Origin of the sequence: Ornithinimicrobium panacihumi (assembly GCF_052073805.1) — a bacterium.
Taxonomy (GTDB): Bacteria; Actinomycetota; Actinomycetes; order Actinomycetales; family Dermatophilaceae; genus Ornithinicoccus; species Ornithinicoccus panacihumi.
In genome coordinates this window covers 1-55,329 of the sequence record NZ_JBQGWG010000009.1, presented here as the reverse complement: position 1 = coordinate 55,329, position 55,329 = coordinate 1, and the positions used below count along the sequence as shown (strand labels likewise).

52 protein-coding genes, 3 tRNA genes, 1 riboswitch and 1 other annotated feature (1 of these 57 only partly in view) are annotated in these 55,329 nt (G+C 71.6%); of the genes, 30 read left to right on the top strand and 25 right to left on the bottom strand.

Annotated elements, in window-relative coordinates; genetic code table 11:
• Together ACTMMA_RS10115 and ACTMMA_RS10110 are read right to left on the bottom strand one after the other, a co-directional pair.
• Positions 1–484, bottom strand: the 5' portion of a protein-coding gene (locus ACTMMA_RS10115; protein WP_441190001.1) for a serine protein kinase RIO. It extends 455 nt beyond the left edge of the window; 484 of the gene's 939 nt are visible here — the first part of the coding sequence; the start codon lies at positions 482–484; its stop codon lies beyond the left edge, outside the window.
• Between the two features lie 192 nt (positions 485–676).
• Entirely contained in the window at positions 677–1,480 is an 804-nt protein-coding gene (locus ACTMMA_RS10110; RefSeq protein ID WP_441190000.1) for a class I SAM-dependent methyltransferase, read from the bottom strand.
• A 75-nt stretch (positions 1,481–1,555) separates the two neighbouring features.
• Between ACTMMA_RS10110 and ACTMMA_RS10105 the strand changes: the two genes are divergently transcribed.
• Positions 1,556–2,752, top strand: coding sequence for a hypothetical protein (locus ACTMMA_RS10105; protein ID WP_441189999.1), 1,197 nt, complete (start codon positions 1,556–1,558; stop codon positions 2,750–2,752).
• A gap of 43 nt (positions 2,753–2,795) precedes the next feature.
• Here ACTMMA_RS10105 and ACTMMA_RS10100 read toward each other — a convergent pair whose 3' ends face one another.
• The gene (locus tag ACTMMA_RS10100; protein WP_441189998.1) at positions 2,796–4,433 is read right to left on the bottom strand and encodes a Na+/H+ antiporter NhaC family protein; all 1,638 of its coding nucleotides are present in this window, start codon (positions 4,431–4,433) and stop codon (positions 2,796–2,798) included.
• A gap of 91 nt (positions 4,434–4,524) precedes the next feature.
• Between ACTMMA_RS10100 and ACTMMA_RS10095 the strand changes: the two genes are divergently transcribed.
• Positions 4,525–5,319 carry an inositol monophosphatase family protein gene (locus ACTMMA_RS10095; protein WP_441189997.1) on the top strand — a complete coding sequence of 265 codons (795 nt, stop codon included), beginning with the start codon at positions 4,525–4,527 and terminating at the stop codon, positions 5,317–5,319.
• A gap of 18 nt (positions 5,320–5,337) precedes the next feature.
• Here the strand turns inward: ACTMMA_RS10095 and ACTMMA_RS10090 are convergent, their stop codons facing one another.
• Both ACTMMA_RS10090 and ACTMMA_RS10085 read right to left on the bottom strand, forming a co-directional pair.
• Positions 5,338–5,712, bottom strand: a complete 375-nt coding sequence (locus ACTMMA_RS10090) for a DUF2304 domain-containing protein (protein ID WP_441190090.1) — start codon at positions 5,710–5,712, stop codon at positions 5,338–5,340.
• Positions 5,713–5,785: 73 nt separating this feature from the next.
• Entirely contained in the window at positions 5,786–6,469 is a 684-nt protein-coding gene (locus tag ACTMMA_RS10085; protein WP_441189996.1) for a glycosyltransferase family 2 protein, read from the bottom strand.
• Positions 6,470–6,504: 35 nt separating this feature from the next.
• On the opposite strand from ACTMMA_RS10085, the gene ACTMMA_RS10080 reads away from it, so the two are divergent.
• Genes ACTMMA_RS10080 through ACTMMA_RS10065 form a run of 4 tightly spaced genes read left to right on the top strand, consistent with a single transcriptional unit; the run spans position 6,505 to position 10,568 of the window.
• Entirely contained in the window at positions 6,505–7,137 is a 633-nt protein-coding gene (locus ACTMMA_RS10080; RefSeq protein ID WP_441189995.1) for an acyltransferase, read from the top strand.
• Positions 7,130–8,269: a DegT/DnrJ/EryC1/StrS family aminotransferase gene (locus tag ACTMMA_RS10075; RefSeq protein ID WP_441189994.1), complete on the top strand. Its 1,140-nt coding sequence runs from the start codon at positions 7,130–7,132 to the stop codon at positions 8,267–8,269. The genes ACTMMA_RS10080 and ACTMMA_RS10075 overlap by 8 nt, the downstream gene beginning before the upstream one ends.
• 14 nt (positions 8,270–8,283) lie before the next feature.
• Entirely contained in the window at positions 8,284–9,300 is a 1,017-nt protein-coding gene (locus ACTMMA_RS10070; protein WP_441189993.1) for a Gfo/Idh/MocA family protein, read from the top strand.
• Complete coding sequence (locus tag ACTMMA_RS10065; RefSeq protein ID WP_441189992.1) at positions 9,297–10,568, top strand: glycosyltransferase; 1,272 nt, start codon at positions 9,297–9,299, stop codon at positions 10,566–10,568. Before ACTMMA_RS10070 ends, ACTMMA_RS10065 begins: the two co-directional genes overlap by 4 nt.
• Here ACTMMA_RS10065 and ACTMMA_RS10060 read toward each other — a convergent pair.
• Together ACTMMA_RS10060 and thiD are read right to left on the bottom strand one after the other, a co-directional pair.
• Positions 10,514–11,176, bottom strand: a complete 663-nt coding sequence (locus tag ACTMMA_RS10060; RefSeq protein ID WP_441189991.1) for a TenA family protein — start codon at positions 11,174–11,176, stop codon at positions 10,514–10,516. The genes ACTMMA_RS10065 and ACTMMA_RS10060 overlap by 55 nt on opposite strands.
• Positions 11,173–12,063 (bottom strand): bifunctional hydroxymethylpyrimidine kinase/phosphomethylpyrimidine kinase, encoded by an 891-nt coding sequence (gene thiD / locus ACTMMA_RS10055; protein WP_441189990.1) that lies wholly within the window; start codon positions 12,061–12,063, stop codon positions 11,173–11,175. The genes ACTMMA_RS10060 and thiD overlap by 4 nt, the downstream gene beginning before the upstream one ends.
• Positions 12,055–12,192, bottom strand: a riboswitch (TPP riboswitch). It overlaps the preceding gene by 9 nt.
• Positions 12,193–12,270: 78 nt before the next feature.
• Here thiD and ACTMMA_RS10050 point away from each other — a divergent pair.
• Together ACTMMA_RS10050 and ACTMMA_RS10045 are read left to right on the top strand one after the other, a co-directional pair.
• The gene (locus tag ACTMMA_RS10050; protein WP_441189989.1) at positions 12,271–12,918 is read left to right on the top strand and encodes a DnaJ family domain-containing protein; all 648 of its coding nucleotides are present in this window, start codon (positions 12,271–12,273) and stop codon (positions 12,916–12,918) included.
• A gap of 123 nt (positions 12,919–13,041) precedes the next feature.
• Positions 13,042–13,524 (top strand): DUF6924 domain-containing protein, encoded by a 483-nt coding sequence (locus ACTMMA_RS10045; RefSeq protein ID WP_441189988.1) that lies wholly within the window; start codon positions 13,042–13,044, stop codon positions 13,522–13,524.
• A 121-nt stretch (positions 13,525–13,645) separates the two neighbouring features.
• On the opposite strand, the gene ACTMMA_RS10040 is transcribed toward ACTMMA_RS10045, so the two are convergent.
• Complete coding sequence (locus ACTMMA_RS10040; protein WP_441189987.1) at positions 13,646–14,845, bottom strand: glycosyltransferase; 1,200 nt, start codon at positions 14,843–14,845, stop codon at positions 13,646–13,648.
• Positions 14,842–16,056 carry a hypothetical protein gene (locus ACTMMA_RS10035; protein ID WP_441189986.1) on the bottom strand — a complete coding sequence of 405 codons (1,215 nt, stop codon included), beginning with the start codon at positions 16,054–16,056 and terminating at the stop codon, positions 14,842–14,844. The genes ACTMMA_RS10040 and ACTMMA_RS10035 overlap by 4 nt, the downstream gene beginning before the upstream one ends.
• 40 nt (positions 16,057–16,096) lie before the next feature.
• Between ACTMMA_RS10035 and ACTMMA_RS10030 the strand changes: the two genes are divergently transcribed.
• The 3 genes from ACTMMA_RS10030 to ACTMMA_RS10020 are packed head-to-tail and all read left to right on the top strand — an operon-like array spanning position 16,097 to position 21,461.
• Positions 16,097–17,872, top strand: coding sequence for an ABC transporter ATP-binding protein (locus ACTMMA_RS10030; RefSeq protein ID WP_441189985.1), 1,776 nt, complete (start codon positions 16,097–16,099; stop codon positions 17,870–17,872).
• 14 nt (positions 17,873–17,886) lie between these two features.
• Complete coding sequence (locus ACTMMA_RS10025; RefSeq protein ID WP_441189984.1) at positions 17,887–20,316, top strand: glycosyltransferase; 2,430 nt, start codon at positions 17,887–17,889, stop codon at positions 20,314–20,316.
• A gap of 29 nt (positions 20,317–20,345) precedes the next feature.
• Positions 20,346–21,461, top strand: coding sequence for a glycosyltransferase family protein (locus ACTMMA_RS10020; protein ID WP_441189983.1), 1,116 nt, complete (start codon positions 20,346–20,348; stop codon positions 21,459–21,461).
• On the opposite strand, the gene ACTMMA_RS10015 is transcribed toward ACTMMA_RS10020, so the two are convergent.
• Both ACTMMA_RS10015 and wecB read right to left on the bottom strand, forming a co-directional pair.
• On the bottom strand, positions 21,451–21,924 hold the full coding sequence (locus tag ACTMMA_RS10015) for a hypothetical protein (RefSeq protein ID WP_441189982.1): 474 nt from the start codon (positions 21,922–21,924) through the stop codon (positions 21,451–21,453). The two genes, ACTMMA_RS10020 and ACTMMA_RS10015, sit on opposite strands and share 11 nt — an antisense overlap.
• 9 nt (positions 21,925–21,933) lie before the next feature.
• Complete coding sequence (gene wecB, locus ACTMMA_RS10010; protein WP_441189981.1) at positions 21,934–23,022, bottom strand: non-hydrolyzing UDP-N-acetylglucosamine 2-epimerase; 1,089 nt, start codon at positions 23,020–23,022, stop codon at positions 21,934–21,936.
• A gap of 67 nt (positions 23,023–23,089) precedes the next feature.
• Here wecB and ACTMMA_RS10005 point away from each other — a divergent pair, with 67 nt between their 5' ends.
• From ACTMMA_RS10005 to ACTMMA_RS09990, 4 genes are all read left to right on the top strand, one after another.
• Positions 23,090–25,372, top strand: coding sequence for a glycosyltransferase (locus ACTMMA_RS10005; protein WP_441189980.1), 2,283 nt, complete (start codon positions 23,090–23,092; stop codon positions 25,370–25,372).
• Between the two features lie 26 nt (positions 25,373–25,398).
• Positions 25,399–26,727, top strand: coding sequence for a nucleotide sugar dehydrogenase (locus ACTMMA_RS10000; RefSeq protein WP_441189979.1), 1,329 nt, complete (start codon positions 25,399–25,401; stop codon positions 26,725–26,727).
• Complete coding sequence (locus ACTMMA_RS09995) at positions 26,724–28,706, top strand: DUF6541 family protein (protein ID WP_441189978.1); 1,983 nt, start codon at positions 26,724–26,726, stop codon at positions 28,704–28,706. The genes ACTMMA_RS10000 and ACTMMA_RS09995 overlap by 4 nt, the downstream gene beginning before the upstream one ends.
• A gap of 149 nt (positions 28,707–28,855) precedes the next feature.
• Positions 28,856–29,635, top strand: a complete 780-nt coding sequence (locus ACTMMA_RS09990) for a glycerophosphodiester phosphodiesterase family protein (RefSeq protein ID WP_441189977.1) — start codon at positions 28,856–28,858, stop codon at positions 29,633–29,635.
• A 64-nt stretch (positions 29,636–29,699) separates the two neighbouring features.
• Here ACTMMA_RS09990 and ACTMMA_RS09985 read toward each other — a convergent pair whose 3' ends face one another.
• From ACTMMA_RS09985 to ACTMMA_RS09975, 3 genes are all read right to left on the bottom strand, one after another.
• Positions 29,700–29,894, bottom strand: a complete 195-nt coding sequence (locus tag ACTMMA_RS09985; protein ID WP_441189976.1) for a sodium ion-translocating decarboxylase subunit beta — start codon at positions 29,892–29,894, stop codon at positions 29,700–29,702.
• Positions 29,895–29,959: 65 nt separating this feature from the next.
• Positions 29,960–30,754, bottom strand: coding sequence for a spermidine synthase (locus ACTMMA_RS09980; protein ID WP_441189975.1), 795 nt, complete (start codon positions 30,752–30,754; stop codon positions 29,960–29,962).
• A 38-nt stretch (positions 30,755–30,792) separates the two neighbouring features.
• Positions 30,793–32,322 carry a helix-turn-helix domain-containing protein gene (locus ACTMMA_RS09975; protein ID WP_441189974.1) on the bottom strand — a complete coding sequence of 510 codons (1,530 nt, stop codon included), beginning with the start codon at positions 32,320–32,322 and terminating at the stop codon, positions 30,793–30,795.
• Between the two features lie 180 nt (positions 32,323–32,502).
• On the opposite strand from ACTMMA_RS09975, the gene ACTMMA_RS09970 reads away from it, so the two are divergent.
• The 5 genes from ACTMMA_RS09970 to ACTMMA_RS09950 are packed head-to-tail and all read left to right on the top strand — an operon-like array spanning position 32,503 to position 36,131.
• Positions 32,503–33,150, top strand: coding sequence for a DUF3000 domain-containing protein (locus tag ACTMMA_RS09970; RefSeq protein ID WP_441189973.1), 648 nt, complete (start codon positions 32,503–32,505; stop codon positions 33,148–33,150).
• A 1-nt stretch (position 33,151) separates the two neighbouring features.
• A complete protein-coding gene (locus tag ACTMMA_RS09965; protein WP_441189972.1) occupies positions 33,152–34,483 on the top strand; it encodes a ribonuclease D in 1,332 nt (443 codons plus the stop codon).
• A 47-nt stretch (positions 34,484–34,530) separates the two neighbouring features.
• Complete coding sequence (gene hemE, locus ACTMMA_RS09960) at positions 34,531–35,583, top strand: uroporphyrinogen decarboxylase (RefSeq protein ID WP_441189971.1); 1,053 nt, start codon at positions 34,531–34,533, stop codon at positions 35,581–35,583.
• A 45-nt stretch (positions 35,584–35,628) separates the two neighbouring features.
• On the top strand, positions 35,629–35,781 hold the full coding sequence (locus ACTMMA_RS09955) for a hypothetical protein (RefSeq protein ID WP_441189970.1): 153 nt from the start codon (positions 35,629–35,631) through the stop codon (positions 35,779–35,781).
• A complete protein-coding gene (locus tag ACTMMA_RS09950) occupies positions 35,760–36,131 on the top strand; it encodes a GDSL-type esterase/lipase family protein (protein WP_441190089.1) in 372 nt (123 codons plus the stop codon). Before ACTMMA_RS09955 ends, ACTMMA_RS09950 begins: the two co-directional genes overlap by 22 nt.
• Positions 36,132–36,155: 24 nt before the next feature.
• Here ACTMMA_RS09950 and nadE read toward each other — a convergent pair whose 3' ends face one another.
• Both nadE and ACTMMA_RS09940 read right to left on the bottom strand, forming a co-directional pair.
• Positions 36,156–37,001 carry an NAD(+) synthase gene (gene nadE, locus ACTMMA_RS09945; protein WP_441189969.1) on the bottom strand — a complete coding sequence of 282 codons (846 nt, stop codon included), beginning with the start codon at positions 36,999–37,001 and terminating at the stop codon, positions 36,156–36,158.
• Positions 36,958–37,971 (bottom strand): DUF4349 domain-containing protein, encoded by a 1,014-nt coding sequence (locus ACTMMA_RS09940; RefSeq protein WP_441189967.1) that lies wholly within the window; start codon positions 37,969–37,971, stop codon positions 36,958–36,960. Before ACTMMA_RS09940 ends, nadE begins: the two co-directional genes overlap by 44 nt.
• A gap of 129 nt (positions 37,972–38,100) precedes the next feature.
• On the opposite strand from ACTMMA_RS09940, the gene hemG reads away from it, so the two are divergent.
• Positions 38,101–39,534, top strand: coding sequence for a protoporphyrinogen oxidase (hemG, locus tag ACTMMA_RS09935; RefSeq protein WP_441189966.1), 1,434 nt, complete (start codon positions 38,101–38,103; stop codon positions 39,532–39,534).
• Between the two features lie 11 nt (positions 39,535–39,545).
• Positions 39,546–40,253 carry a hydrogen peroxide-dependent heme synthase gene (hemQ, locus tag ACTMMA_RS09930; protein WP_441189965.1) on the top strand — a complete coding sequence of 236 codons (708 nt, stop codon included), beginning with the start codon at positions 39,546–39,548 and terminating at the stop codon, positions 40,251–40,253.
• A 127-nt stretch (positions 40,254–40,380) separates the two neighbouring features.
• On the opposite strand, the gene ACTMMA_RS09925 is transcribed toward hemQ, so the two are convergent.
• The 3 genes from ACTMMA_RS09925 to ACTMMA_RS09915 form a co-directional block, all read right to left on the bottom strand.
• Positions 40,381–40,731, bottom strand: a complete 351-nt coding sequence (locus ACTMMA_RS09925; RefSeq protein ID WP_441189964.1) for a hypothetical protein — start codon at positions 40,729–40,731, stop codon at positions 40,381–40,383.
• Between the two features lie 113 nt (positions 40,732–40,844).
• Positions 40,845–41,303 (bottom strand): peptide-methionine (R)-S-oxide reductase MsrB, encoded by a 459-nt coding sequence (msrB, locus tag ACTMMA_RS09920; RefSeq protein ID WP_441189963.1) that lies wholly within the window; start codon positions 41,301–41,303, stop codon positions 40,845–40,847.
• Positions 41,304–41,395: 92 nt separating this feature from the next.
• On the bottom strand, positions 41,396–42,121 hold the full coding sequence (locus tag ACTMMA_RS09915) for a hypothetical protein (RefSeq protein WP_441189962.1): 726 nt from the start codon (positions 42,119–42,121) through the stop codon (positions 41,396–41,398).
• 67 nt (positions 42,122–42,188) lie between these two features.
• On the opposite strand from ACTMMA_RS09915, the gene ligD reads away from it, so the two are divergent.
• Positions 42,189–43,277, top strand: a complete 1,089-nt coding sequence (gene ligD, locus ACTMMA_RS09910; RefSeq protein WP_441189961.1) for a non-homologous end-joining DNA ligase — start codon at positions 42,189–42,191, stop codon at positions 43,275–43,277.
• A gap of 12 nt (positions 43,278–43,289) precedes the next feature.
• Here ligD and ACTMMA_RS09905 read toward each other — a convergent pair whose 3' ends face one another.
• From ACTMMA_RS09905 to ACTMMA_RS09895, 3 genes are read right to left on the bottom strand one after another with little or no spacing between them, the layout of a single operon-like run.
• Positions 43,290–44,486: an alpha/beta hydrolase family protein gene (locus tag ACTMMA_RS09905; RefSeq protein WP_441189960.1), complete on the bottom strand. Its 1,197-nt coding sequence runs from the start codon at positions 44,484–44,486 to the stop codon at positions 43,290–43,292.
• Positions 44,483–45,568: an ATP-dependent DNA ligase gene (locus tag ACTMMA_RS09900; protein ID WP_441189959.1), complete on the bottom strand. Its 1,086-nt coding sequence runs from the start codon at positions 45,566–45,568 to the stop codon at positions 44,483–44,485. Before ACTMMA_RS09900 ends, ACTMMA_RS09905 begins: the two co-directional genes overlap by 4 nt.
• 46 nt (positions 45,569–45,614) lie before the next feature.
• On the bottom strand, positions 45,615–46,262 hold the full coding sequence (locus ACTMMA_RS09895; protein ID WP_441189958.1) for a dihydrofolate reductase family protein: 648 nt from the start codon (positions 46,260–46,262) through the stop codon (positions 45,615–45,617).
• A gap of 63 nt (positions 46,263–46,325) precedes the next feature.
• On the opposite strand from ACTMMA_RS09895, the gene ACTMMA_RS09890 reads away from it, so the two are divergent.
• On the top strand, positions 46,326–47,324 hold the full coding sequence (locus ACTMMA_RS09890) for a PPK2 family polyphosphate kinase (protein ID WP_441189957.1): 999 nt from the start codon (positions 46,326–46,328) through the stop codon (positions 47,322–47,324).
• Between the two features lie 51 nt (positions 47,325–47,375).
• Here ACTMMA_RS09890 and glgX read toward each other — a convergent pair whose 3' ends face one another.
• Positions 47,376–49,508 carry a glycogen debranching protein GlgX gene (gene glgX, locus ACTMMA_RS09885; protein ID WP_441190088.1) on the bottom strand — a complete coding sequence of 711 codons (2,133 nt, stop codon included), beginning with the start codon at positions 49,506–49,508 and terminating at the stop codon, positions 47,376–47,378.
• Between the two features lie 148 nt (positions 49,509–49,656).
• Here glgX and ACTMMA_RS09880 point away from each other — a divergent pair, with 148 nt between their 5' ends.
• The 4 genes from ACTMMA_RS09880 to ACTMMA_RS09865 all read left to right on the top strand — a co-directional run bounded on the left by ACTMMA_RS09880 (position 49,657) and on the right by ACTMMA_RS09865 (position 51,058).
• Positions 49,657–50,709, top strand: a complete 1,053-nt coding sequence (locus tag ACTMMA_RS09880; RefSeq protein WP_441189956.1) for a YihY/virulence factor BrkB family protein — start codon at positions 49,657–49,659, stop codon at positions 50,707–50,709.
• A gap of 81 nt (positions 50,710–50,790) precedes the next feature.
• Positions 50,791–50,863, top strand: a tRNA-Gly gene (locus ACTMMA_RS09875).
• A gap of 28 nt (positions 50,864–50,891) precedes the next feature.
• A tRNA-Cys gene (locus ACTMMA_RS09870) sits at positions 50,892–50,962 on the top strand.
• Between the two features lie 21 nt (positions 50,963–50,983).
• Positions 50,984–51,058: transfer RNA gene (locus ACTMMA_RS09865), tRNA-Val, on the top strand.
• A gap of 417 nt (positions 51,059–51,475) precedes the next feature.
• On the opposite strand, the gene ACTMMA_RS09860 is transcribed toward ACTMMA_RS09865, so the two are convergent.
• Together ACTMMA_RS09860 and ACTMMA_RS09855 are read right to left on the bottom strand one after the other, a co-directional pair.
• Positions 51,476–51,814 carry a histone-like nucleoid-structuring protein Lsr2 gene (locus ACTMMA_RS09860; RefSeq protein WP_441189955.1) on the bottom strand — a complete coding sequence of 113 codons (339 nt, stop codon included), beginning with the start codon at positions 51,812–51,814 and terminating at the stop codon, positions 51,476–51,478.
• A 181-nt stretch (positions 51,815–51,995) separates the two neighbouring features.
• The gene (locus tag ACTMMA_RS09855; protein WP_441189954.1) at positions 51,996–52,241 is read right to left on the bottom strand and encodes a helix-turn-helix transcriptional regulator; all 246 of its coding nucleotides are present in this window, start codon (positions 52,239–52,241) and stop codon (positions 51,996–51,998) included.
• A 488-nt stretch (positions 52,242–52,729) separates the two neighbouring features.
• Here ACTMMA_RS09855 and ACTMMA_RS09850 point away from each other — a divergent pair, with 488 nt between their 5' ends.
• Together ACTMMA_RS09850 and ACTMMA_RS09845 are read left to right on the top strand one after the other, a co-directional pair.
• Positions 52,730–53,356, top strand: a complete 627-nt coding sequence (locus tag ACTMMA_RS09850) for a hypothetical protein (RefSeq protein WP_441189953.1) — start codon at positions 52,730–52,732, stop codon at positions 53,354–53,356.
• A gap of 663 nt (positions 53,357–54,019) precedes the next feature.
• Positions 54,020–55,302, top strand: a protein-coding gene (locus tag ACTMMA_RS09845; RefSeq protein ID WP_441189664.1) for an IS3 family transposase whose coding sequence is annotated in 2 segments (ribosomal slippage) — positions 54,020–54,293 and positions 54,293–55,302 — 1,284 coding nt in all. Because the reading frame shifts where the segments join, the coding sequence is not laid out codon by codon here.
• Positions 54,289–54,423, top strand: a sequence feature (AL1L pseudoknot). (Overlaps the previous gene by 135 nt.)
• Positions 55,303–55,329: the final 27 nt, after the last annotated feature.

The following is a 55,329-nucleotide window of genomic DNA, read 5'->3' as shown; positions in this document are numbered from 1 at the left end:
CCCGACCGTAGGCGGACTTGCGCGCCAACGCCCGCTGGTCCCGGCTCTTGCGCACGCCACGTCCCTCGACGTAGACGGTGCTGCGGTGGAAGCTGCGGTGGTCGGCGTCGCGATAGCGCTTGGCCGCCATCAGCGTGGCCTCGCCGGACCCGTCGGTCGCGGCCCGCTCGAGCAGGAAGACGTCGGCCTCCTTGCCGGTCTTGAGCACGCCCAGCTCGGTGTCCACGGCGCCGGCGTCCAGCACCACCCACTCGGGCAGGGGCTCCGGACCGCGGCAACCGCGCTCCACGGACCAGTAGGTCGTCTGGCGGCGACCGTCGACGGGAGACTCGACCGCCTCGAGCGGTCGGTAGTCGAAGGTGAAGAAGGGATCGAGACCCGATGTCCCGTCGTGCCCGGCGCGGGGGACGGCGGTGTCGGGACGGTCAGCTGCCGGGCTGCTCCCGGCGACGGGGCCTTGGCCCCGGGAAGGGTTGCGTGTCACGCAGGCTCCTGGAGAGAAGAGGATGAGCGGTCAGGGGACCGCAGGCCGTGATGGACATCGGTCTCCTCCTCTCGTCAGGGCGCGCACGTCGTCACCGCGCGCACGTCGTCAGGGCGCGCACGCACCTCAGGTGTGCGGGCGTAAACCCATGCTGGTCCCGCACGGGGGGACGGCGCAACGGGTTTTCGCGACCTAGTCCAGGACCCGTCCGAACACCAGCAGGTGGAGCGACAGGTCCAGCGCACGGTCGTCGGACTCCAGGATCCGGGCCATCCGCACCGCCTGCGCGACGGCAGCCTCGACCCGGTCCTGCGGAAGCAGGTCCAGCGCGATCCCCAGCGGCCCCTCAAGCCCGATCACGCCCACCTCGATCCAGCCGGCGGCCTGGGCCTCGGCGAACAGTTCGTCGGACAGGTGCGCGTGCCGGACCGGGAAACCGTCCTCGTCCAGGTTCTCGCCCGTGCGCACGTAGTGCAGGAGGTTCTCCGCCTGCGGACCCTCGAAGGCGCCGTCGAGCACGAACTCGCCGAGCACCGCATACCGACCGATGGCAGCCGCCAGGACAGCCCCACCCGGACGGACGACGCGGGCGAGCTCACGCAGCACCTCGACCCGCTCGGCACGGTCCGCGAGGTGGTAGAGGGGGCCGAGCGCCAGCCCGAGGTCGAAGCTGTCGTCGGGATAGGGGAGGTCGCGGCCGTCGCCGAGGTCGGCCTCGACGCCGGGCAGCCGGGCGGCGGCCTCGACGTGGCGGGGCACGGGATCCAGGAGCGTGACCCGGTGCCCCTGCTCGGCCAGCCAGCCCGCGTGGACCCCGGACCCGCCGCCCACGTCCACGATCCCCATCGGCCCGGTCCCGTCCAGGAAACGCCCCACCACCTCGCGGGTCCGCAGCAGCTCCACCCGGTTGTGCGGCGCACGGACCAGGCGGGTGGTCTCGTCCTCGACGTGGGTGTACCACTCCAGCAGGGCGGGGTCGATGGGGCGGGGTCGCATGCCTCCACACTACGAGCGGTCCTCCGGGCGGACCTGTCCAACGAGGCCCTGGGAGGTGCGTCCTACGATCGGGACATGACTTTCTCCACCGCAGCAGAACGGACCGCCCGGATCGTCGAGCTCACCGACGGGTGGCGCACCGACCCGGAGGCGGAGGGCGAGGTCCTGGCGCTGCTGCGCGAGACGCCCGCCGAGGAGCTGGAGGCCGTCCTGGCCGGCCTCGACGTCGACAAGCTCGTCGGCGACATCGACGACCACCGGTGGGGACCGGACAACCGCACGGCGCTGCTGGACCTGCTGCTGGGGGAGCGGATTGACTCCTTCTCGCCGGACATGCTGGCCACGATCCTGCGGGCCCTGCACTCCGGCCCGACGCCGCGCAGCCACCAGGAGGCCATCGTCGAGGTGCTCACCTCGCGGACCGGCGTGCACTTCCACGACCTCAAGTACCGCCTCAACAGCACCGGCGACCACCACGACCTGGAGCACCTCGTCTTCGAGGACCTCGACGAGGACCTCCGCGAGCGGCTCCTGGCCCACTTCGCCGAGCAGGCCACGGTGGACCCGACCTCGGACCTGCGGGTGCTGTGCGACATCGACGACACCCTCAAGTGTGCGATCCACGACGACCGCTACCCGCGGGGGACCGTCTACCCGGGCATCGTCGCCCTGCTGCACGTCCTGGACGACGGCGCCGCGGCCAAGCCCAACCGGGCCGGCGACCTCACCTTCGTCACGGCACGGCCGGGTGGCCCGAGCGGCGTGGTGGAGCAGTACACCCTCGGCGGCCTGTCCGAGCTTGGCCTGCCGCCGCACGCCGTCCTGGGCGGGAGCATCCTCAACCTGCACACCAAGGCGCGCATCGCCGAGCGCAAGCTGCAGAACATGGAGCGCGACCGCCTGCTCTTCCCCGAGTGCCGGATGGTCTTCATCGGCGACAGCGGGCAGGCCGACGGCCAGGTCGGTGCCGAGATGCACACGCGCGACCCCGAGCACATCGTCGGCACCCTGCTGCACAACGTCACCGACGTCGACGGCTCACAGATCGAGGAGTATGCGGCATCGGGGGTCCACGTCTTCGACACCTATGCCGGTGCCGCGGCCCACGCACTCCGGCTGGGGCTGATCCGGGCCGACCAGGCCCGTGAGGTCGCGGAGGCGACCCGGGCGGAGCTGGCACGGGTGGAGCTCAGCCCCGAGCAGCGTGAACGGCTCGAGCGTGAGCTGGCCGAGGACGTGGCCCGCATCGACGAGCTCGCCTCCGGAGCCTGACCCGGCGCAGCAGCACTGATCCGGGACGATCGCCAGGGGGACGTCAGGCGGGCTCTGCGTCGGGCGCGGGTCCGGCGTGCACCCGGTCGGCCTGGTCCTCCTCGGGGATCTCCTCCTCCAGCGGCGTCAGGAGCATCTTGGCGCCGACCGCGTAGGCGGCCAGGGCGAGCAGCGCGACGACCAGGCCCACGAGGCCGTTGCCGGTGATGGCGAAGGCCACGTAGCCCAGCAGCGCCATGACCGCGGCCGCGATCGCGTAGGGCAGCTGCGTGGTGACGTGGGTGATGACGTTGGCACCCGAACCGGTGCTCGACAGGATCGTGGTGTCGCTGATGGGGGAGCAGTGGTCACCCCACACGGCCCCGGCCAGGACTGCGCCAAAGGCGGCCAGCAGCAGCTCCGGGCCGCCCTCGACGCTGTTCATGATCTGTCCCGCGATCGGCAGGAGCAGACCGAACGAGCCCCAGGAGGTGCCGGTCGAGAAGGCCATGGCGCCGGCCAGCACGAACATCAGCGGGATGAGCCAGACGGGGGCGATGTTGGCGGACTCGACGAGGGAGCCGAGATACTCCCCCGTGCCCAGCTGGCCGATGAGGTCGCCCAGCATCCAGGCCAGGAGCAGGATCGACACGGCCGGCCACATCGACTTGAGGCCCTCCCAGAAGCCCTGGCCGAGGGCGGCGAGGTCGAATCGAGGGTTGTCGTTGGTGTAGCGGAAGTAGTAGTAGAGCGCGGCGGCCAGCCCCAGGGTGCCGCCCCAGATGAGCGCCTGGCTGACGTCGGTGTTGGCGAAGATCGACAGCAGGCTCCAGCTCTTCTCGGCCGCATAGCCGGTCCAGACGATGCCGGCCAGCACCCCGATCACCAGCAGGACGAACGGGATGACCAGGGCCCTCTTGGCGCCCGGCTGGTGCACGGGCAGGTCCTCGGCCAGCTCACCGGGGATCGTGTCGCCCTTCTTGTAGGTGCGACCCTCCTCGATGGCGCGCCGCTCCTCGCCGCGCATCGGCCCGATCTCGACGTGAAGAAGGACCACGACCCAGACCATGAGCACCGCGACGATGGCGTAGTAGTTCATCGCCGCGGAGCCCAGGAAGGCCTCGACGTCGCTGACCTGTAGGGTCGAGGCCGCCACGATCGGGGCCATGATGCCGATGATGCTCGCGCCCCAGCTGGAGAAGGGCATGAGCACGGCGACGGGCGCCGACGTGGAGTCCACGACATAGGCCAGCTTGGCCCGGGAGACGTTGTGCTTGTCGGTCACCGGCCGAGAGACCTGCCCGACCGCGAGCGCGTTGAAGTAGTCGTCGATGAAGATGACGATGCCGAGGATGGCCGGCAGCACCTTGGCGCCGCGGCGGGTGCGGATGCGCTCGACGGCCCAGTCGGAGAAGGCTTTCGTGCCGCCCGACATCATGATGAGCGCCGCGATGATGCCCAGCACCAGGGTGAAGATCAGGATGAACACGTAGTAGGTGTTGACCGCGCCCTCGTCCCAGAAGATCTTGGCGAAGGCGCCCCACACCAGCTTCAGCGTCTCCAGGGGGTTCCAGCCGGCGACCAGCAGCGCGCTGAGCACGACGCCGGCTCCCAGGCTGACCAGCACCCTCTTGGTGAGCAGGACGAGCGCGATCGCGACCGCTGGGGGCAGGATCGTCAGGACGGGCAGATCGTCGACCATGGCGGAGCCTTCCTCGTTGGGCGCCAACCCTAGCGGTCCCCAGGGACCTAGGGTGGGACGACGGCGTGGTGGGGATGGCAGGCTGGGCCCCGTGGCCCTCGACACCGACGCCGTGCTGACCCTGCTCCAGGAGACCGGCGAAGCCGTCATCAACCCCCGCTTCCGCGCCCTGGCGGACGACGACATCTCCTCCAAGACCCACCCCGGGGACCTGGTGACGATCGCCGACCAGGAGGCCGAGGTGATCATCACCAGGGCGCTGCGTGCCGCATACCCGCAGGCGTTGGTGCTGGGGGAGGAGGCGTATGCGGTGCAGCCCCACCTTCTCGAGGACTACCGGACCGCCGAGCACGTGTGGACCGTGGACCCGGTGGACGGCACCCGCAACTTCGTGCACGGCTCGCCCGACCACGCGGTCATGGCGTCGGAGGCGATCGGCGGGGAGACGGTGCGGGCCTGGATCTGGCAGCCCCAGCACGGCGTGGCGTACGTCGCCGAGCGGGGAGCCGGGCTGTGGCGCGACGACACCCGCGGCGGCCGGACCCGCGTGACCCGCACCGCACCCGGCCCCGACCCGGTCACCTGGCGGGCACGGACCTCGCACCGCGCCGAGATCGGGACGATGACGGGACCGGTCGGTCCGTGGGGGCTGACCTGGATCAGCTGCGGGATCGACTACCCGAAGCTGGCCGAGGGAGCCTGCGACGTCCTGCGCTACGTCGGGACCATGCCGTGGGACCACGTGCCCGGCGCCCTGATGGTGCACGAGGCCGGCGGGTTCGTCGGTGACGAGCGGGGCGAGGCCTACGGGCCGCGCGCCACGCCGGGGCGGATCGTGGCGGCCGGATCGGAAGCGGCCTACCGCGACGTCCTGGCGTTCACCTGACACCGGCCGGCGTGCCGGCTAGTCGCGGTCGAGGCCGGAGCCACCCCGCGCAGCCGGACCATCGTCCGCCGACCGCCCACCCTGGACGTCGCGGGCCTCGCGCAGCGCCAGCTCGCGCGCCAGCGTGGTGAGCTGCTGCTCCATCTGCCGCATACGGCGGTAGGAGGCTGCCACATACCCCAGGAAGACGACGGTCAAGCCATAGAGGAGCAGGTCCGCACCGCGCCCGACCCCCAACAGCTGGGCGGCCTGGGTGAGCAGGCGTGGGAAGAGGATCGCCGCTGCGGCGAGCACCACGAAGCCCACGAGCATGAGACGCCGGATCGCCTGGTGGCTGGCGCCGGCGGTGGACCGGGTGAGCATCGCGGTGACGACCACGATGCCGGCCAGCAGCAGGATCTTGATGAGCGGCTGGTCGACGATGCCGTCGGCGGGGGAGGCTGCCAGGGGGGTCAGGAGGATCGCCTCACTTCAGGATCGTGTCGATGAGGATGTTGACCGAGTTGATCAGCGACTGGCCCTTGGCCTTGCTGTAGTCGGTGTAGATGATGTGCACCGGCTCCTCGGCCCACGGCAGCTTCGTCCGGCCGAGCTGGAGGACGATCTCGGTCGCGTGGGCCATCCGGTTCTGCTGCAGCGAGAGCTGCTCGGCCGCGTCGCGCCGGATCACCCGCAGCCCGTTGTGCGCGTCGGTGAGCTTCATCCCGGTCTGCTGGTTGGTCAGCCAGACCGCGCCCTTGAGCACCAGCTTCTTCAGGAAGCCCGGACGCGTGCGGTCGTCCAGGAAGCGGGACCCGAACACGATCGCCAGCCCCTCGGCCCGGGCGCGCTCGACCATCGCGACGGCGTCCTCCACCCGGTGCTGGCCGTCGGCGTCGAAGGTCACGAGGTATGTGGCGTCCGTCGCCTCGAGCACGTGGCGGATGCCCGTCTGCAGGCTCGCCCCCTGGCCCAGGTTGAAGGGATGGCGCACCACCACGGCACCCGCAGCCTCGGCGCGGGCGGCGCTGTCGTCGGTGCTCGCGTCGTCCACGCAGACGACGTTGGGGAAGGTCTGCCGAGCCTCGCGCACGACCCCCTCGATGACCGTCGCCTCGTTGTAGAGGGGGATCACCAACCAGGTGTCCCGGTCCGGGGGCGATAAAGTCATACCGAGCATTGTCCCGCACCGGCTGAAGGAGTTCTGTGCCAACACGCATCGTCGACAGCGCCGACGTCTCTCCGGAGGCCAGGATCGGGGACGGCAGCTCTGTCTGGCACCTGGCCCAGGTCCGTGAGCAGGCGGTGCTCGGGCAGGGCTGCGTCATCGGCCGCGGCGCCTACATCGGCACCGGGGTCGAGCTGGGGGACTACTGCAAGGTCCAGAACTACGCCCTGGTCTACGAGCCGGCGCGGCTGGGGCACGGCGTCTTCATCGGCCCGGCCGCCGTCCTGACCAACGACACCTTCCCGCGGGCGGTCAACCCCGACGGCAGCCTCAAGAGCGCCGACGACTGGGAGGCCGTGGGCGTGACCATCGGCGACGGCGCCTCGATCGGGGCGCGCGCCGTGTGCATCGCCCCCGTGACGATCGGGGCCTGGGCGACCGTCGCCGCCGGCGCGGTCGTCACCCGGGACGTGCCCGACCACGCGCTCGTCGCCGGCGTCCCCGCGCGCCGCATCGGCTGGGTCGGTCGCGCCGGGCACCCCCTCGAGCAGACCGACGACCCGGGCACCTGGCGCTGCCCCACGACCGGCACGATCTACACCGAGCACGACGAGACCCTCACCGAGACGGCCGGGACCGACACCGGCAGCGAAGGAAGCACCGATGACTGAGCAGACCACCCACGACCTGCCGATGATCCCTGCGGCCAAGCCGATCGTGGGCGAGGAGGAGCGGGCCGCGGTCGACCGGGTGATGCGTTCGGGGATGATCGCGCAGGGGCCGGAGGTCGCGGCCTTCGAGACCGAGTTCGCCGACCAGTTGGTGGGTGGGCGGACGTGCGTGGCGGTCAACTCGGGGACCTCGGGGCTGCACCTGGGGCTGTTGGCGGCCGGGATCGGTGAGGGTGATGAGGTCATCGTGCCCAGTTTCACCTTCGCGGCGACGGCCAACTCGGTGGCGTTGACGGGGGCGACGCCGGTGTTCGCCGACATCTCGCCCGACACCTTCAACCTGGACCCGGAGGCGGTGCGGGCGGCGATCACCGACCGGACGGCCGCGGTGATGCCGGTGCACCTCTACGGTCACCCGGCGGACATGGACGCCCTGGGTGAGATCACCAGCAGCGCGGGGGTGCAGCTGTTCGAGGACGCCGCCCAGGCGCACGGTGCCTCCTACCAGGGGGCTCCGGTGGGTTCGTTCGGCGCGTTCGCGATGTTCAGCCTCTACCCGACCAAGAACATGACCTCCGGCGAGGGCGGCATGGTCGCCTGCGCGGACGAGGAGATGGCGCGCGGGGTGCGGCTGCTGCGCAACCAGGGGATGGAGCGTCAGTACGCCAACGAGGTCGTGGGCCTCAACAACCGGATGACCGACATCCACGCGGCGATCGGGCGGGTGCAGCTGACCAAGGTCGGGGGCTGGACGGCGCAGCGGCAGGCCAACGCGGCCTGGCTGGACGAGCACCTGGGGCAGATCGGTGGGGTGGTGGTGCCGCCGGTGCGCGAGGGCTGCACGCACGTGTATCACCAGTACACGATCCGCATCGACGGGGCTTCGGGCGCCGAGCGCGACCGCGTGGTCGCCGCGCTGCGGGAGGAGCACAAGGTCGGCTGCGGGGTCTACTATCCGACGCCGAACCACGAGCTGGTCTCGTTGGCGCGGTTCGCGCCGTCCTGGGAGCTGCCGGAGACTGCGCGGGCGGCGGCCGAGGTGATCTCGCTGCCGGTGCACCCGTCGTTGTCGCAGGGTGACCTGGAGCGGATCGCGGCCGGTGTCGCGGCCGCGGTGGGGGCAGGCGCGTGATGGGGGAGCAGGGTATGGGGCAGCGCACCTCGGTCCTGCCCGAGGGCCGGCCGGTCCGGATGGGTCTGATCGGCCTGGGGTCGATGGGCCGCCACCACGCGCGGGTGATCCGTGAGGTGGAGGGGATGGAGCTGGTGGCCGTCGCGGACCCGCACGGCGACAAGCACGGCGTGGCCAAGGACCTGGAGGTGCTTGCCGACGTGGAGGCGCTGATCGGTGCCGGGATCGATGCCGCGATGGTGGCGGTGCCGACCTATCTGCACGAGGAGGTCGCCCTGGCGCTGGCCGCGGCCGGGGTGCACACGATGGTGGAGAAGCCGATCGCGGCGACGGCCGAGTCGGGCCAGCGGGTCGCGGAGGCCTTCGAGGCCGCGGGCCTGGTCGGTGCGGTCGGGTATGTCGAGCGGTGCAACCCGGCGCTGCTGGAGATGCGTCGCCGGATCGAGGCCGGTGAGCTGGGGGAGGTCTACCAGATCACCACCTCCCGGCAGGGCCCGTTCCCGGGCCGGATCGCCGACGTGGGCGTGGTCAAGGACCTGGCCACCCACGACATCGACCTGACCGCGTGGATCGCGCAGTCGCCGTACGAGCAGGTCGCCGGGCAGGTGACGCACCGCTCGGGCCGTGAGCACGAGGACATGGTGGTCGCCACCGGGCGGCTGGCCAACGGCGTGATCGTGTCCCACACCGTCAACTGGCTCTCCCCGATGAAGGTGCGCCAGACGGTCGCGACGGGGGAGAAGGGCGCGTTCGTGGCCAACACCCTCACCGGTGACCTGACCTTCGTGGCCAACGGTGACGTCCGCTCCGAGTGGGACCGCGCCAGCCACTTCCGGGGCGTGTCCGAGGGCGACTCCACCCGTTACGCCCTCTCCCGCCGCGAGCCGCTGCGCGTGGAGCAGGAGAGCTTCCGCGACGCACTCTGGGGCCGCCCCTCCCAGATCGTCTCCATGGCCGAGGGCGTCCACACCCTCCAGGTCGTCGAGGCCGTCCTCGAGTCCGCCGCCACCGGCACCACCATCACCCTGTGACCCACCCGACCGTCCTGCTCGCGACCCGCATCTTCGTCCCGGAGGCAGCAGCCGCCACCTTCCGCCTTCGCGCGCTCGTGCGTTCCTTGGCCGAGCGCGCCTCGGTGCACGTCCTGACCACCAACGAGCCGCCCTCGCTGCGACAGGCGACCACCCGGGACGTCCCGGCCACCATCTCCCGCTGGCCGGTCCTGCGGGACGAGACCGGCTACGTCCGCGGCTACCTGCCCTATCTCTCCTTCGACCTGCCCCTGGCCCTCCGCCTGCTCACCACCCCCCGCCCCGACGTCGTCGTCGTCGAGCCTCCCCCTACCACCGGCGCGGTCACCCGGGTGGCCCTGACCCTCCGCTCCACGCTCGCCCGCCGTCGGATCCCCTACGTCTACTACGCCGCCGACGTCTGGTCCGACGCCACCGCCTCCATGGGCGCCCCCCGCCCGGTCGTCACCGCGATGCGCCTCGTCGAGCGCTTCGCCCTCCGCGGCGCCCGCGACATCATCGCGGTCTCCGACGGCGTCGCCGAGCGGGTCCGCGCGATCGCCGGCACCCATGCTCCCGTGACCGTCGTGCCCAACGGCATCGACACGGACATCTTCACGCCGGACGGTGACATCCACGCCGAGGCGCCGGACACCCCATACCTGGTCTATGCCGGCACCGCCTCGGAGTGGCAGGGGGCCGAGATCTTCGCCGAGGCGATGCGAGAGGTGGTGCGCCAGGAGCCGCGCGCGCGGCTGGTCTTCCTGGGCCAGGGCTCGTCGTGGGGGCACCTGCAGCGGGTGCGCGACGAGCTGCCGGAGGGCGCGATCGAGCTCCGCCCGCTGGTCCCCGCCGAGGAGGCCGCTGCCTGGCAGCGCGGCGCCGCGGCGGCCCTCGTCAGCGTCAAGCCGGGGGTGGGCTACGACTTCGCCTACCCGACCAAGGTCATCGCCGCCCTCGCCTGCGGGACGCCGGTGATCTTCGCGGGCCCGGGTCCGGCCGCCGACGACCTCCGGGAGCACAAGCTCGGAACAGCCGTTGGGTATGAGGTTGCTCCCCTCGCGGAGGCCATGCTCGCCGCGGTGCGCGCGCACCTGGGCGGCACGGGACGTGCGGACGCCGAGCACCGCGTGCGCTGGGTGGCCGAGCACCGCAGCCTGGCCGCGACCGGCCAGGCCGCGGCGCAGGTGGTGCTCGGCCCCGAGTCCGCTCCGGACGCTCCGGACCAGACCGCTCAGACCGGCCAGGTCTCCAGCCGCATCGGCGCATCCCAGAACATCCACTCGTAGCGGCTCGTGGTGACGAAGGCGGTCATCATCTTCTCCCGCACCTCGTCGCCGGCCAGCTCCGCCTGGTGGTCCACGATCTGGCGGGCCCGGGCACTCGCGGCGGCGAAGTCGGGGTCGCCGTAGGTGCCGATCCAGTCGCCATAAGGGTGCTCGCCCAGGCCTTCGGGGTGCTTCTCCTGCAGTCTCGCCAGCATCCGCGTGCCCACGTCCTCGTAGATCCAGAAGCAGGGCAGGATCCCCGCGATGAGCGCCGGGTAGCACCCGCCGGAGGCCAGCGCCAGCAGGTAGGAGGTGTAGGCCGTGCAGGTCGGCGACTTCTCCATCGCCATGAAGTCCTCGACGTGCGCGCCGTGCAGCTCACGCTCGACGACCACGGCGCCGCGGGCGCTGTCGGTCCAGGCGATGAGCTCGTCGGGGTCGGAGGCCTGGCCGCCCGCGAGCGCCAGCGCCCGCCCGTAGTCGGCCAGGTAGTGGGCGTCCTGGGCCAGGTAGTACTCGAAGACCTCGCGCTCCAGGGTGCCGTCCTCCATCGTGGTGAGCAGCGGCAGTTCGTCGATGGCGGCGCGGATGGGCGCGATCCGCTCCCAGGCCTGCGTGGTGAAGCTCATGCGTGATCCCTCCAGAGATCGTAGAAGTGGTGGACAGGTCCGGGGCCGGAGCCCACGGAGAGCCGATCCGCGTGCTGGAGCGCACCGGTCAGCCAGGTCTTGGCGTCGGCGACCGCCTCGGGCCACGTCGCGCGATGGGGCAGGAGCGCGGTGATCGCCGACGAGAGCGTGCAGCCCGTCCCGTGGGTGTTGCGTGTCGCGACGCGCGGGGCCGTCAGCTCGAGGACGTCGCCGGTCACGCTGTCCACGTAGACGTCCACGGCCTCCGGCCCGCCCGCGTGCCCGCCCTTGAGCAGGACGCGTCGGGCACCGAGCGCCACGAGTTCCTGCGCCAGGTCGCGTTGGTCTGCGACGCCGACGGACAGGGGGTATGCGGTCTCGCCCCTCTGCGCGCCACTCGCCTCCGGGAGGTCGCGGCCGAGCAGGACCGCCGCCTCGGGCAGGTTGGGCGTGATGAGGTCGACGTGCGGAAGGAGTGCGCGGACGGCCTCGACGGCGTCCTCGTCCAGCAGGCGGCTGCCCGCGGTGGAGACCATGACCGGGTCGAGCACGACGCGGGGGAGCAGCCCCTCGGCGATCAGCTCGCCGACCATCCCGGCCATCTCGGCGGTGCCGAGCATGCCGATCTTGACGGCGTCGAGCGTCACGTCGGCCACGAGGGTCTCGACCTGCTCGCGGACGAAGGCGGGCGGCACGGCGTGGACGCCCGTGACGCCCATCGTGCTCTGGGCGGTCAGGGAGGTGATGACCGCGCAGCCGTAGGCGCCCAGCGCGCTGAAGGTCTTCAGGTCGGCCTGGATGCCGGCACCGCCGGAGGGGTCGGACCCCGCGAGGGTGGCGACGACGGGCAGGCGGTCAGGGGGTGGCAAGGATGGAGTGCCGGGCATCGGCGACGTCCCTTCGCTAGTACGAGCTAGATCAGGTTCGACGGGTGTGATCTCAGCCGCTCCACCATGGGTTCTCAGATGAAGCTCTCACCTGAGTTCCCACCGTGGGCGGCACCCCGCGTCGTGCGGCCCACCATAGCCATGGCCGCCTCGGGCGGTGGCCGGTGGGGTGCCCGTGAGAGTCTGGGAGTCCAGGAGGTGCTTCACATGACCGACGACGACCAGCGCCCGGACGGCCGTCCCACCTGGGGCACGCCCGGCGAACGCCCAGGCGCGCCCAAGGCCCGGGAGCAGCTCGCCGACCAGGGCGTCATCAAGAAGCGTCCGCCGGCGGCGGCCACCGCCCACGCCGTGCAGAGCTGGGTCGACCAGACGATCGCCCAGGCCGAACGGCAGGGGAAGTTCTCCGACCTGCCCGGGGCCGGCAAGCCCCTGCGCGACGTCGACACCCGCACCGACCCGGACTGGTGGGTCAAGAGTCTCATCGAGCGGGAGAAGCTCGACCTGTCCGACGCGATGCCGGGCGTCATGCAGCTGCGACGCGAGAAGGCTGGCTTCCCGGAGTCGCTCGTGCAGCTGGACACCGAGACGGCCGTGCGGGAGCGGCTGGAGGACTTCAACGAGCGGGTCCTGGCCGACCGTCGCCGCCCCCACGCCGGCGCGCAGTCCCCACCCATCGTGGGCCGCGTCGACGTGGACGAGATGGTGGAGGCCTGGCGTGAGCTCCGGGCCGCCGCATCACCAGCTACCACCGAGCCGCAGGACCCGACCGCGGCCGACCGGGACGCCGTTGCAGGTGTCGCACCTACCCCACGAAGGGGTCGCAGGCGCTGGTGGGGCCTGACGGACCGCTGACCCAACTGCTTGGCCGACCCCAAGCTGCCCGTGTGACCCGACGCTGCCCGCCTGGCCCGACGCTGCCCGTCCGACCCCAAGCTGCCCGTCAGCAGGGGCCCGCCGGGCCCTAGTCTTTCGCCCATGAGACTGCCTGCAGGGCCGATGAACGGCCTGCTCCTGCTGCGCACGGACTACGGCCACGACGAGGCATGGCGTCGGGCCCTGGCCGCAGCCACCAGGCGCTACCCGCTGGACGAGTGGCGCGGGGGAGCGACCCTGGCTCAGGTCGAGAGCCAGGAGCTGACGGACCTGTCTGCCGAGGATGTGGCGCGGCTGGACGAGGAGGACTACCTCACCGCGGTGGTCGTCGTTGACACCCGGACGATGGTCGACCACACGCTGCTCCTGGTGGACCTGAACCCCTTCAACGAGCAGGTGCATCAGACCTTCCGCACCATCCCCGAGGAGCTGGAGCCGATCGTCGCCAACCTGGCACTGGCCAACATGGACTTCTTCGAGATGCCGACGCCGCCACCGACGACGGGGTGTTCCGCGGGTTCTGAACCTCAGGCCGTCTCCTCCGACAGCCGGAAAGTGATCCGTCGTCCGGTTCTTTCCGGCTGATGGATCACTTTCCGGCTGATCGTTGACTGCGGGGTGAGGGCTCAGCGCAGGCGGACGTCAGCGTGGGAGCGTGTCAGGCGCGGAGGTCGTCAGCGCAGGAGGGGTTAGCGCGCAGAGGTCGTCAGCGCAGGAGCGTGTCGGCCAGCACCTGGGCGCTGCGGCGGCCGTCGTGGTTGCGACGGACCCAGGCGGGGGCGGCAGCGGCCAGCTCGCGGAAGCGGTCCCGCTCGGCGACGACCTGCTCGACGACCTGGCCTACGTCCTGCGGCGTCGCCTCGACGACCGGTGGCGGAGCGCCCTCCGGATCGGCCGCGGCCAACATCTCCCGCACCTCGGGGGTGACGTGCGCCAGCACCACCCGGCCGGCGGCCTGCGCCTCGGCGGCGAAGACGCCGGTGGCCCCGAGGGCGAACTGGTCGAGCACGATGTCCGCCCCGGCGATCGCGGCCGGCATCTGGGCGTTGCCGACGCCCTGCAGCAGGCGGTACTCGATCAGGTCGCGCGCCGCCAGCTCCTCCATCTGCTCACGCACCGTCTCCCCGCCCTTGAGCCGGGGGTTGGAGGGCGCGTGGAGCACGACGGGGCGCTCGCGTTCGAGCAACGGGGCCTCGCTGGCGAAGCGGTCGACGTCCACGACCAGGGGCAGCCAGACGCTGCGGGGCACCATGGGCACCTGGTCGGGCGTGGAGACCAGCACCGGTCCCTCGAACTGCTCCAGGTCGTCCAGGTTGCGGTCGACGATGAGTTGCAGGGTGCCGAAGTAGTCGTCCCACTCCCCGCGGAAGGGCGAGTGGGGGAAGCGCTCGGCGTGCTCGCGCAGGTCGCGGATCTCCGAGCCGTGGTAGACCACGGCGGACCTGATCCCGGCATCCTCCAGAGCAGGCAGGTCGTCCAGCATCGAGCCACCGTGGAAGTTGCCCAGCACCGGCCGTCCCGACTCGAAGAGCACGTGGGTGGCCTCGCGCAGCACCCGCTCGCCGTGGATCTTGCGGACCCGCCCACGCTGGCCGACGACGGAGATCTCGTGGTCGGCGGGATAGTTGAAATGCGTCTGGGCTGCGGTCCGGAGGGCGAAGAGGTTCTGAGCCGCGACATGGGGCAGGTGACGCTCGACCGCGCGGGCCCACTCCCAGCCCTGACCTGCGGTGTTCCAGGGACCCACGTAGAGGCGGCGCGCCGCATACCCCATCGGTCCGAGGGAGCGAAGCTCCCGCTCGGCGCGGGCGCGCCAGGGCAGGAAGGCCACCTCCTGGGCAGGGCGGGGCAGTGCGGCGAAGGCGATCGCGGCGCGGCGGCGCAGGCCGGAGACGGTAGGGCTCATCGGGACAGCAACGCCTCGTCGAGCACGGCGGCCGACCGGCGGCCGTCGTGGTTGCGCCGCGCCCAGCCAACGCCTGACTCGGCCGTGCCGCGGAAGGACTCCGGGTGCGCGGCGATCTCCCGCACGACCTCCTCCAGGCTCGTCGGGTCGGCCTCGACCACCGGCACGTCAGCACCCTCGGGATCGGCCTCCTGCATCCGCCGCCTGACCTCGTCGGACAGGTGCGCGACGACCAGGCGCCCGGCGGCCCAGCTCTCGGCCACGAGGACGCCCGGGTTGCCGAGCACGATCTGGTCCACGACGACGTCCGCGTCCGCGACGAAGCCGGCCATCTGGTCGTGGGGGACGCCGGAGAGGCGGCGGTACTCGACCACGCCCTCACCGTCGAGCCGGGTCAGCACCTCCTCGACGACGGCCGTCCCCTTGAGGCGGGGGTTGGAGGGCGCGTGGAGCACGACTGGCCGCTCGCCGCCAAGAGCAGGATGGGCCTGCCCGGCGGCCGTCGCGAACCGCTCGACGTCGACGACCAGCGGCAGCCAGGTCGCCCCGGGGAGCACGTCCAGCAGGTCGGGGGTGGAGACCAGCACCGGCCCGTCGACGTCCGCGAGCCGTGCCCGGTTGGCGTCCACGATCGACTGCAGCAGCGTGAAGTAGTCGTCCCACTCCGCCGCGAAGGGGGAGTGGGGATAGCGCGCCGCGTGCTCGCGCAGGTCCCGGATCTCCGAGCCGTGCCACAGCACCCCGGAGCGGATCCCCGCCTCGGCCAGGACCGGCTGGTCGTCCAGCATCGACCCGTCGACGAAGTTGTCCAGCACCGGCCGACCCGACTCGAAGAGCACGTGGCTGGCCTCGCGCAGCACCCGCTCGCCGTGCAGCTGCCGCACCCGCCCCTGTCTCGCGCGGACCGAGATGGTGTGGTCGGCCGGATAGCCGAAGTGCGCCTGCTCGAGCGTCCGTGGCACCCACAGGTTCTGGGCCGCGGTGCCCGGCAGGTGACGTTCCGCGGCCCGCGCCCAGGCCCACGCCTGCCCGGCGGTGTTGAGCGGGCCGAGGTAGAGCCGCCGGTCCGCCTCGGGCATGGGGGCGAGGGCGCGCAGCTCGGCGTCGGCGCGGAGCCGGACCGGGAGCCGGGCGAGCTCGCGCACCGGGCCGGGGAGCGCGGCGACAGCGCGCCAGGCGAGGCGACGCAGGCTGCTCACGGGTTCGGCCACGTCAGCAGCCTACGATGGAGCCCATGTGGAGGCGCGCGACGTGACGAGGCTGTTCCGCGCCCTGCGTCAGCTCCTGCCGCTGCTGCCCGCCTCGACCCGGTGGTTCCTCATCGGCTATGCGGTGATCTCCAGCGTGCTCGCGGTGGTCGACATCCTGGCCCTGTCCCTGCTGGCGCTGACGCTGGCGCCGATGATCCAGAACCGGCCCGTGTCGCTGCCGGTCGTGGGGGAGGTCCCGCCGGAGGGCTATGCCTGGCTCCTGGGCGGCATCTGCCTGCTGGTCGTCCTCAAAGGCCTGGCCACCGTCGCCCTGCAGTGGGCGGTCTCCCAGCGCCTGGCCGCCTACGACCTGGTCATCGGCGACCGGCTCTTCGGCGCCTACATCCGCGCCCCCTGGACCGAGCGCCTCAAGCGCAACACCTCCCAGCTGGTCCGCCTGGCCGACGTGGGCATCGCCAACACCACGACCGGCCTGCTGATGCCGGCGGCCTCCCTGCCGGCCGAGGTCGCGACCTTCGGCGCCGTCCTGCTGGTCCTCCTCGTGGCCCAGCCGCTGACGGCCCTGGTCACCTTCGCCTATCTGGGCGGTCTCGCCGTCCTCATGTATGTCGTGATCTCACCTCGCGCGGTCGTCGCCGGCAGGGTGGGGCGCGACTACTCCTTCAAGGTGGCCGGCCTGATGACCGAGATGATGGGGGCCCTGAAGGAGGTCACCCTGCGCGGCAAGGCGGAGGAGGTGGCCCGTGAGGTCCACGCCAACCGCGTCCACGCCACGCGCGCCCGCAGCCACCTGATGTTCCTCAACGCGGTCCCCAAGTTCGTCACCGACACGGGCCTGGTCCTGGGCTTCGCGCTGGTCGGCGGCGTGGCCTATCTGCTCGGCGGTGCGACCCAGGCCTTCGAGGCGGTCGCCCTGTTCGCGGTCGCGGGCATGCGGATGATCCCCAGCGTCAACCGCTTCCAGGGCGTCATCACCCAGACGGCGTCGACCCTGCCGCACGCCGAGGCGGTGATCGGGGACATCGAGGCCGCGCGCGGCTACGTCGAGGCGGCCGAGCAGCTGGGCAAGGACCCGCTCCCGGAGGACCCGAGGCGCCTCGTCCTGCGCGACGTCGCCTTCACCTATCCCGGCTCCGCCGAGCCCGCGCTCCACGACGTAGACCTCGAGATCCCGCTCGGCAGCTCGGTCGCCCTCGTGGGTGCCTCCGGCGCCGGCAAGTCCACGCTCGTGGACGTCCTCCTGGGCCTGCTGGTCCCGCAGCAGGGCGACCTGGAGATCGACGGCACCCCCCTGGAGGACGTGCTCGCCGCCTGGCGCTCCCGGGTCGGCTACGTCCCGCAGGAGGTCAACCTCTTCGACGGAACGATCGCCCAGAACGTCGCACTCACCTGGGGCCAGGACATCGACGAGGAGAAGGTCGTGCGTGCCCTCGAGCGGGCCCAGCTGACCGAGGTGGTCGCGGGCCGTGGCGGGCTGCAGACCCGCGTGGCCGAGCGCGGCCTAGCCCTGTCCGGCGGCCAGCGGCAGCGGCTCGGCATCGCCCGGGCCCTCTACGCCGACCCCCTCGTGCTCGTCCTCGACGAGGCCACCTCCGCCCTGGACACCGCGACGGAGGACGCCGTCGCGCGGGCCATCCGTGAGCTGCACGGCTCGGTCACGGTCATCGCGGTCGCCCACCGGCTCTCCACGGTGCGCCACTCCGACCAGGTCTGCTTCATGACCGGCGGCACGATCGCGGCCCGCGGCACCTTCGAGGAGGTCGTGGCGGCCCATCCCGAGTTCGCCACCCAGGCCCGTCTCTCGGGGCTGGCATGAGCGAGGCGTCCCGCATGAGTGACTCACCCCGCGCGAGCGACATCCCCCGCACGAGCGACACCTCTCGCTCGAACGTGCTGCCGCCGGTCGACATCGACGTCGTCGTGGCCACCCACGACCTGCGCCGTCCCGTTGCCCGCGCCGTCGCGTCCGCGCTGCGCGGGGCCGACCTGCGTGGCGTGCTGCCCTCGGGCCACCGGGTCCGGGTCACGGTCGCCTGCCACGAGCTGCCCGCCGACCAGGTGCGCGCAGCGGTCCAGGCCGGGCTGGACGACCTGGCCGCCGCCGATCCCACGCTGGAGGAGGTCTCCTCCCACGTGCGCTATCTCGAGGTCTTCGACGGTATGCGGTCTCCCGCCGGCCCCTTCAACGCCGGCATCGCGGCCGCGGACGGTCGCTACCTGAGCATCATCGGCTCCGACGACAGCTTCGCCGAGGGGGCGCTGGAGGCTTGGGCGACCTGGGCCGACGAGCGCGACCCCGCGTGGCTGATGGCGCGACTGGAGACCGACCAGGGGGTGCACGTCCCCACGCCGCGGACCCGCCCCGGCCGGACCCGGGACCTGGACCTGGTGAGCGACCGGCTGGCCTACCGCACCGCGCCGCTGGGGCTGCTGCGGCGCCAGACCCTGGTGGACCTGGGCCTGCTGCCCGAGCCGCTCACACCCGGGCTGGCCAGCGGGGAGGACGTCGAGCTGTCACTGCGGCTGGCGTCCTCGGGGGAGCGGATCGACTACGCCCAGGACCTGCCGCCCTACGTGATCGGCACCGACGGGGAGCGCACCACCTTCCATCGTCGCCCGTTGACCGACGAGCTGGCCGCCTACGACCGCCTGCTGGACCAGCGATGGCTGCTGGCGCTGCCGTCCGCCGCCCGCCGGGCGATCGTGGTCAAGATCCTGCGGATCCACGTCCTGGCTGCTGTCGGCCGCCGGCCCGGGCCCCTGGACTGGGCGCCGGGGGAGGCCCGCTGGGTGCAGCGCCTGACCCGTGAGCTGCTGGCGATGGCTCCCGACGCCGAGAAGGCCCTGCACCGCGCCGACCTCGACCTGCTCCACGCGATCCTGAGCGCGACCGACACCGACGCGCTGGCCGCCGCCGCGCGACGACGGGGGCAGGCCTCGCGCTGGGACATCCTGCTCAGTCCCGACCCGCTGGCGAACCTCGACCGCGAGTCGACGGTTCGTGCGCACCTGGCGACCCACGCCCGCGAGCTCTCGACCCGACTCTCGACCCAGGGTCGAGGGTTCGCCGACCGGACGACGGGTCGCGGCCCGGAGCTGCACTCCACCGACCGCCCGCGCGTGCTGGTCCTCTCCTTCAGCCCGATCGCCTCCGACGCCCGCGTGCTCAAGCAGGTGCGGCACCTCTCGGCCGAGTTCGACGTGGTCACCTGCGGCTACGGGCCAGCCCCCGAGGGCGTCGTCTCGCACCTGCGCATCCCCGACGAGGCGGGCAACAGCCTGGACGGCCGGCTCATCACGCTGCGCAGCTACCGAGCCGCCTACCTGGCGCAGGCCGGTGTGCGGTGGGTCCTGCGGCACCTGCACCCGGGCCAGGCCGACGTCATCCTCGCCAACGACCTGGACACGGTCCCCCTCGCGCTGTGGCTGCGGCCCCGCGCCGGCGTCCACGCAGACCTGCACGAATACTGGCCCCGCCTCCACGAGGAGAACGACGCCTGGATGCGTCGGATCTCGCCCTACCACTCCTGGCTGTGCCGCCGCTTCCTGCCCGGCTGCGCCGCGGTGACCACGGTCAGCGACCGGATCGCGCAGGAGTACTCCGAGCAGTTCGGCGTCGAGGTCGGGGTCGTCACCAACGCCGCCCCGTTCGCCGATCAGCGACCCGGACCGGTGAGCTCCCCGCTGCGCCTGGTCCACTCCGGCGCCTGCCTGCGCAACCGCGGGCTGCACGTCATGGTCGAGGCGGTGCTCGCCGTCGCGGCCGGTACCCCGGCCGCCCCGCCGGTAACCCTCGACCTCTACCTCACCCCCAACGACCCGGCCTACCTGGCCGAGCTGCGGGAGCTGGCCGGCGCCGACGGCTCCGTGGTGCGCGTCCACGACCCCGTGCCCTACTCCGACCTCATCGCCACCCTCAACGGCTACGACGTGGGCGTCTTCGTCCTGGCGCCGGTCAACTTCAACTACGAGATGGCCCTGCCCAACAAGATCTTCGACTACGTCCAGGCCCGGCTGGCGCTGCTGGTCGGCCCCAGCCCGGAGATGGCACGCGTGACCCTGGAGCACGGCCTCGGGGTGGTCTCCGACGGCTTCGACCGTGACTCCCTGACCACGGCGATCCTCGCCCTGGACCCCGGCGAGGTCGCCGCACACAAGGCCGCCTCCCACGCCGCCGCCCGCACCCTCAGCGACGACGAGCAGTCCCGACGCTGGGTGGAGTCGGTCCGCGACATCGCCGCCGGGGTGGCCCCGCTGTGAGGCCAGACCCACGCCCCCGACTGCTGATCATGTCCTTCAGCCCGCTGCGCTCCGACGCGCGCGTGCTGCGGCAGATCACCCTCTTCTCCCCGCGGTATGCGGTGACGACCCTGGGCTACGGCCCATCGCCGGAGGGGGTGGTGGCCCACCTCCGGATCGCGGACGAGGTCGTGAACTGGCACAAGGACCGCCGCCTGCTGGCCACCCGCCGGTACGAGACCGCATACCGGACCTCGCCGGTGGTGGTCGCGGCACGCGACCTGCTGGAGGAGCACCGGGGCGAGTTCGACGTGGTGCTGGCCGACGACATCGACACCGTCCCCCTCGCGCTCGACCTCGGAGCCCCGGGCGGGGTGCACGCGGACCTGCACGAGTACCACCCCCGTCAGAACGAGGACTCCCCGCGCTGGCGGCTGTTCGTCGCGCCCTACTACCGGTGGCTGGTGCGGACCTACGGGACCCGGGCCGACTCGGTGAGCACCGTGGCCGAGGGGATCGCGCGCGAGTACCGCCACCGCTTCGGGATCCGCGCCGTCGTCGTGCCCAACGCGGCCCCCTACGTGGAGCGGGAGCCGACGCCGGTCGGGTCGACGCTGCGCCTGGTCCACAGCGGTGTCGCCCGGCGCGACCGCCACCTGCACCTCATGCTCGACGCGGTGGAGCTGATGGAGCGGCCGGTCAGCCTCGACCTCTACCTGACGGCCAATGACCCGGCCTACCTGGCCGAGCTGCGCGAGCGCGCCACGGGAATGGACGGCGTGACGGTCCACGACCCGGTGGCCCCGCACGAGCTCAACGGGGTGCTCGCCGAGGCCGACCTGGGCGTCTTCGTGCTCCCGCCGGACAACTTCAACTACCTGTGGTCGCTGCCCAACAAGGTCTTCGACTTCGTCCAGGCCCGGCTCGGCCTGGTCGTGGGCCCCAGTCCGGAGATGGCCGCGCTGGTGCGTCGGCACGGCCTGGGCGTCGTCACCGACGACTTCTCGGCGGCGGGCCTGGCCCAGGCGCTGGACCGGCTCTCCACCGAGGAGATCGCCACCTTCAAGGCCGCCTCCCACCGCGCCGCCCACGAGCTGTCCGCGGAGCGGCAGGTGCACGGCTGGACCCGCGCCATCGACACCCTCACCGCCCGCCTCAACGGCTGAGGAAGTCCTCGATCGCCCGCTCGTACGCCCCCAGCTCGAAGCGCAGCTCCAACGGGTCGTAGTCCACGTGGGGACCCCGGTAGCGGGAAAAGTCGCTCCACGTCACGGTGCCCGCGTCCTCGTCCACGGTGATCCTCGCCACCAGCGGACCGCAGCCGATCACCGTGCACGTGCACCCCAGCAGCGCGACGCGCCCGTCGAAGTCCTCGCCGAACCCGGAGCCGTCGCTCGGCCCGTCGCCGGACCACCGACCCAGCAGCAGGGAGCGCAGGTCGGCGTCGACGGGGTGCCCCAGGTAGGGCACGTCCTCCGCCCCGGCCGGCAGCACGGTGCGCACCCAGTCCCGCAGATCCCGGCCGTCCAGCACCAGGTCCACGGTCGGGTATGGGGTGTCCTCCTCCCACGGCACGGCACCGTCGCGCACGCGCAGCTCGAGCTGCCGGATGGTGATGGGCCGAGTCACGGCACGACCTCAGCCACCTACCCGACCGGCCGCGGCCCCGCCCGACAGGGCGTCGAGCACGGCCGAGGCGGCGTGGCCGTCGCCGTAGGGCGCGGCGTCGGTCGGCTCGGGAGCCGGGCGTGACGCCGCCTCCCGCAGCGCCGCCGCGTCGCCGGGGTCGACCAGCATGTTCCAGCCCAGCTCGACGGTCTCGACCCACTCGGTCTCGGTGCGCACGGTCGTGCAGGGCGTGCGCAGCGCGAAGGCCTCCTTCTGCAGCCCACCGGAGTCGGTGATGACGCCGCGCGCGTTCGAGACGGCGGCGACCAGCGCGGGATAGGGGAGCGGGTCGCGGGTGGTCAGCGATCCGCCGTCGAGGTCGAGACCGTGCTCGGCGGCCCTGGCCCGCAGCCGGGGATGGGCCAGCAGCACGACCGGGTGGTCGACCTGCTGCAGGCCCTTGACGATGGCAGACAGCACCGCGGGGTCGTCGGTGCTCTCCGCGCGGTGGATGGTGGCGACCGAGTAGGTGCGTGGCCGCATACCCAGCTCGGACAGGACCGCACCGGCGTCGACCAGCTCGTCCCGGACGCGGTGCAGGACGTCGATCATCACGTCACCGACGAGCACGGCCCGCTCGCCCAGCCCCTCGGCGGTGAGGTGGTCGACGGCGACCTGCGTGGGCGCGAGGAGGAGGTCGGCGGCGTGGTCGGTCAGGACGCGGTTGTGCTCCTCGGGCATGCGCCGGTTGAAGGAGCGCAGGCCGGCCTCCAGGTGGGCGATCGGCACGTGCAGCTTCACCGCCGACAGGGCACCGGCGAGGGTGGAGTTGGTGTCGCCGTAGACCAGCACCCAGTCCGGCCGGTGCGCGGTGATGACCTCGTCCATCGCCGCCAGCATCGCCCCGGTCTGCTGCCCGTGGCTGCCGGAGCCGACACCCAGGTGCACGTCCGGGTCCGGGATGCCCAGGTCGGTGAAGAAGACGTCGGAGAGCATCGGGTCGTAGTGCTGACCCGTGTGCACGATCACGTGCTCGACCCCGCGCGCGGCGCACTCGGCGGCGATCGGCGCGAGCTTGACGAACTGCGGGCGGGCGCCCACGACGCTCAGGATCTTCACGCCCACAGGGTATGCCGTGCCTCACCTCGACCCGTCCGTCCCGCCGCGCGCGGGATAGGTTGAGCGCATGCGCGTGCTCGTGGTGACCACCTGGTATCCCACCCCGAGAGCCCCTGGCACCGGGATCTTCGTCGCCCGTGACGTCGCCGCCCTCGCCTCCCGGCACGAGGTGCACGTGCTCCACCTGTGCGCCCCCCGCCTGATGGATGCGGGGGACGGCTCGGAGCAGGCCGCCGAAGGGGAGCAGCCCGGCGTGGCGACCGTGGAACGCCTCCCCATGGACCCACGTCGCCCCGACCACGTCCTGCGGGCCACCCGCCGCATCCGGGAGCTGTCCGGGCACGCCGACCTGATCCACACGATGGCGGTCTCGGCGCTGCTGCCGATGGCGACCTGGCGGCCGAGCACGCCGTGGGTGCACACCGAGCACTGGTCCGGCGTGATCGCTCCCGACAGCCTCGCGCCCACGGTCCGGGCCGCCAGGCCGCTCGTCGCCCGGCTGCTGCGGCGCCCCGACGTGGTCCTCGTGGTCAGCGAGCATCTCGCGGCAGGGATGCGTCGGCTGCGTCGGGGGCCGGTCGTCGTGGTGCCGAACATCGTGGCGCCGACCGAGCCGCCCGCGACCCGCCGCGCCGCCGCCGAACCCCTGGCCGAGCGGGGGACGCTGGCGCTGATCGGCATCGGCGGACTGATCGAGGGCAAGGATCCCCTGACCGCGGTGGGCACCGCCGCCGAGCTGCGCCGGCGGGGGATCGACGCCCACCTGACCTGGGTCGGCGAGGGCCCGCTGCGCCAGCGGATGACCGAGCTGGCGGCGGACCTCGCCGTCCCGCTCGACCTCACCGGCGCGCTGCCCCCCGAGCAGGTGGGCCACCGCCTGGCCGAGGCGGACCTGTTCCTCCTGCCGACGCGGTTCGAGACCTTCTGCCTCGCCGCCGCCGAGGCGCTGGCGGCCGGCCGGCCGGTCGTCGTGGGCGACGCCGGCGGCCCGCGGGAGTTCGTCGCCGCACCCTCGGGCGCCCTCGTCGAGCCCGGCGCCCCCGCGCAGCGCTGGGCGGACGCGGTCGAGCAGGTATGGAGCAGCGCCTCACCCCTCTCTGCCGAAGACATCGCCGCTCCGGCCCGTGAGCGCTACGCGCCGCAGCGCCACCTGGAGCGGGTGGAGGAGGTCTACGCCTCGGTGACCGCGGGGGAGAGGCGCAGCGGCCAGGGGGAGGAGGCCGATCCCCTCGTCGACGTCGTCATCGCCACCCACAGCCCGCAGCGGGCCGCCGCCCGTGCCGCCGCCTCCGTCCTGGACGGCTCGGGAGACCTGCCGGTGCGGGTCAGCGTCGTCTGCCACAACCTGACGACCGAGCAGATCGCCGCCACCTTCCCGCCGCACCTGCTCCAGGACCCACGGCTGCGGCTGCTCGAGCTGCACGACGGGATCCCGAGCCCGGCGGGCCCGTTCTCCCACGGGCTGGAGGCCGCCACGGCGCCGTGGGTCAGCATCATGGGCAGCGACGACCAGCTCTCCCCGGGGGCGCTCGCGCACTGGCTCGAGGTCGCGAGGGCCACCGGCGCCGAGGTGGTCCTGGCCAGGGTCGAGCTGGACGGCACGCCGTTGGCCACGCCCCCGAGCCGGCTGGCCCCCACCTCGGGCGTCGACCGGCGCTGGGGCGTCCGCGACCTCCTCGACCCGCGACGCCGCACCGACCTGGACCTGGTCCGCGACCGGCTGGCCTACCGCTCCGCCCCGCTGGGCCTGCTCTCCCGCGCCGCGATCGGGCGGACCGGTGCCCGGCTCCTGCCAGGTGCACGGACCGGGGAGGACGTCAGCTTCACCCTCAGGCTGCTCGACGGTGCCGGGACCGCGCTCGCCGAGAGCGCCCCATACCTGATCGGGACCGATGCGGGTGACCGCACCACCTATGCGCTCCGGCCGGTCGCCGAGGAGCTGCGGGCCGTCACCGACCTGCTGGCCGACCCCTGGCTGGCCGGCCTGGACCCGGCGGCACGGGAGGCGGTCTGCACCAAGCTGCTCCGCGTGCACGTCTTCGGGTCGGTGCTGCTGCGCACCGACCCGGGGCGGTGGACGCCGGGGGAGCGGGCCGACCTCGCCGGCGTCGCCCGGCGCCTGCTCGCGACCGCGCCGGGATGCGCCGACCCGCTCAGCCTGGCCGACCACGACCTCCTCGAGGCGGTGCTGGACCCGGACGTGCCGGCCCCGACCCTCATCGAGCGGGCCCACGCCCGTCGGCGTTTCGGCACGCCCCGCACCCTGCTGCCACGGCGCTGGAGCCACGTCCTGCACCGCGAGGCCCCGCTGCGCTTCATGGCCGCCTCGCTGGTCGCACGCCGGGGTTGAGGGCGGCCTGACCTATCCTGAGCAGCGTGAAGATCGCTGTCGTAGCCCTGGGCAAGATCGGCCTGCCGCTGGCCGTGCAGTTCGCCGATGCCGACCCCGAGCACGAGGTGGTCGGGGTCGATGTCAACCAGGCGGTGGTGGACCTGGTCAACGCCGGGACCGAGCCGTTCCCGGGGGAGGCGCACCTGGCGGACAAGCTGGCCGAGCTGGTCCCGGCCGGGCGGCTGCGGGCCACGACCGACTACGCCGAGGCGATCCCCGGCGCGGACGCGGTCGTGCTGGTGGTGCCGTTGTTCGTGCACGAGGACACCGGGCAGCCCGACTTCGGCTGGATGGACGACGCGACGCGCTCCCTGGCCCAGCACCTGACTCCCGGCACGCTGGTCTCCTACGAGACGACCCTGCCGGTGGGCACCACGCGCGGGCGGTGGAAGCCGATGATCGAGGAGGTCTCCGGCCTGACCGAGGGGGAGGACTTCCATCTCGTCTTCAGCCCCGAGCGGGTCCTGACCGGGCGGGTCTTCGCCGACCTGCGGCGCTATCCCAAGCTGGTCGGCGGCCTGACCGAGGAGGGCACGCGCCGGGCGGTCGAGTTCTACGAGGCGGTCCTGGACTTCGACGAGCGCGAGGACCTGCCCCGCCGCAACGGCGTGTGGGACATGGGATCTGCCGAGGCCGCGGAGATGGCCAAGCTGGCCGAGACCACCTACCGCGATGTCAACATCGGGCTGGCCAACCAGTTCGCCCGCTTCGCCGACTCCGCCGGGATCGACGTGCACAAGGTCATCGAGGCCTGCAACTCCCAGCCCTACAGCCACATCCACCAGCCTGGGATCGCCGTCGGCGGGCACTGCATCCCCGTCTACCCGCGCCTCTACCTGTCCACCGACGCCGACGCCAGCGTGGTGCGCACCGCCCGCGAGGCCAACGCATCGATGCCGGAGTATGCCGTCTCCCGCGCCGAGTCCCTGCTCGGGTCGCTGTCCGGGCTGCGGGTGGTGGTCCTGGGCGCGTCCTACCGGGGCAAGGTCAAGGAGACCGCCTTCTCCGGGGTGTTCGGCACCGTCGAGGCGCTGCGTGCCCGCGGGGCCCAGGTGCTCGTCCACGACCCGATGCACACCCCCGCCGAGATCGAGTCCTTCGGCTGGGAGCCCTACGCGTGGACCCCAGGCACGCCGGGCGAGCCCGTCGACCTGGCGATCGTGCAGGCCGACCACCCCGAATACGCCCACCTGTCCGCCACCGACCTGCCCGGCCTGCGGCTCATCCTCGACGGCCGCCGCGTCACCGATCCCGCCCGCTTCACCGGCGTGCCCCGGCTGACCATCGGCGGGGGTGAGCCGGTCACCGCATGAGCTGGGGGGAGGTCATGCCCGGCGTGCTCGGGCTCGCGCTGCTGTGGGTGCTGCCGGGGTATGCGGTGCTCCGGCTCCTCGGCGCCCGCGGTCTGCTCGCGCTCGGAGCCGGGCCCGCCGTCACCTCGGGCCTGTCCGGCACCCTGGCCATCGGCTACGGGTTGGTGGGTCTGCCGTGGTCGCTGGCCACGCTCGTCCTCGGGCTGGCGGCGGCGGTGCTGGTCGCCGCGGTGCTGGGCCGGGTGCTGGGCACCACCCACGACCCGGCCGGGACGACCGTGGCGGGGGAGAAGCGCCTGAGCCGGACCGAGCGGCTCTGGCTGACGCTGACCTGGACCCTCGGTGGCGGCGCGCTGGCCGCCGCGATGGTGAAGGGCATCGGCCGGGCCGACCAGCCCGCGCAGGCGTGGGACGCGGTCTTCCACCTCAACGCGCTGTGGTTCATCCGTGACACCGGCAACGCCTCGTCCCTGGGTGGACTGGCGCCGATGTACGGCGACACGGTCGCCCCCTTCTACCCGGCCACGTGGCACGGGATCGTCGCGGTGGCGCCCGGCTTTCCACGCGTGGCCGAGGCGGCCAACGGGTCCTTGCTCGTCCTGGGGTCGGTGATCTGGATCGGTGGGCTGGTCGCGCTCTCCCGGGTGGTCTGGCCGGCCCGGGCGCTGCCGACGGTGCTGGTGCCGGTCCTGGCCGCGGCCTACGTGACCTTCCCGGCCGTGGCCGTCTCGATGCTCGCAGTCTGGCCCTTCGCGCTGTCGATGGCCTGCGTCCCGGGCACGATCGCCCTGGTGATCGCGACCTTCCGGGGCGTGCTCTCGTGGCAGATGCACCTCGCCCTGGGGATCGGCCTGCTGTGGGCCGTGGTCGGGGTCGTTCTGGCCCACGCCTCGGGCCTGTTCTCGCTCATGGTCCTGGCGCTGCCGCTGCTGACGGTGCTGCTGGCCCGCCAGCTGTGGCGTCGGGCGCGCCAGGGATCGGCGGTCGTGCCCGCCCTGGTCATGGTCGGGTGGCTGGTGGCGATCGTCGCGGGCACCTGGTTCCTCGTGAACTTCCCCCCGGTGCGCTCGATCATGGACTACCAGCGAGGCGGGCAGAGCTCCTACCTGCCGGGCATCGCCTCGCTGCTCATCGACCACCCGCTCGTCTACGTCTACAAGATCACCTCGGTCAACATCGTCGGGACGCTGCTGGCCGGGCTGGGCATCGTCCTGGCGACCCGGTGGCGGCACGCCCGCTGGCTGATTGTCTCGCTGGTGGTGGCGATCGTCCTGACCTTGCTGGCCGCCGGTCCGCCCGAGAACCCGGCCCGCGTGCTGGCCGGGTTCTGGTACACCCAGCCCTCCCGGATCAACCAGCTCATCCTCATCCCGGCGATCATGCTCGCGTCCGGTGCCGGGTCCTGGCTGGCCCGGGCGGCCGCGCGCCGGCTGGGCGCGCCGTTGTGGGCGCCGGCCACGATCCTGGTCGTCGCCCTGGTCGCCCTCACCGGCGGTCTGCGGTGGACCAGCCAGACCCAGGTGATGGCGTCGACCTACACGACCTACCCGATCGCCTGGGGCACGATCCTGGAGCCGGCGGAGATCGAGATGATCGACCGCGCGGCGGAGTCGCTGCCGGAGGACGCCGTCGTGCTGGGGGAGGCCGTTGCCGGCTCACCCTTCCTGCTGCACCGCGCCGACGTGGAGGTCGTCTTCCCCCAGCTGGGCCAGATCCCCAACTCGCCCGAGCGCACCATCCTCGAGCAGCGCTTCCACCGGTGGCGCACCGACCTGGAGGTGTGCCAGGCGGTGCGGGACCTGGGCGTCACCCACGTCTACGCCGACTCCCTCACCTTCGAGGACCCCCTCAACGCCAAGTACGAGTCCACCACCCAGGGCCTCTACAACATCGAGCCCGACCCCGAGTCCGAGGACTGGCAGCTCGTCGACACCGGCGGCCACGCCTCCCTGTGGCGCTTCACCGGCTGCAACCGCTAGACCACGACCGGCGACACGGTCTGCTCTCCACCGGCGACACGGTCTGCTCCCGACCGGCGACACGTCCTGCTCTCGACCGGCGACACGTCCTGCTCGCGCGCGGTCGTGACGTGCGGGGAGCAGGATGAGGTGCCGGTTAGGCTCGAGGTGTGCGAACCGCATACCTCGACCACCCCGGGCCCATCCCCTTTGCCCACCGGGGATTCTCGCTGGACGGCCTGGAGAACACCATGGCCGCCTTCGAGGCTGCGGTCGAGCTGGGCTACCGCCATCTGGAGACCGACGTGCACGCCACGCGGGACGGTGCGCTGGTGGCCTTCCACGACGAGACGCTGGACAGGCTCTGTGATCGCACCGGCCGCATCCCTGAGCTGTCGTGGCGCGAGGTGGCCAGGGCCAAGGTCGGGGCCGGCGGTGTCGGAATCCCGCTGCTGGAGGACGTCCTGGGCACGTGGCCGCAGGCTCGGCTCAACATCGACATCAAGTCCAAGGGAGCGATCCTGCCGCTGGTGCGGGTCATCGAGCGCACCCGTGCCCACGACCGCGTCTGCGTGGCGTCCTTCTACGACCAGCGCCGTTCCGAGGCGCTCATGCGGCTGAGCCGGCCGGTGGTGACGTCGGCGGGGCAGACGACGGCGGCCCGGTTCCGCGCAGCAGCGGCACTGCCCCCGCTGATCCGCCCCGCGGTGGTGGCGCGCGTCCTCGCCGGCGTCGACGGACTGCAGGTGCCGGTGCGGCACGCGGGCGTCGAGGTCGTCACCCCTGCGACGGTTGCGGCCGCCCACGAGGTCGGCGCATTCGTCCACGTGTGGACGGTGAACGAGGTCCCCGAGATGGAGCGTCTCCTGGACCTGGGCGTCGACGGCATCGTCACCGACCGCGCCGACCTCCTCAAGGAAGTGCTGCTCGCCCGCGGTCAGTGGGCCTAGCTCGCTGACCGGGATGCAGACCGTGTCGCCGGTCGGGAGCAGACCGTGTCGCCGGTCGGGAAAGTCAGACGGCGGCGGCGCCCATCAGCGCCAGGAGCACGCCCCCGGCCACGCAGCTGGCGATCTGGCCGGCGGCGTTGGCTCCCATCGCGTGCATGAGGAGGAAGTTGTCGACGTGCTGCGCCTCGACCCGCTCCGGCCCGCCCCCGGCACGGGCCCGTTCGCGCAGATCACGCAGGGTGCTCAGGTGCTCTTCCATGTGCTCTCCTCGCCACCGGCCCCGTCCTCGGGTGCGCCGCGGGACCAGCGTCTCCCAGCCTATGCCTAGCGGGCGCGGAGCACCCCGACGGGTGGGGGCTCGGGGGAGGGCTCGCCCATCTCCCCGAACGCCTTGGCGCCCGCCCCCGCCCGCCGGACCTCGGCGGCGGTGCGCCACACGGTGGGGAAGTCCGCCCGGGCGGCGGCCCGGTGCAGCGCCGCGTCGTCCAGCGGCTCACGGGAGGCGACGACCACCACGTTGCCGAAACCGCGCCCCTTGACGACCTCGCGCAGCGCCAGCTGCCCGACGTGCGTGAAGCGCGTCCGCAGGGTGGCGCACAGGCGCGCGACCCAGGGCAGGGGAGCGCGGTCGGAGGCGTTGATCAGGACCAGCCCGTCCTCGGCGAGCACTCGGTCCAGCTCGCCGATCCACCAGGTGCCCACCAGGTCGCCCGGCATCCGGCCCTCGTCGTAGGCGTCGACCACGACCACGTCGGCGGATCCCGCCCGCAGTCCGCACACGCCGACCTGCCCGGTCACCGGCCGCACCCGGATGCGGTGCCCGCGCGGCAGCGGGAGCTCCTTGCGGACCAGGGCGGTCAGTGCCGTGTCCGGCTCCATCACGATCTGCGGCGACCCGGGGTAGGTGCGGTGCACCCAGCGGGCGAAGGTCATGCCCGCGCCGCCGACGTGCGTGACCGCCAGCGGCGAGGGGTCTGGCCGCAACGCCTCCAGCACGAGGGCGAACTGCGCGACGTACTCGAAGACCAGCAGCAGCGGGTCGTCCGGGTCGACATAGGACTGCGGGTGCCCGTCGCGCTCAATCGTCGCCCCGCCGCGGTGGTCCCAGGCGATGCTCATCGGGTATGCGGTGCGCGCGCCGGTCCGCGTGGCGCGGCTCAGATGTCCCGGAAGGTCTGGATCTGCGCGCCGAGGGCGTTCAGACGCGTGGCCAGGTCCTCGTAGCCGCGGTTGATCACGTAGACGTTGCGCAGGACCGAGACGCCAGGCGCGGCGAGCATCGCGAGCAGGATGACCACGCCCGGGCGCAGCGCCGGCGGGCACATGATCTCGCCGGCGCGCCACTTGGTCGGGCCCTCGATCATCACCCGGTGCGGGTCCATGAGGTGGACCTTGGCGCCGAGGGTGGTCAGCTCGGTGAGGTAGATGGCGCGGTTCTCGTAGACCCAGTCGTGGATCAGCGTCGACCCCTGCGCGCACGCCGCGATAATCGCGAAGAAGGGCAGGTTGTCGATGTTGAGCCCGGGGAAGGGCAGCGGGTGGATCTTGTCCAGGGGCGCCTTGAGGGGGCCGGGACGGGTGGTGAGGTCCACGAGACGGGTGACGCCGTTGGCGCTGTGGTACTCCTCGGTGAGGTCGCACTGGAAGCCCATGGTCTCCAGCACGGCGAGCTCGATCTCCATGAACTCGATCGGCACCCGCTTGATGGTGATCTCGCTGCCGGTGACCACGGCGGCGGCCAGCAGGCTCATCGCCTCGATGGGGTCCTCGGAGGGGGAGTACTCGATGTCCTGGTCGATCTCCTCGACGCCGGTGACGGTCAGCGTCGTGGTCCCCAGTCCCTCGATCTTGACGCCCAGCTGCTGCAGGAAGACGCACAGATCCTGGACCATGTAGTTGGACGAGGCGTTGCGGATGACCGTGGTGCCGGGGTGGCGGGCGGCGGCGAGCAGGACGTTCTCGGTGACGGTGTCGCCGCGCTCGGTCAGGACGATCGGGCGGGTGGGGTGCTTGGACCTGTCGACCGTGGCGTGATAGCTGCCGGTCGTGGCGGTGACGTCGAGACCGAAGTGGCGCAGCGCGATCATGTGGGGCTCGACGGTCCGGGTCCCCAGGTCGCAGCCGCCGGCGTAGGGCAGCTCGAAGGTGTCGAACTGGTGCATGAGCGGGCCCAGGAACATGATGATCGTGCGGGTCCGGCGGGCGGCGGCCTCGTCGATGGCGGCCAGGTCGATGCGCTCGGGCGGGGTGATCTCCAGGTCCGAGGAGTCGGGGACCCAGCGGATCTTGTAGCCGATGCTGGTGAGCACCTCGGTGATCCGGTTGACCTCCTCGATGCGGGCCAGGTTGCGCAGGGTGGTGCGGCCCTTGTTGAGCAGCGCGGCGCACAGGAGCGCGACCGCGGCGTTCTTGGAGGTGCGGACGTCGATCTCGCCGGAGAGCTTGACGCCGCCGTTGATGCGGAGGTTCTGCGGGACCCCGGAGGAGACCTGCACGATCTCGGAGTCCAGCTTCTCGCCGATCCGGGCGATCATCTCCAGGGACAGGTTCTGCTTGCCCTGCTCGATGCGGGCCACCGCGCTCTGGCTGGTGCCGAGGAGCTCGGCCAGCTCGGCCTGGGTGAGGTCCTTGTGGCGCCGTGCGTCGCGGATGAGCCCGCCGATCCTGGAGAGGTAGCTCTCAGTCATGCTCGCCACTGTAGATCACATATATGAGATACGCCTGAGAGCGAGCCGCCGCCGCCCCCCACCCCGACCAGGAGCGGCGTGTGGTTGCCCCCACCCCGACCGGGCGAGGCGGGTGGTGACTCGAGGTCGGGCGTGGCGATCCCTGCGAGCGGGGCGACGGCCACCTACATTGGAACGGTGGTGAGCCGCATCTCAGGATCGCGCTCGCGGCCCAGGTCCGGGTCCGTGGGCGGCTCCGCGCTGCCCGAGCAGACCTTCTTCGGCCGATCGGTCGCCGGGCTGCTGGAGGTGCAGACCCGCCCCGAGCTGGTGCTGGAGGAGGTGCCGGCGCCCACGCGCCTGGCGCCCCACGCCGTCGCGCTCTCCGGCGAGGTCATCCCGTCCCGCCTCGAGGACGACGAGGAGAGCGCCGCCACCGGCCGCTTCGTCCTGCTGCACGACCCCTCCGGCCCCGAGCCCTGGGAGGGCACGTGGCGGATCGTCAGCTATGCCAAGGCCCAGATGGAGCCCGAGGTCGGCCATGACCCGCTGGCCGGGCAGGCGGGCTGGTCCTGGCTGACGGATGCGCTCGACGCCGCGGACCTGGCCTGGACCGCCCCGGCCGGCACCGTCACCTGCGTCACCTCCGAGAGCTTCGGCGCGCTCGTGGACCGCGAGCCCAGCGTCGAGCTGGAGATCCGGGCCTCCTGGACCCCCGACCTGACGCCGGGCCGGGAAGCCGTCGAGCTGCAGGCCCACCTGGGTGCCTGGGGAGACCTGCTGTGCACTCTCGCCGGTCTGCCCCCGCTGCCCGAGGGAGTCGTCGCGCTGTCCGGGCTGCGGCGCTGACGTGGCGCGCGGCGGCAACCGGGGTCGGACGACGGAGACGGACAGCACCCCCGGCGAGGACCAGAGCGACCGGACGCAGGCACACCCGGGCACGGACCCGGCCGACGACTTCGAGCTCCTCGACCGTCCCCACGAAGGCGTCCCGGACGTCGTCGACACCCCGCAGGCCCTGGCCGAGTGCGTGGCGGCGCTGCGCGCGGGCACGGGACCGATCGCGGTCGACGCCGAGCGTGCCTCGGGCTTCCGCTACGGGCAGCGGGCCTACCTGATCCAGCTGCGCCGCGCGGGCTCGGGCACCTGGTTGGTCGACCCGATTCCGCTGGAGGACCTCTCCAGCCTGGCCGAGGTCCTCGACGGCCCCGAGTGGGTGCTGCACGCGGCGACCCAGGACCTGCCCTGCCTCACCGAGATCGGCCTGCGACCCCGCGCCCTCTTCGACACCGAGCTCGGCTCCCGGCTCGCAGGCCTCCATCGGGTGGGCCTGTCCGCGGCGATGGAGTACTACCTGGGCGTGACGCTGTCCAAGGAGCACTCTGCGGTCGACTGGTCCACCCGTCCGCTCCCCGAGCCGTGGCTGCGTTATGCGGCGCTGGACGTCGAGCTGCTCGTCGAGCTGCGCGACCGGATGGAGCGCGACCTCGCCGAGCAGGGCAAGCTCGCCTGGGCCCGGGAGGAGTTCGAGGCGCTGTGCACCTTCACCGGTCCCCGCAAGGGCCGCGACCTGGAGCCCTGGCGGCGCACCTCGGGGGCGAGCCGGGTGCGCAAGCCGCGCAACTTGGCGGCGCTGCGCGAGCTGTGGCAGACCCGGGACGACATCGCCCGCGAGCGTGACGTCGCCAGCGCCAAGGTGCTGCCGGACAGCTCGCTGATCGACCTGGCCACCCGGATGCCCCGGACGGCCTCGGCGCTGCCCGCCGCCACCCCGGACCGTTCCCGTTCCCGGCAGCGTCGGGCAGAGCAGGGACTGGTCCGGCACCAGCGTGCGTGGTTGGAGGCGATCCGGCGGGCCGGCGAGATGCCCGAGGACGAGCTGCCCTCGCCCCCGCCGCGCAGCACGGCGCCCCCGCCGGCCCGGTCCTGGGCCGACCGGGACCCCGAGGCTGCGGCCCGGTTGCTCGTGGCCAAGGACTCCCTGGCCGAGCTGTCCGAGCAGCTGGACATTCCGGTGGAGAACATCCTCACCCCCGAGAGCGTCCGACAGGTGCTGTGGCGTCCGCCGTCGCCGGTGACCGAGGAGACCCTCGAGGCCGCACTGGTCGAGCTAGAGGCCCGGCCCTGGCAGCGCGACCTCGTCGTGCCGATCCTGCTCCACGTGCTCTCGCTGCACCCCTGACCGCGACCGCGGCAGGACCACGGGACGGATCGTGCGAGACTCGACCGGTGACCGACCCCCTCCCCAGCCCCGCCACCAGCCCCCTCGTCCGCGCCGGCCTCCAGCAGGAGGTGCCGCATACCCCCGTGTGGTTCATGCGCCAGGCCGGCCGGTCGCTGCCGGAGTACCGCAAGGTCCGCGAGGGCATCCCCATGCTCGAGTCCTGCCGCACCCCGGAGCTGGTCACCGAGATCACCCTCCAGCCGGTGCGCCGGCACGGGGTGGACGCGGCGATCTTCTTCTCCGACATCGTGGTGCCGCTCATGGCGGTCGGTCTCGACCTGGAGATCGTCGCCGGCGTCGGCCCCGTCATCGCCGAGCCGATCCGCACCCGCGCCGACCTCGACCGGCTGCCCGAGCTGACGCCGGACATGGTCCCCGACATCACCGAGTCGGTCCGCCTCCTCGTCGCCGAGCTGGGGCCGACGCCGCTCATCGGGTTCGCCGGCGCCCCGTTCACGCTTGCCTCATATCTGGTCGAGGGCGGCCCCTCCAAGAACCACGAGCGCACCAAGGCCCTCATGCACGGCGACCCCGAGCTGTGGCACGCCCTGTGCGCGCGCCTCGCGCAGATCTCGGGCGTCTTCCTCTCCGTGCAGGCCGAGGCCGGCGCCAGCGCGGTGCAGCTCTTCGACTCCTGGGCCGGCTTCCTCTCCCGCGCGGACTACCTGGAGCATGTGGAGCCGCACAGCCGCGCGGTCCTGTCCACCTTCGCCGGCGCGCACCCGGGCGTCCCGCGGATCCACTTCGGGGTCGGCACGGGGGAGCTGCTCCCGGCGATGGCCGAGGCCGGGACCGAGGTCATCGGGGTCGACTACCGCGTCAGCCTCACCGACGCGCTCGAGCGCACGGGCGGCCGGTATGCGGTGCAGGGCAACCTCGACCCCGCTCTCCTCTTCGCGCCCTGGGAGGCGCTGGAGCGTCGCGTGCGGGAGATCGTCGAGGAGGGGCGACGGGCGCCGGGGCACATCTTCAACCTGGGGCACGGCGTGCTGCCCTCGACCGACCCCGAGGTCCTCACCCGGGTGGTCGAGCTGGTCCATCGCCTCTCGGCCCGCTGATCCGGAGTCCTGTCGCTGCCGGTGCGTAAGGTCTAGCGTTCCGTCATGGACACGCGCACCCGTGCCGCCTGGACGGCCATCTCCTCCTCGACCCTGCTGCTGTCGGCGGCCGCGGTCGCCCTCCCGGTCCAGGCGGCTCCGCCGCCCCCGGCGATCTACGACGCCCTCGGCGACTCCTGGACGCGTCCTACACCCTGATCTCCACCGCAGCCCCCGACGCCCACGTGGTCGTCACCGGCTACCCGCGGTTCTTCACCGCGGGCTACGGCGACTACGTGGTCGCACCGAACATGGCCATCACCGCTGCCGAGCAGCAGCTGATCAACGCCGCCGCCGATCTGCTCAACAGCACCACGGCACAGGTGGCCGCATCCCACGGCTTCCAGTTCGTGGACGTGACCGGGCGCTTCGCCGACCACGGCGTCAACGCGGCGGACCCGTGGATCTCCGACCTGTCCGGCGCGGCCCCCTTCCACCCGACGGCGGACGGCTACCACGCCTACGCCGCGGCCCTGACATCTTCGATCAGCCCGCGGTCCCTACGGTAGGCAGCGCGCGGGGGCGCACGCCCCTCAGCGGTCCTGCAGGAAGCCGTCGGGGGTGACGGGCAGGGCCCGCTTGTGGCCGGTCCGGCGATACCACCCGACGATCGTGGCCTCGTCCTCCGCGGAGACCTCCTTGCCCTCGAGGTAGTCGTCGACGACCTCGTAGCGCACGCCGAGCGCCACCTCGTCGGCAATGAGGGGCTTGTCGTTCTCCAGGTCGGCGGTCGGGACCTTCTCGACGAGGTGCTCCGGCGCGCCCAGGTGCCGGGCGATCTCCCGGACCCGCCGCTTCGGCAGGCCGAACAGCGGCGTCAGGTCGGCCGCGCCGTCACCGAACTTGGTGAAGAAGCCGACGACGGCCTCGGCCGCCTGGTCGGTGCCGATGACGAGCATGCCGCGCGCCCCCGCGATGGCGAACTGGCTCACCATCCGCTGGCGGGCCTTGACGTTGCCGCGGTGGTAGTCGCCGCGCGGGTCCTCCCGGTCCAGGCCGGCCGCCAGCAGCGCCTCCCACTGCGCGTCCACGGCCGGGCCGATGTCCACGGTCCAGACCTCGTCGGCGGCGATGAAACGCAGCGCGTCCTGGGCGTCGTGCTCGTCCTTCTGCACGTGATAGGGCAGGCGCACCGCGATGAAGGTCGCCTCGCCGCCGCGCTCCCGCACCCGCTCGCAGGCCAGCTGGGCCAGCCGGCCGCCCGTCGTCGAGTCCACCCCTCCGCTGATCCCCAGGACGAAGCCTTTGGTCCCGGTCTTTTCCAGGTATGCGGCAAGGAAGTCGATCCGTCGCTCCGCCTCCGCGGAGGCGTCGAAGGTCTGCGGGTCGACCACCTCAAGCGCGGTCCGGATCTCCTGCTGCAGCTGCGTGTCGGTCACGTCGCGATGCTAGCCGCCGGCGCCGCCAGAGCAGGAGCGGGACCAGCACGAGCGCGCCGAGCACGAGGAAGGGCAGCAGCGCGCCGGCCGCGGTGAGCACCACGGTCAGCGAGGACTGGAAGGCCTCCCAGCCCTGCCGCATACCCGCCAGGAAGCCGGTGTCCGGGGTCGTCTCCTCCAGCGTCTGGCCGTCCTCGGCCAGGTGCAGGGTGATCGTGGAGCGCGAGACGTCCTCGGAGAGGACCTTCATGCGTGCCTTGAGGGCGTCCAGCTCCATCTCGCGGTCCGCCAGCTCCCGCTCGAGACTGGCGATGGCGTTGACGTCGTCGGCCTCGGCGACCAGGTCGCGCAGGCGGTCGACGCTGGCCTGCAGCGTCTGCACGCGGGCCTCGACGTCGCGGTACTCCACCGTGACGTCCTCGGCCGAGCTGCTGCTGCTCGACACCTCGCCCAGCTCGGACAGCGTCGTCATGACCGTGTCGAGGTCGGCCGAGGGGACCCGCAGGACGAGGGTGGCCCAGCCGGGGCGACGTTCGGTGCCGGAGGTGACCTCCTCCGATGCGACCCAGCCCTTCGCGGCGGTGGCGGTGGCGCGCGCCTTGCTCACGGCCGCGCCCACGTCCTCGACGACGACGTCCATGCGGGCGTTGCGGACCATCATGGGGGCTCCATCGTCGCCGGCGGAGTCGGGATCGGTGGCGACCGTGCCGGCCCCTTGGACGGCCCCGGCGTCGGACGCCGAATCGTCGCCCGCCGCGTCGGCGGCGCCTTCCTCCGCCGCAGCACCCGCGGCCGAGCCGCGGTCCTGGGCCGCAGGAGCCTGGGGCCCGTCGACGGCGCGGGGAGCGTGGTCGGTGGAGCTCGTGGCCGAGCAGGCGGTCAAGGTCAGCAGCCCCAGCAGCAGGAGCAGGGGCAGGAGCAGGAGGCGTCCTCGGGCCGGTCCTCGTGGCGCGTCGGTGTGTGCAGACATCGTTCTTTCCCCTCTGGTGATGGTCGTCCGGGCCGTGCGTGGTGCTGCCGGTGCGACCTCGCCCGCGCGGAGGAGGTTCCGCAACCCCGGGTCACGATCACGTCACGATCGGGTGAGACGCTGAGGCCCATGTCGACCGCGACCTCCCACCGCACCTCCTATCTCGTCCTGGGCGCCGGCATCAGCGGTCTGGCCGCGGCCGACGAGATCGGCCGGCTCGACCCCGACGCCCAGGTCACCGTGCTCGAGGGCAGCGACCGGGTCGGCGGCAAGATCCGGGGGGCGCAGCTGTGCGGCCGCCCCCTCGACGTCGGGGCCGAGGCCTTCCTCGTGCGCCGCCCCGAGGCGGTCGACCTCCTGGACCGTGCGGGGCTGGAGGACGACCTCGTCCACCCTACGGCGGCCGCCGCCCAGATCTGGAGCAGGGACCAGATCCACCCGCTCCCACGCCGGACGCTCATGGGTGTGCCTGCCGACGTCGACGCGTTGCTCGGCCTGCTGACCGAGGATGAGGTCGCCAGGGCCCGCGCCGAGACCACCCGGAGGCTGGAGGAGCAGGACACCTCCGTGGCGAAGCTCGTGGGGGACAGGCTCGGCCCGGCCGTCGTCGAGCGCCTGGTCGAGCCGCTCCTCGGCGGCGTCTACGCAGGCCATGCCGACCTTCTCTCGGCCCGGGCCAGCCTGCCGCACCTCGTGGAGGTCGCACGGCAGGGAGGGTCCCTGCGTGAGGCCGTCGCCCGCATGATGCCTGCGTCGAACGACGGCACCCAGGCCCGGTCGGCCTCGCCCGTCTTCGGCACCGTCGCGGGCGGCCTCCACCGACTGCCCGCCGAGCTGGCGGCCGCGCTCACGCAGCGGGGCGTGACCATTCGCACCGGCACCCTCGTGCGCGAGCTGCGGCGCGACGACGAGGGGGGTTTCGAGGTGGTGACGGGACCTGCCCCCAGCCCCACCGCATACCGTTCCGACCGCGTCGTCATCGCACTGCCGCCCGCGCCGACCATGAGGCTCCTGCGCAGCACCGCGCCGGAGGCGGCGGACCTGCTGGGGACGGTCGAGACCGCCTCGATGGTCGTTGTGACCGTCGCCCTGCCGAGCGCGGAGCTGGGTGAGCTCACCGGCTCGGGGATCCTCGTGCCGCCGGTCGACGGGCGGACCATCAAGGCGGCCACCTTCAGCGCGAGCAAGTGGGACTGGGTGCGACAGGCCGGGCTCGGCGCGGGGCCGGACGGGCAGGACGTCACCTTCCTGCGGGCCTCGATCGGTCGGCACCGCGAGGAGGCCACGCTCCAGCGGGCCGACGGCGACCTGGTCGGGGCCGCGCTGCTCGACCTGGCCCAGGCCCTGCGACGGGACCTGCCCGGCACCCTGGACGCCCACGTCCAGCGCTGGGGAGGCGGCCTGCCGCAGTATGCGGTGGGTCACCTCGACCTGGTCGAACAGGTCCGCGCCTCGGTCGCCGAGGTGCCCGGGATGGCGGTCTGCGGGGCGACCTACGACGGCGTGGGCATCCCGGCCTGCATCGCCTCGGCCCGCTCGGCGGCCGCCCAGGTGACCCTGTGACAATGGCCGCCATGAGCGACTACACGCACCCCACCGACGAGCAGATCGAGCAGGTCAACGCCGCCATCCGCTACGCCGCCTATTCGGTCTTCCAGGCCGTGGCGCCGCTGCCCGAGGACCGCGCCGGCCTGGCCCGGGAGGTGCGCGACCTGTTCACCCAGCTCGAGGGGGAGGGGCTGGTCGTGCGGGGCGTCTACGACGTGGCCGGCTTCCGGGCCGACGCCGACGTGATGATCTGGTGGCACGCCGAGGACGTCGAGCTCATCCAGCGGGCCTACCAGCGCTTCCGGCAGACCGAGCTGGGACGGCACCTAGAGCCGGTGTGGAGCAATATCGGCCTGCACCGGCCGGCCGAGTTCAACCGCGGCCACGTCCCGGCCTTCCTCTCGGGGCACGAGCCCAAGAAGTTCCTGTGCGTCTATCCCTTCGTGCGCTCCTACGACTGGTATGTCCTCGACCCCGCCGAGCGCGGCCGTATGCTGCGCGAGCACGGCGAGGCCGCCCGCGACTACAAGGACGTGCTGGCCAACACCATCTCGGCCTTCGCCCTGGGTGACTACGAGTGGCTGCTGGCCTTCGAGGCCGACGAGGTGCACCGGATCGTCGACCTCATGCGGGAGCTGCGCGCCGTCGACGCGCGCCGGCACGTGCGTGAGGAGATCCCCTTCTTCACCGGTCCGATGGTCGCGCTGGAGGACCTCGTGACCCGTCTGCCCTGAGCCGTCCGGTCCCACCCGACGAGCACCCCGGGACACCGACCGTATTCGACCTCCCAGATTCGCGCCATGGCGAAAATCTGGGAGGTCGAAAACGAGAGGTCGAGGACGGGAGGTCGAAAGCGGGAGATCAGCTCTTGTTGATCGTGTGGATGTGGGTGGTGTCGATGCCAGTCACGGGGTAGCCGCCGATCGTGCCGTGCACGAACTGGTCGCGGCTGATGATGGTGCGGCCCTCCTCGCGGACCCTGGAGGCCTTGCCCTGAGGCTCGGTCCACACGTCGACCTCCAGGGTGTCGATCTCGTCCCAGCCCGCACGGATGCTGGCGGTGCCGACCGCGGTCACACCCTTGGCCTGCACCGTCACCGAGCCGGTCTCCCAGCGCAGCTTCTGCTCACCCATCGCGGTCGTCTCCGCCGCGCCCGCGGTGGTGAACGCGATGGACGAGGCGGCGGTGGCGATGGCAATCGCGCTGGTCATCGAGATCATGGTGTGCTTCCCCTTGGTCGTCTGTGTGGGCCTCCGGCCCCGGGCGTGGTGCCCGGTCGCATCCACAGACGAGCGTCCCGACGATCAGGTTGGTGTGACCGGGGTCACATTTCCTGGGGAGTGGGCTCCAGGGTCATGGCGATGGAGTTCATGCAGTAGCGCAGGTCCGTGGGGGTGCCATAGCCCTCACCCTCGAAGACGTGCCCCAGGTGCGAGCCGCAGGAGGCGCAGCGCACCTCGGTGCGGGTCCGGCCCAGCGAGTCGTCCTGGAGATACTGCACACGGTCCTCGGCGAGCGGGGCGTAGAAGCTCGGCCACCCGCAGTGGGACTCGAACTTGGTCTCGCTGCGGAACAGCTCGGCCCCGCAGGCGCGACAGCTGTAGACGCCCTCGGTCGTGGTGGACGTGTACTCACCGACGAACGGGCGCTCGGTGCCGGCCTCGCGGAGCACGTGATACTCCGCAGGCGAGAGCTGCTCACGCCACTGGTCCTCGGTCTTCGCCTTCGGGTATGCGGTCTCACCGCGCTGTGCGTCGGTCGCCGGAGTGCTGTGGTTGGCCATGCACAGGACAACGTCAGAGCCCCGAGGATGTTCCCGAGCGTCGCTCGGTCCGTCCTCGGGGCCCTGACCGCCTCGTGGCTAGCTCGTCCCGGTCACGGGGTGCGCCAGGTCTGCATGTTGCGGAAGGTGCCCACGGAGCCCTGGTTGCCGTCGAGGCTGGATCCGCCGAGGGTCCCGGAGACGGTGGCCTGGAAGGTCGTGGTCCGGGCCCGGACGGTGTAGGACTCGCCGGTGTTCTTGTCGCGGAAGCTCTCGGTGTAGGTGGAGGTGACCGACTTGCCGTAGGGAGGCAGTGAGGCGTCCAGGGCGAGGGTGCCGTGCTCGATGACAGATTCCTCGCCGGTCTCCGGGTCGTAGACCCACTCGCCGACCCAGAGGTCGCCGGCCAGGTTGGTGGCCTTGGTCTTGCCCGAGGACTTCGAGACGGTCACCGCGCCGTCGAGCATGAGGTCGCCGACGTAGGTGCAGCCCTCACCCTCCATCGGCGTGGCGCCGTCGGCGCACTCGAAGGCGGTGGACCAGCCCATGGCCTGGCTGTCCATCACCTGCAGGTCGCCCATGAGGTAGTTGCCGGGGATGGTGTCGGAGGTCTCGGGGCCGCTGATGTCGAGATGGGCGAAGGAGCCGGAGTTCTTGACCTTGCCTTGCTCGGCGGCGTTGGCGGGGAGGAAGGCACCCAGCAGGAGCGGGGTGGTGGCGAGGACGGAGACGAAGGTGCGGGTGGAGCGACGCGTGGTGGTACCCCTGTCGAACCGGGGGCCGGAGGCCCCGGGTGGCTCCCGAGCCGGACGGCTCGTGATGCACCTAGGACGCGGCACGGAGCACTGACGTTGTCTCCCCTGAACAGTGATCTGGATCACTTTTCCGGGATGGTTGGATGAAGGCATGGCAGACGCCCTCATGCTCGAGTCCACCGGTCCCGACGGAGAGCCCCGCACGGTCCGGCTGAGCAGCCCCGACAAGGTGGTCTGGCCGGGGGTCGGGGACGACGCCCGGGGTGAGGCGATCACCAAGGCTGACCTGGCCGCATACCTGAAGGCCGTCGCCGGACCCATGCTGCGCGGACTGGCCGACCGCCCCGTGACCCTGCAGCGGGTCCGCGGCGGGATCGAGGGGGAGGAGTTCTACTCCAAGAATCCGCCCAAGGGCGTGCCGGAGTGGTCCCGCACGACGATGTGCACCTATCCCTCCGGCCGCAGCCACCCGCAGCTGGTCGTCGACGACGAGGCGACGCTGCTGTGGACCGCCCAGATGGGCACCGTCACCTGGCACCCGTGGCCGGTGCGCTCCGCCGACAACGACCACCCCGACGAGGTGCGGATCGACCTGGACCCGCAGCCCGGGCGGGACTTCGCGGACGTGGTCGAGGCGGCGCGAGGGCTGCGTGAGGTGATGCAGGAGGCGGGGCTGCGGCCCTACGTGAAGACGACCGGCAGCCGGGGCGTGCACGTCTTCGCCGCCATCGAGCCCCGGTTGGAGTTCCTCGAGGTGCGGCACGCGGTGATCGGGCTGGCGCGTGAGCTGGAGCGGCGGATGCCGGAGCTGGTGACCACGGCGTGGTGGAAGGAGGAGCGCGGCGAGCGGGTCTTCGTCGACTTCAACCAGGCCACCCGCGACCGGACGCTGGCCGCGGCGTGGAGCCCCCGGATCCTGCCCGGCGCCCCGGTGTCGGTGCCGATGACGTGGGAGCAGCTGGGGGAGTGGGGGCCGGCCGACCTGACCGTGCACACCGTCCCGGAGTGGCTCGCGGAGCACGGCGACGCCTGGGCCGACCTGCACGAGGACCCCGGCACGATCGACGGCGCCTACGCCCTGTGGGAGGCGCAGGTGGCGGACGGGCTGGGCGAGCTCAACTTCCCGCCGGACCATCCCAAGATGCCCGGCGAGCCCCCGCGCGTGCAGCCCAGCAAGAAGGTCGCCGAGCACTGGGACGAGGACGGTCGCCGCGTGGAGGGCGCCCCCAAGCAGCGCTGATCTGCGCCAGCCTCACCGCAGGAAGCTGGTGACCAGGTCCTCCCAGAGGGGCGTGTTGGTGTTCCACTCGGCGCAGTGCAGGGCCTGTGGCCACACGAAGGTGTGCACCAGGCCGGGGCGTCGACGCGCCAGGTCCTGGGAGGGGCCGAAGGGCACGGTCTCGTCGGTGGCCGAGTGGATGATGAAGATCCGGTGGCTCACCTCGTCGGCACGGTCCACCCAGTTGGTCGCGGCGACGTCGACCGGCTCGGCGACCCGGAGCAGGTGACGGGAGACCTTGCTGCGCATCAGGCCACGAGCCAGGTGGTCGATCGGACGTGGGATGAAGTGCAGGTCGGCCTGGTGGGCCAGCACCGAGCCCCAGTCGATGACCGGGCCGTTGAGCACCACCCGGTGGACCCGGTGGGCGACGTCGGAGCGGTTGAGGGCCTGGAGCACGATCGCCCCGCCCATCGACCAGCCCATGATGACCACGCGGCGCGCGCCGTGATCGAGGGCGTAGCGCATCGCGGCGTCGATGTCGTGCCACTCCGACAGACCCAGGCTGTAGCGACCGTCGGCGCTGGGCGGAGCGCCGATGTCGTTGCGGTACATGGGAACCAGAGCCGTGTAGCCGAGCCTGTGGATCACCGGAAGGGCGCGTAGGCACTCCTCGCGCATCGCGCTGCGGCCGTGCACGAGGATCGCCCAGTCCCCTTTGTCGGCGCCCGGCGCACCGGGGACCTGCCACGCTGGCAGCTCGCCGACATCCGAGGTGATCAGCACGTTTTCGTAGTCCAGATCCAGCGCGGATCCCGGTGTGCCGCAGTAGAAGTACTTGTTCCATCGGGCGGGGCCGGGGCCGATCTCGCCCTGGTCCACGCCCAGGATGGGGCGGGTCACGGTGGCCTTGCGACCCTGGGCCGGCTGTCCCTCTGCCGCGGGCAGGACGTCGCCGAGGCGGGCGTGCCCGGCGCCCTTGTCCAGCCAGAGGCCGTAGCGGCCCTTCGCGGTCGTCAGGGCGCTGGCCCGCAGCGTGACGGTGCCCGCGGCCTCGTCGACCGACACGACGGTGACGTCGTCCTTCTTCTCGTGCTCCGGGGTGATGATGCGGTGGGCGAAGTAGGTTGCCGTCCCCATCGACACCGCACCGCCCAGCGCGGCGCCACCGGCCGCGCCCGCGGCCACCAGTGCCGCGGTCCGCGCTGACGATGTCCCTTCGGTCTTCATCTCTTCACCCCCAGGACGTCGCCCAGATCGTGGTCGGCCGGCTGCTCCAGCTGCTCGTAGGTGCAGCTCTCCGGCTCCCGGTCGGGACGCCACCGGACGAACTGCGCTGTGTGCCGGAAGCGCTGACCCTCCAGCCAGTCGTAACGTACCTCGACCACGCGCTCGGGGCGCAGCGGAACGAAGGACAGGTCCTTGCCCGCGTTCCACCGCGAGCCTTCACCCTTGCGCGGGGTCCGCTCGCCCTCGAGCTGCTTGGCCCAGGCCCACGGGTGGTCCTCGAAGTCGGTTACCAGCGGCTGCAGCTCCTCGAGCAGCTCCCGTCGGCGGGCCATCGTGAACGAGGCTGCCACCCCGACGCTCTGCAGCGCACCGCTGTCGTCGTAGAGGCCCAGCAGCAGCGAGCCGAGGGCGTCGTCACCGCTCTTGTGGAGCCGGTAGCCGGCCACCACGCAGTCTGCGGTCCGCTCGTGCTTGAGCTTGGTCATCACCCGCTTGCCCGGCTGGTAGACCGCCTCGGGATCCTTGGCGATGAGCCCGTCCAGGCCGGCACCCTCGAAGTCCTCGAACCAGCGCATCGCCACCTCCGGATCGTCGGTGAGGGGCGTGAGATGCACCGAGGCACTGATCGCCTTCGGGGCCAGGTCCGCCATGGCCTCCTCGAGGCGCGCCCGACGGGAGGAGAACGGCATACCGGTCAGGTCTTCGTCGCCGAGGGCGAGCAGGTCGAAGGCGACGAAAGCCGCGGGAGTCTTCCCGGCGAGCAGGGTGATGCGCGACTCGGCGGGGTGGATGCGCTGCTGCAGGGCCTCGAAGTCCAGGCGGCTCCCGTCCTCGGACGCGACGACGATCTCGCCGTCGACGACGCAGCGGGCAGGGAGCGCCTCCTTGAGCGCCTCGACCAGCTCGGGGAAGTAGCGGGTGAGCGGGCGCTCGTTACGGCTGCCCAGCTCGACCTCGTCACCGTCGCGGAAGACGATCGACCGGAACCCGTCCCACTTGGGGTCGAAGAGCCACCCTTCGGGCAGCTTCTTGGCCGGTTTGGCCAGCATCGGCGACACCGGCGGCATGACGGGCAGCTCCATGGAGCAACTCAACCACAGGGCGCGCCCGGCGCTGTTGAGGCGGGGGTCAGCGGAGGCGGGTGCGCACGAGAATGTCGCCGCCCCAGGTGAGGAGGTGGGTCGGTGTCCCCGTGAGGTCGCCGAGCCGCGTGCCCCGGGGGACGAGCAGCGTCCGGTCGCCGCCGGCCAGCACGGGGCGCACCGTCACGCACAGCTCGTCCACCAGGCCTGCCTCGAGCCAGCCGGCGAACAGGTGCGGACCGCCCTCGACCACGATCCGCCGCCAGCCGCGCTGCCGCACCGCGGCCAGCACCTGCTCGGGAGAGACCTCGTGCCCGTGGCCGCCGACCATCAGCACCTCACCCGACCCGGGCTCCGCCTCCAGCGCGGTATGCGGCAGCTCGCCCGAGGAGGTCACGACCACCATCGGGGTTCCTGGCAGGGGACCGTAACCCTCCTCCCGGACCGTGCCGGCCCCGACGACCACCACGTCGGCCCAGGCGCGCACATGGTCGAAGACGGCGTGATCCCCCTCCGAGCCCTCGTTGAGGGAGCCGCTGACGCCGTCCGGCCCGGTGGCCCTCCCGTCCAGGGTGGTGATGAAGCTGCCCCGCACCCAGGTGCCGTCCGCGCGGTCGCTTGGCACCGCATACCAGTCGGAGAGCTCGTCGGGGGAGAGGGGACCGGTCGCGGTCCGGGCGGTGAGGGTCGGCATGCGACCCATCATGACCCAGCGGGACGGGCTGCGACAGTGGCGATGACGTGCCACGATGTGCGGATGGGCAAGAAGGACAAGGACAGCAAGAAGAGCGGCAAGGGCAAGAAGGGCAAGGACGCCAAGGACCCCAAGGACAAGGCGCTGAAGAAGGCCGCCAAGAAGCTCAAGGGCGACCAGGCGGTGGCCGAGGCGGTCGTGCAGTCGACCGTGGAGCTGGCCGACGGGGCGAGCTCCTTCACCGAGGCGCTGAAGGTGACCGAGGGCTTCGTGCTGGCCGACGTCGACCCGCGCTCGACGCCTGCCTACGCCGGCGACAAGGCCAGCGCCGAGGCTGACCTGGCCGCCGCGGACGAGGAGCTGGACGAGCTCCAGGAGCGGCTCTACGCGATGAGCCGCGAGGGGGGCACCAAGAAGGTGCTGCTCGTGATCCAGGGCATGGACACCTCCGGCAAGGGCGGCATCATGCGCCACGTCGTCGGCTCGGTCGACCCGCAGGGCGTGGAGATCACCGCTTTCAAGGCGCCGACGGCCGAGGAGAAGAAGCACCCCTTCCTGTGGCGGATCCGCAAGGCCCTTCCCGGTCCCGGGATGATCGGCGTCTTCGACCGCAGCCACTACGAGGACGTCCTCGTCGTCCGGGTCCACGACCTCGTGCCACGGGCCCAGTGGCAGCGCCGCTACGCCACGATCAACACCTTCGAGCAGGGCCTGGTCGACGACGACACCACGATCATCAAGGTGATGCTGCACATCTCCGCCGACGAGCAGAAGGATCGCCTCGCCGAGCGTCTCGAGCGTCCGGACAAGCACTGGAAGTACAACCCCCGCGACCTCGACGAGCGCGAGCACTGGGACGACTACCAGGAGGCCTACCAGGTGCTCCTCGAGCGGTGCAGCCCCGAGCACGCGCCGTGGTTCGTGGTGCCGGCCGACCGCAAGTGGTACGCCCGGCTCGCCGTCCAGCAGCTCCTGCTGGAGCACCTGCGCACCCTCGACCTGACCTGGCCGGAGGCCGACTTCGACGTCGAGGCGGAGAAGGCCAGGCTCGCCGAGCTCTGAGCCCGCTCGAGGGCAGGCCCGGTCGGCCACCCTAGGCCTGCCCGGCCCGTCTCAGGCCTGCAGCAGCCCCGGCTGCGGCGTGGCTTGGAGCACGATCACGGTCCGCCCGGGGACCTCGTGGGTCGACCCCGTGGCCCAGGGGGCCCCCGGCTCGGCCAGCGACCCGGTGGTGTCGACCACGGCCGTCCAGGAGGTGGCGTCGATGCCGTCGGGGATGGTGAACGGCACCGGCTCGTGGTGGCCGTTGAAGAGCAGCAGGAAGTGGTCGTCCTGCAGGATGCGGCCCATCTCGTCGCGGTCGGGGATGGCTTCGCCGTTGAGGAAGACGGTGAAGGCCTGGTCGGGGCGGTCCCAGTCGTCCTCGGACTCCATGACAGCGCCGTCCTCGTTGTACCAGACGATGTCGCCCAGGTCGCTCTGCCCGCCGTGGTCGGCGTCGCCGGCGAAGAAGCGGCGGCGACGGAAGACCGGGTGCTCGCGGCGCAGCTTGATGACGCGGCTGGTGAAGTCGAGCAGCTCGAGCTGCTCGGGGACCAGGTCCCAGTCCATCCAGGCCAGCTCGTTGTCCTGGCAGTAGACGTTGTTGTTGCCGTGCTGGGTGCGGCCCATCTCGTCGCCGTGGGCGATCATCGGCACCCCCTGGCTGAGCAGGAGGGTGGCCAGGAAGTTCTTCTGCTGGCGCAGTCGCAGCGCGTTGATCTCGGGGTCGTCGGTGGGGCCCTCGGTGCCGTGGTTGTAGGAGCGGTTGTGGGACTCGCCGTCGCGGCCGCCCTCGCCGTTGGCCTCGTTGTGCTTGGAGTTGTAGGACACCAGGTCCCGCAGGGTGAAGCCGTCGTGGGCGGTGACGAAGTTGATCGAGGCGATGGGGCGCCGGCCGCTGTGCTCGTAGAGGTCCGAGGACCCGGTCAGACGGCTGCCGAACTCGGCCATGGTGGACGGGGCGCCGCGCCAGAAGTCGCGCACGGTGTCGCGGTACTTGCCGTTCCACTCGGTCCACAGGGGCGGGAAGTTGCCGACCTGGTAGCCGCCGTCGCCCAGGTCCCAGGGCTCGGCGATCAGCTTGACCTGGGAGATGACCGGGTCCTGCTGGACGATGTCGAAGAAGGCCGAGAGCTTGTCGACCTCGTGGAACTGGCGGGCCAGCGTCGCGGCGAGGTCGAAGCGGAAGCCGTCCACGTGCATGTCGGTGACCCAGTAGCGCAGCGAGTCCATGATCAGCTGCAGCACGTGGGGGTTGCGCATCAGCAGGCTGTTGCCGGTGCCGGTGGTGTCGTAGTAGTGGGCCTTGTCGAAGTCGACGAGGCGGTAGTAGCTGGCGTTGTCGATGCCGCGGAAGGACAGCGTCGGGCCCATGTGGTTGCCCTCGGCGGTGTGGTTGTAGACGACGTCGAGGATGACCTCGATGTCGGCCTCGTGGAGGGTCTTGACCATCGACTTGAACTCGGTGACCTGCTGCCCCCGGTGCCCGTAGGCGGAGTAGCCGTTGTGGGGGGCCAGGAAGCCGATGGTGTTGTAGCCCCAGTAGTTGCTCAGGCCCTTGTCCTGCAGGTGGGGGTCGTCGACGAACTGGTGGACCGGCAGCAGCTCGATGGCGGTGACGCCGAGCTTGGTGAGGTGGTCCACCACGGCCGGGTGGGCGACGCCGGCGTAGGTGCCGCGGATCTCCGGGGGCACCTCGGGGTGGTTCATGGTCAGGCCGCGGACGTGCGCCTCGTAGATCACCGAGTCGGCATAGGCGTGGCGCGGCGGCCGGTCGTAGCCCCAGTCGAAGAAGGGGTTCACGACGACCGAGAGCATGGTGTGGCCGGAGGAGTCGTCCTCGTTGTATGAGGTCGGGTCACCGAAGTCGTAGCCGAACAGACCCTGGTGGTTGCGGATCTGACCGCTGACGGCCTTCGCGTAGGGGTCCAGCAGCAGCTTGTTGGAGTTGAAGCGGTGGCCGTTGGCCGGGTCGTGCGGGCCCTCGACCCGGTAGCCGTAGCGCTGCCCGGGCTGGCAGTTGGGGATGTAGCAGTGCCAGACGTGCGCGTCGACCTCGAGCATCGGGATGCGGACCTCGCGGCCGCGTTCGCCGATGAGGCAGAGCGTGACCGAGGTTGCGTGCTCGGAGAAGAGCGCGAAGTTGACGCCGCGTCCGTCGAAGGTTGCTCCGAGGGGGTAGGCGCGGCCGGGCCAGACGTCCATACTCAACTTTCCGGTGGGGGACAGGGCAGGGGCCACCACGTTGTCGCCAGTCATTCATTGTTGCCGATGCGGCGGCTCCGGCGCGAGATGACCGTCTCGTGGGCCTGTCGGGGAGGTCCGGCGGGGCCTCGGCGTTACCGTGGCTGACGTGGCGCAGCGTGAGACCGTGAGACGACGGCTCCGGCGCGCCCTGGCCCCGGTCCCCGGGGCCGTCCCTTTCGTACGCCTGGTCGTGGAGACGGTCCTGGTCGCCTTCCGCTACCGCGCCACCGGGCTGGCCGCCGAGGCAGCCTTCTTCACCCTGCTGTCCCTGCCACCCCTGCTGCTGGGCCTGGTCGCCGGGGCGGGTTTCGCGGCCGAGTGGCTCGGCCCCGCCACCCTGCTGCGGATGAGCGCCGCCCTGGAGACCTGGTCGCTGCGCTTCCTGACCCCGGAGACGGTAGACCAGGTCATCATGCCGACCTTCCACGAGACCCTGACCGCGGGCCGGGCCGACATCCTGTCCGTCGGCTTCCTCATCTCCCTGTGGTCCGGGTCGAGGGCCCTGCACGTCTTCCTCGACACCATCTCGATCATGTATGGCCAAGGTGGGGACCGCGGACCGTTGCACGCGCGCATCCTCAGCCTCACCGCATACCTGGCGAGCGTGGTCGTGATGGGGCTGACGCTTCCCCTGCTGCTGATCGGCCCCGGCTATCTGCACCGGTGGCTGCCCGACCGTCTCGACCCGCTCGTGGAGGTCTACTGGCCCCTGGTGGCCCTCCTGGGACTGGTGAGCCTGACCGGCCTCTACCACTTCGCCACGCCTGCGCGCTCGCCCTTCTTCCGGGACCTGCCCGGGGCCCTGCTCGCGATCGTCTTCTGGGTGGCCTCCTCGGCGATCATCCGCTGGTGGGCGGGGGCGGCGGCCGGTGGCACCTCCGTCTTCGGGCCGCTGACAGTGCCGATCATCCTCATGGTCTGGCTCTACTTCATCGCCTTCGCGGTCCTGATCGGGGCCGCTCTTAACGCCGCGATCCGCCGGCTGTGGCCGCCGCCGGAGTACCGCGGCCCCCGCGCGCGGGCCAGCGACTGGTGGGAGGAGATGCAGGCCTCCCGGGAGGCGCGGCGGGAGCGGAAGCTGGCGCGCAAGCGGCCACAGACCGACGACGAGGAGGCCGAGGAGCTGGCCTCGATGGACGGCATACCGGGACCCCGCTGACACGCGGCGAGACCCGGATTTGGACTGCGCCGATCCGTCGGCTAATGTTTTCTCTCGCGCCACCGGAGACGGGAAGCGCACGCGGACGTAGCTCAGTTGGTAGAGCGCAACCTTGCCAAGGTTGAGGTCGCCGGTTCGAGGCCGGTCGTCCGCTCGGAGGCACATCCACCTTGATGCCTCACGGTGGCGTGGCCGAGAGGCGAGGCAACGGCCTGCAAAGCCGTCTACACGGGTTCAAATCCCGTCGCCACCTCGCACTGGAAACCTCCACAACGGGCGATTGGCGCAGTGGTAGCGCGCTTCCTTGACACGGAAGAGGTCACTGGTTCAAACCCAGTATCGCCCACCATTCTCAAAGGGCCTCTGAGCAGCGGAAACGCTGCGCAGAGGCCCTTCTCCTTTCTCTACCGTGCCAGATACGTGCCAGATGGATCTGTGGCTGGGCCGGGTGCCGCCGAACTCGATGTCTGTCCGCGACCCAGCCCAGCGGGGAGTTGAGCTTTTCATCCCGTCCCAGACATCCCGAGGCGTCCACAGGGGCTCCAGCACGCACTGCTACACCGATGGTGGGCGCATGCAGAAGGCCGAGTCCCGCCCAGGGACCACCGGCTGGCTCGCCGTTCGCTGTCGTGCATCCGGTCATGCCCCGGGCGCGCCGGCATCGCAGAATTTGATTCGCTGCCAGATCAGCCCTCGTGTGGTGCACTGTGTCCGAGCCGCGACAGCCCCGGGTGGCCGTGCCACCGGGGCTGTCATGAAGCCGGGGTCAGTTGGCCGCGTGGTACGCGTCCTGGACTTCCTGGGAGATTCGGCCGCGGCTCGACACCTTGTAGCCGTTCTCCCTGGCCCACTCGCGGATCTTGCGAAGCTGCTCGCGGTCGGTCGAGGCGTTGCCTTGGGCGCCCCCTGACTGGCGACGGCCACCGACACGTCGCGCGGCGTCGGTGTACTTCTGCATGCTGTTGGCGAACTCGTCCGCCTCCTGCTGCGAGAGGTCGATCTCGTACTGAGCGCCAAGAAAGCCGAACCTGACGGTCTGACCGTCGTCGCCGAGCTCCTGACCGGTGAGATCTGAGACGAGGATGGTGTGTACCTGCTGCGCCACTATGGCTCCTACGGGGTTGATGGATGATGGCCCAAGATCCTATGCGTAGGAACTGCGGTACGAACCGTCTTGCGCGATCCGGTTCCGGTGGCCGGGTCACCTGCCGAAAGCAGACAAGTCGCGCAGGAGGTGCGTGCCGTGGATCGCTTGCCAGGAGGCGGAGGGATCCCGGCTCATGCACTCACGGGTGGGTTATGTGGAAACGCGGCTCGCTCCGTACTGCCGGAACGCGGATCATGAGTTGATCGACGTCCTCGGGATCGACACGGAGAATGCGAGGACCGTTGCGGTACGCGGGCAGTCGCCCTTCCGCGATACGTCGACGCAGCGTCCGAGCACTCAGGCCGGTGCGTTGTGCGGCCTGTGCGAGCGACTCGAACTGACGCCGGCCCGCAGATGGAGTGTCCGTGATTTGTACCTTACTCATGCCCCCGAAAGCGGTTGCTGACGCGTCAGGGTCTCACGGATCGCCGACGTCAGAGGTGACGTCCGTGCTGCAGGGCTCATCGGTTCGCCGATCGGGCCTTCGTCCCGGGTCTCATGGTCCTTCGCGTACAGGGGCGCTCTCAGACCGGGCACGACGGCCAGCGCGACGCCGGTGAAGTCGCCGTCAAGCACGGTGCGCCGACAGGGTCCGCAACCTTGGCGCTGACGGAGCCAAGTCTGCGTCGGTGTGGCATCAGCCCCTCCAGCCTTTGGTAAAGGTTTGGTAAGAACCCTCGGCAGCGGCGCAACCCAAGGTCTACTGTCAAGATCTGCTGGGGAGCTTGGGGGCGTACGGGGGCCCCGTCGTTATCCACAGGTTCCCGGCGACGCCCCTGGGGTGTCGTACCAGCAGTAGCGTCACGAGTGTTCGTCGGCGTGAGACCCAGAGCGTCATTGGGTCGCTTTGGTAGGTATGGAAGGACGAAGCTGATGGCTGGTATCCGACCCCTGCCGGTGCCTGTGGCGTTGGTCTGCGCTCTGATCCTCGGCGGGTGCAGCACACAGTCCCAGGAGAGCAGCACCCCGCCGCCCACCACCGCTGAACAGAGCCCTGTGACGACGGAGGCGCCGCCAGTCACGGAGGCGCCATCAGTCGATGACGCGCTGCAGACCACCGCGGCTGACGCTGGCCCCACCGCCGTCGAGCTCAATGACCAGGGCCAGCGGGATGCCGCTGAGGCCGTTGAGGAAGCGTGGGCGATGCTCGACATGGTGAGTCAGAACCCCGACCTCGATGTGGGTGAGCTGGCCAAGGTGGCGCGAGGACAGGCTGTCGCCCAGTGGGTGTCGAACGTTCAGTCTCGTCGGGAGCGAAACTCGGTTCAGTCAGGTGGCACGAAGGTGACTGTCACCGGGGTCGAGACGATTACTGAGGGGGAGCGGTACGAGGTGACCGCCTGCTTGGACTGGTCGGACGTGGAGTTTAACGATGTGACACCCGCCCGTGGCGAGCTCGGGGACCGCCAGCAGATCACCTACGTGGTCCGTCCTGACGCTGGAGGACCGCAGCTGTTTGTCACCGAAGACCCGTTGGAGTACGAGGCATGCGACGACTGACGGGGGGCCTGACGGGGGGAGTTTGGTTGGCTGTCCTTGCCCTGAGTGCCGCGCCGGTCCAGGCGGCGGTCATCGGTAGTGCCGGGGCGCTGCTGACCGATCCACCCGTTACGTGTGGGCCAGGCGAGGTGTACGACCCAATCGAGGGGGTCTGCATCATCATCATCAGGGGGCCGGGAGAGCCGGGGATCCCTGATCCCGTGGATCCGCCGGAGGATGGTGGCGGCGGGGGAGCGGTGCCGCCGGGGGAGATCACCTGCACCGAGACAATTATGGGCCAGGAAGTGCCCTGCGAACTGCCAGGAGGGTGGCACTGGGTACAGGGATGGAACGCCTACGCACGCCTGGCCGTGCCGCAGCCACCCCAGAGCGACCCGGTATGGGAGGGCAACACCGACGGCGCGATCTATGACCGCGGCATCTGGCTCGGAGACCCGTCTCTCGACCCCGGTTTCACGAACCAGATGTGGTCCGCAGGCCCGCCGTGGGAGGACGTACCAAACCCGTTGGCGTTGGCCTACGAGGCGATCGCGGCTATGGACCTCAAGGCGGTCGACATCGGCATCGTCCCGGAGGACCTACCAGGAAGGGTCGGGCTCCTTGGCCTACTGAAGCGCCCCAGGTTTGATGCCGCTTCCTTTCGAGTCCGGAAGGATGCATGTCATGCCGAAGAAGATCGATCCCGAGCTGAAGGCTCGGGCTGTGCGGTTGGTGCTGGAGCACCGCAACGAGTACCCGACGATGACCGCGGCCGTGCTGGCGGTCTCCCGGCAGGAAGGAGTGGGCAAGGAATCGTTGCGGCGGTGGGTCGCCCAGGCCGAGATCGATGCCGGCGACCGGCCAGGGACCACCACGGCCGAGCAGGCGGAGATCAAGAAGCTGAAGGCCGAGAACCGGCGGCTGCGTGAGGACGTGGCCATCCTGAAGGCGGCCACGAGTTTCTTCGTGGGGGAGCTCGACCCCCGGAACCGATGATCATGGCGTTCATCGACGCCCAGCGCGCCCAGGGGCACGCGGTCGAGTCGATCTGCCGGGTCCTGCGCGAGCAGGGCCTGCAGGTCGCCGCGCGCACCTACCGGGCCTGGAAGAACAACTCCCGCCAGCCCTCGGCCCGCACGCACACCGATGCTCTGGTGATGGACCTGGTGCGCGACCTGGCCTGGACCACCAACACCCGCACCGGCGCCCGTCAGCTAGCCCCGGAAGGGCTGTACGGGCGACGCAAGATGACCGCGCTGGTCCGCCGCAGCGGCCTGCCCGACGCCTCGGCCGGGGCGGTCGACCGGGCGATGCGCGCCCTGGGCCTGTCCGGCCTCCGCCGCGACAAGGGCATCCGGACCACGATCCCCACCAAGGACGGGCGGCGCGCTGGCGACCTGTTGGATCGCGACTTCACCGCCACCTGCCCGAACCAGACCTGGGTGATGGACTTCACCTACGTCCGGGCCTGGACCGGGTGGGTGTACGTCGCGTTCGTCCTGGACGTCTTCGCCCAGCGGATCGTGGCCTGGCACGCTGCCACGACCAAGGAGGTCGACCTGGTGATGACCCCGCTGCGGATGGCGATCTGGCAGCGTGACCACGACGGGCACCCCGTCGCACCCGGCCTGATCTGCCACGCGGACGCCGGGTCGCAGTACACCTCGCTGCGATTCACCGAGCACCTGGCCCTGGAAGGCCTGCGACCCTCCATCGGCTCGGTCGGTGATGCGTTCGACAACGCCTTGATGGAGAGCGCCATCGGCCTGTACAAGACCGAGTGCATCCGCACCACCGTCTTCTGCGACGGGCCCTACAAGACCATCGCGGACGTCGAGTACGCCACCGCTGCCTGGGTCGACTGGTACAACCAGCGACGCCTCCACGGCAGCCTTGGCATGATGTCCCCAGTGGAGTACGAGAACGCCCACTACGCGACCCTCAACCGAGAGCCGCAACCCGTATAGGAGCGGCACAGAACCTGGGGCGCTTCA

Excerpts from the sequence above, each read along its gene's own strand:
- hemQ (WP_441189965.1), top strand. The coding sequence starts at position 39,546 with ATGAGCGACTACACGCACCCCACCGACGAGCAGATCGAGCAGGTCAAC.
- ACTMMA_RS10085 (WP_441189996.1), bottom strand. The coding sequence starts at position 6,469 with ATGACTTTATCGCCCCCGGACCGGGACACCTGGTTGGTGATCCCCCTC.
- ACTMMA_RS10075 (WP_441189994.1), top strand. The coding sequence starts at position 7,130 with ATGACTGAGCAGACCACCCACGACCTGCCGATGATCCCTGCGGCCAAG.
- ACTMMA_RS09975 (WP_441189974.1), bottom strand. The coding sequence starts at position 32,322 with ATGACTGAGAGCTACCTCTCCAGGATCGGCGGGCTCATCCGCGACGCA.
- ACTMMA_RS09940 (WP_441189967.1), bottom strand. The coding sequence starts at position 37,971 with ATGTCTGCACACACCGACGCGCCACGAGGACCGGCCCGAGGACGCCTC.
- ACTMMA_RS10100 (WP_441189998.1), bottom strand. The coding sequence starts at position 4,433 with ATGGTCGACGATCTGCCCGTCCTGACGATCCTGCCCCCAGCGGTCGCG.
- ACTMMA_RS10050 (WP_441189989.1), top strand. The coding sequence starts at position 12,271 with ATGACCGACGACGACCAGCGCCCGGACGGCCGTCCCACCTGGGGCACG.
- ACTMMA_RS09855 (WP_441189954.1), bottom strand. The coding sequence starts at position 52,241 with ATGAGTAAGGTACAAATCACGGACACTCCATCTGCGGGCCGGCGTCAG.
- ACTMMA_RS09900 (WP_441189959.1), bottom strand. The coding sequence starts at position 45,568 with ATGGAGCTGCCCGTCATGCCGCCGGTGTCGCCGATGCTGGCCAAACCG.
- ACTMMA_RS10110 (WP_441190000.1), bottom strand. The coding sequence starts at position 1,480 with ATGCGACCCCGCCCCATCGACCCCGCCCTGCTGGAGTGGTACACCCAC.
- ACTMMA_RS09985 (WP_441189976.1), bottom strand. The coding sequence starts at position 29,894 with ATGGAAGAGCACCTGAGCACCCTGCGTGATCTGCGCGAACGGGCCCGT.
- ligD (WP_441189961.1), top strand. The coding sequence starts at position 42,189 with ATGGCAGACGCCCTCATGCTCGAGTCCACCGGTCCCGACGGAGAGCCC.
- thiD (WP_441189990.1), bottom strand. The coding sequence starts at position 12,063 with ATGCCCGGCACTCCATCCTTGCCACCCCCTGACCGCCTGCCCGTCGTC.
- ACTMMA_RS10070 (WP_441189993.1), top strand. The coding sequence starts at position 8,284 with ATGGGGCAGCGCACCTCGGTCCTGCCCGAGGGCCGGCCGGTCCGGATG.
- ACTMMA_RS09980 (WP_441189975.1), bottom strand. The coding sequence starts at position 30,754 with ATGAGCATCGCCTGGGACCACCGCGGCGGGGCGACGATTGAGCGCGAC.
- hemG (WP_441189966.1), top strand. The coding sequence starts at position 38,101 with ATGTCGACCGCGACCTCCCACCGCACCTCCTATCTCGTCCTGGGCGCC.
- ACTMMA_RS09995 (WP_441189978.1), top strand. The coding sequence starts at position 26,724 with ATGAGCTGGGGGGAGGTCATGCCCGGCGTGCTCGGGCTCGCGCTGCTG.
- ACTMMA_RS09895 (WP_441189958.1), bottom strand. The coding sequence starts at position 46,262 with ATGCCGACCCTCACCGCCCGGACCGCGACCGGTCCCCTCTCCCCCGAC.
- ACTMMA_RS10005 (WP_441189980.1), top strand. The coding sequence starts at position 23,090 with ATGCGCGTGCTCGTGGTGACCACCTGGTATCCCACCCCGAGAGCCCCT.
- ACTMMA_RS09850 (WP_441189953.1), top strand. The coding sequence starts at position 52,730 with ATGGCTGGTATCCGACCCCTGCCGGTGCCTGTGGCGTTGGTCTGCGCT.
- ACTMMA_RS10105 (WP_441189999.1), top strand. The coding sequence starts at position 1,556 with ATGACTTTCTCCACCGCAGCAGAACGGACCGCCCGGATCGTCGAGCTC.
- ACTMMA_RS10020 (WP_441189983.1), top strand. The coding sequence starts at position 20,346 with ATGTCCTTCAGCCCGCTGCGCTCCGACGCGCGCGTGCTGCGGCAGATC.
- ACTMMA_RS09955 (WP_441189970.1), top strand. The coding sequence starts at position 35,629 with ATGGACACGCGCACCCGTGCCGCCTGGACGGCCATCTCCTCCTCGACC.
- ACTMMA_RS09925 (WP_441189964.1), bottom strand. The coding sequence starts at position 40,731 with ATGACCAGCGCGATTGCCATCGCCACCGCCGCCTCGTCCATCGCGTTC.
- ACTMMA_RS10060 (WP_441189991.1), bottom strand. The coding sequence starts at position 11,176 with ATGAGCTTCACCACGCAGGCCTGGGAGCGGATCGCGCCCATCCGCGCC.
- ACTMMA_RS10040 (WP_441189987.1), bottom strand. The coding sequence starts at position 14,845 with ATGAGCCCTACCGTCTCCGGCCTGCGCCGCCGCGCCGCGATCGCCTTC.
- glgX (WP_441190088.1), bottom strand. The coding sequence starts at position 49,508 with ATGGACGTCTGGCCCGGCCGCGCCTACCCCCTCGGAGCAACCTTCGAC.
- ACTMMA_RS10025 (WP_441189984.1), top strand. The coding sequence starts at position 17,887 with ATGAGTGACTCACCCCGCGCGAGCGACATCCCCCGCACGAGCGACACC.
- msrB (WP_441189963.1), bottom strand. The coding sequence starts at position 41,303 with ATGGCCAACCACAGCACTCCGGCGACCGACGCACAGCGCGGTGAGACC.
- ACTMMA_RS10045 (WP_441189988.1), top strand. The coding sequence starts at position 13,042 with ATGAGACTGCCTGCAGGGCCGATGAACGGCCTGCTCCTGCTGCGCACG.
- ACTMMA_RS09890 (WP_441189957.1), top strand. The coding sequence starts at position 46,326 with ATGGGCAAGAAGGACAAGGACAGCAAGAAGAGCGGCAAGGGCAAGAAG.
- ACTMMA_RS09905 (WP_441189960.1), bottom strand. The coding sequence starts at position 44,486 with ATGAAGACCGAAGGGACATCGTCAGCGCGGACCGCGGCACTGGTGGCC.